This window comes from Pseudomonas sp. RC2C2, assembly GCF_018390435.1.
GTDB classification, from domain to species: Bacteria; Pseudomonadota; Gammaproteobacteria; order Pseudomonadales; family Pseudomonadaceae; genus Aquipseudomonas; species Aquipseudomonas donghuensis.
The window spans coordinates 749,753-806,264 of the sequence record NZ_JAHBAX010000002.1 but is presented as its reverse complement, the minus strand read 5'-3'; the positions used below and the strand labels follow the sequence as shown (position 1 = coordinate 806,264).

52 protein-coding genes and 5 pseudogenes (2 of these 57 cut by a window edge) are annotated in these 56,512 nt (G+C 59.3%); 36 read left to right on the top strand and 21 right to left on the bottom strand.

Annotation, left to right across the window (positions count from 1 at the left end):
- Both KHO53_RS22345 and KHO53_RS22340 read right to left on the bottom strand, forming a co-directional pair.
- On the bottom strand, window positions 1-322 hold the start of the coding sequence (locus tag KHO53_RS22345) for a carbohydrate kinase family protein (protein ID WP_036995895.1). 587 nt of this gene lie to the left of the window's left edge; only the first 322 of its 909 coding nucleotides appear in the window; it begins with the start codon at window positions 320-322; its stop codon lies off the left edge, out of view.
- Between the two features lie 133 nt (window positions 323-455).
- Window positions 456-2,024, bottom strand: coding sequence for a carbohydrate porin (locus KHO53_RS22340; RefSeq protein WP_213570883.1), 1,569 nt, complete (start codon window positions 2,022-2,024; stop codon window positions 456-458).
- A 169-nt stretch (window positions 2,025-2,193) separates the two neighbouring features.
- Between KHO53_RS22340 and KHO53_RS22335 the strand changes: the two genes are divergently transcribed.
- The 6 genes from KHO53_RS22335 to KHO53_RS22310 all read left to right on the top strand — a co-directional run bounded on the left by KHO53_RS22335 (window position 2,194) and on the right by KHO53_RS22310 (window position 9,031).
- Window positions 2,194-3,468 (top strand): ABC transporter substrate-binding protein, encoded by a 1,275-nt coding sequence (locus KHO53_RS22335; RefSeq protein WP_213570882.1) that lies wholly within the window; start codon window positions 2,194-2,196, stop codon window positions 3,466-3,468.
- 21 nt (window positions 3,469-3,489) lie between these two features.
- A complete protein-coding gene (locus tag KHO53_RS22330; RefSeq protein WP_213570881.1) occupies window positions 3,490-4,452 on the top strand; it encodes a carbohydrate ABC transporter permease in 963 nt (320 codons plus the stop codon).
- On the top strand, window positions 4,449-5,291 hold the full coding sequence (locus KHO53_RS22325) for a carbohydrate ABC transporter permease (protein WP_010221890.1): 843 nt from the start codon (window positions 4,449-4,451) through the stop codon (window positions 5,289-5,291). Before KHO53_RS22330 ends, KHO53_RS22325 begins: the two co-directional genes overlap by 4 nt.
- A 27-nt stretch (window positions 5,292-5,318) precedes the next feature.
- Window positions 5,319-6,464, top strand: a complete 1,146-nt coding sequence (locus tag KHO53_RS22320) for an ABC transporter ATP-binding protein (protein WP_213570880.1) — start codon at window positions 5,319-5,321, stop codon at window positions 6,462-6,464.
- Window positions 6,461-7,963 (top strand): glycoside hydrolase family 32 protein, encoded by a 1,503-nt coding sequence (locus KHO53_RS22315; protein WP_026001237.1) that lies wholly within the window; start codon window positions 6,461-6,463, stop codon window positions 7,961-7,963. Before KHO53_RS22320 ends, KHO53_RS22315 begins: the two co-directional genes overlap by 4 nt.
- A 75-nt stretch (window positions 7,964-8,038) precedes the next feature.
- Window positions 8,039-9,031 carry a LacI family DNA-binding transcriptional regulator gene (locus tag KHO53_RS22310; protein WP_010221887.1) on the top strand — a complete coding sequence of 331 codons (993 nt, stop codon included), beginning with the start codon at window positions 8,039-8,041 and terminating at the stop codon, window positions 9,029-9,031.
- A gap of 194 nt (window positions 9,032-9,225) precedes the next feature.
- Here KHO53_RS22310 and KHO53_RS22305 read toward each other — a convergent pair whose 3' ends face one another.
- The gene (locus KHO53_RS22305; protein WP_100782671.1) at window positions 9,226-10,461 is read right to left on the bottom strand and encodes an MFS transporter; all 1,236 of its coding nucleotides are present in this window, start codon (window positions 10,459-10,461) and stop codon (window positions 9,226-9,228) included.
- A gap of 357 nt (window positions 10,462-10,818) precedes the next feature.
- Window positions 10,819-11,781: a GlxA family transcriptional regulator gene (locus KHO53_RS22300; protein WP_036995902.1), complete on the bottom strand. Its 963-nt coding sequence runs from the start codon at window positions 11,779-11,781 to the stop codon at window positions 10,819-10,821.
- A 95-nt stretch (window positions 11,782-11,876) separates the two neighbouring features.
- On the opposite strand from KHO53_RS22300, the gene KHO53_RS22295 reads away from it, so the two are divergent.
- Window positions 11,877-12,314: a tautomerase family protein gene (locus KHO53_RS22295; protein WP_081839670.1), complete on the top strand. Its 438-nt coding sequence runs from the start codon at window positions 11,877-11,879 to the stop codon at window positions 12,312-12,314.
- A 235-nt stretch (window positions 12,315-12,549) separates the two neighbouring features.
- Here the strand turns inward: KHO53_RS22295 and KHO53_RS22290 are convergent, their stop codons facing one another.
- The 3 genes from KHO53_RS22290 to KHO53_RS22280 form a co-directional block, all read right to left on the bottom strand.
- Window positions 12,550-12,891 (bottom strand): hypothetical protein, encoded by a 342-nt coding sequence (locus KHO53_RS22290; RefSeq protein ID WP_036995904.1) that lies wholly within the window; start codon window positions 12,889-12,891, stop codon window positions 12,550-12,552.
- A gap of 52 nt (window positions 12,892-12,943) precedes the next feature.
- Entirely contained in the window at window positions 12,944-13,504 is a 561-nt protein-coding gene (locus KHO53_RS22285) for a lipid-binding SYLF domain-containing protein (protein ID WP_036995905.1), read from the bottom strand.
- 69 nt (window positions 13,505-13,573) lie between these two features.
- Window positions 13,574-13,732 carry a DUF3309 family protein gene (locus KHO53_RS22280; RefSeq protein WP_036995906.1) on the bottom strand — a complete coding sequence of 53 codons (159 nt, stop codon included), beginning with the start codon at window positions 13,730-13,732 and terminating at the stop codon, window positions 13,574-13,576.
- 304 nt (window positions 13,733-14,036) lie between these two features.
- On the opposite strand from KHO53_RS22280, the gene KHO53_RS22275 reads away from it, so the two are divergent.
- Window positions 14,037-14,207, top strand: a complete 171-nt coding sequence (locus KHO53_RS22275) for a CsbD family protein (RefSeq protein WP_081839671.1) — start codon at window positions 14,037-14,039, stop codon at window positions 14,205-14,207.
- Window positions 14,208-14,399: 192 nt separating this feature from the next.
- A complete protein-coding gene (locus KHO53_RS22270; RefSeq protein ID WP_103143295.1) occupies window positions 14,400-15,092 on the top strand; it encodes a Crp/Fnr family transcriptional regulator in 693 nt (230 codons plus the stop codon).
- 183 nt (window positions 15,093-15,275) lie between these two features.
- Here the strand turns inward: KHO53_RS22270 and KHO53_RS22265 are convergent, their stop codons facing one another.
- On the bottom strand, window positions 15,276-16,010 hold the full coding sequence (locus KHO53_RS22265) for a Crp/Fnr family transcriptional regulator (protein WP_036995907.1): 735 nt from the start codon (window positions 16,008-16,010) through the stop codon (window positions 15,276-15,278).
- A 176-nt stretch (window positions 16,011-16,186) separates the two neighbouring features.
- On the opposite strand from KHO53_RS22265, the gene KHO53_RS22260 reads away from it, so the two are divergent.
- Together KHO53_RS22260 and KHO53_RS25720 are read left to right on the top strand one after the other, a co-directional pair.
- Window positions 16,187-17,497: a cation:proton antiporter gene (locus KHO53_RS22260; RefSeq protein ID WP_036995908.1), complete on the top strand. Its 1,311-nt coding sequence runs from the start codon at window positions 16,187-16,189 to the stop codon at window positions 17,495-17,497.
- Between the two features lie 187 nt (window positions 17,498-17,684).
- Window positions 17,685-17,969: a hypothetical protein gene (locus KHO53_RS25720; protein ID WP_081839672.1), complete on the top strand. Its 285-nt coding sequence runs from the start codon at window positions 17,685-17,687 to the stop codon at window positions 17,967-17,969.
- A 267-nt stretch (window positions 17,970-18,236) separates the two neighbouring features.
- Here KHO53_RS25720 and KHO53_RS22255 read toward each other — a convergent pair whose 3' ends face one another.
- Window positions 18,237-19,418, bottom strand: coding sequence for a PAS domain-containing sensor histidine kinase (locus tag KHO53_RS22255; RefSeq protein ID WP_213570879.1), 1,182 nt, complete (start codon window positions 19,416-19,418; stop codon window positions 18,237-18,239).
- Window positions 19,419-19,826: 408 nt separating this feature from the next.
- Between KHO53_RS22255 and KHO53_RS22250 the strand changes: the two genes are divergently transcribed.
- Window positions 19,827-20,117 carry a type II toxin-antitoxin system ParD family antitoxin gene (locus KHO53_RS22250; protein WP_180925459.1) on the top strand — a complete coding sequence of 97 codons (291 nt, stop codon included), beginning with the start codon at window positions 19,827-19,829 and terminating at the stop codon, window positions 20,115-20,117.
- A 2-nt stretch (window positions 20,118-20,119) separates the two neighbouring features.
- Window positions 20,120-20,476, top strand: a complete 357-nt coding sequence (locus tag KHO53_RS22245; RefSeq protein ID WP_213570878.1) for a type II toxin-antitoxin system RelE/ParE family toxin — start codon at window positions 20,120-20,122, stop codon at window positions 20,474-20,476.
- A 190-nt stretch (window positions 20,477-20,666) separates the two neighbouring features.
- Here the strand turns inward: KHO53_RS22245 and KHO53_RS25715 are convergent.
- Window positions 20,667-20,977: pseudogene (locus KHO53_RS25715) on the bottom strand (LysR family transcriptional regulator); the annotation flags it as partial.
- Between the two features lie 119 nt (window positions 20,978-21,096).
- Between KHO53_RS25715 and KHO53_RS22240 the strand changes: the two are divergent.
- Window positions 21,097-22,287 (top strand): serine hydrolase domain-containing protein, encoded by a 1,191-nt coding sequence (locus tag KHO53_RS22240; RefSeq protein WP_213570877.1) that lies wholly within the window; start codon window positions 21,097-21,099, stop codon window positions 22,285-22,287.
- A gap of 697 nt (window positions 22,288-22,984) precedes the next feature.
- Window positions 22,985-24,211 carry an MFS transporter gene (locus KHO53_RS22235; RefSeq protein ID WP_213570876.1) on the top strand — a complete coding sequence of 409 codons (1,227 nt, stop codon included), beginning with the start codon at window positions 22,985-22,987 and terminating at the stop codon, window positions 24,209-24,211.
- 40 nt (window positions 24,212-24,251) lie between these two features.
- Here the strand turns inward: KHO53_RS22235 and KHO53_RS22230 are convergent, their stop codons facing one another.
- Window positions 24,252-25,250, bottom strand: coding sequence for a cyclase family protein (locus KHO53_RS22230; protein WP_010221882.1), 999 nt, complete (start codon window positions 25,248-25,250; stop codon window positions 24,252-24,254).
- Window positions 25,251-25,348: 98 nt separating this feature from the next.
- Between KHO53_RS22230 and KHO53_RS22225 the strand changes: the two genes are divergently transcribed.
- Window positions 25,349-26,245, top strand: a complete 897-nt coding sequence (locus tag KHO53_RS22225) for a LysR family transcriptional regulator (protein WP_213570875.1) — start codon at window positions 25,349-25,351, stop codon at window positions 26,243-26,245.
- Between the two features lie 14 nt (window positions 26,246-26,259).
- On the opposite strand, the gene KHO53_RS22220 is transcribed toward KHO53_RS22225, so the two are convergent.
- Window positions 26,260-26,715 (bottom strand): GNAT family N-acetyltransferase, encoded by a 456-nt coding sequence (locus tag KHO53_RS22220; RefSeq protein ID WP_213570874.1) that lies wholly within the window; start codon window positions 26,713-26,715, stop codon window positions 26,260-26,262.
- Window positions 26,716-26,758: 43 nt separating this feature from the next.
- Entirely contained in the window at window positions 26,759-27,412 is a 654-nt protein-coding gene (locus KHO53_RS22215) for a TetR/AcrR family transcriptional regulator (RefSeq protein WP_213570873.1), read from the bottom strand.
- A gap of 108 nt (window positions 27,413-27,520) precedes the next feature.
- On the opposite strand from KHO53_RS22215, the gene KHO53_RS22210 reads away from it, so the two are divergent.
- The 10 genes and pseudogenes from KHO53_RS22210 (at window position 27,521) to KHO53_RS22165 (ending at window position 39,481) form a co-directional block, all read left to right on the top strand.
- On the top strand, window positions 27,521-29,314 hold the full coding sequence (locus KHO53_RS22210) for an ABC transporter ATP-binding protein (RefSeq protein ID WP_213570872.1): 1,794 nt from the start codon (window positions 27,521-27,523) through the stop codon (window positions 29,312-29,314).
- On the top strand, window positions 29,308-31,065 hold the full coding sequence (locus KHO53_RS22205; RefSeq protein ID WP_213570871.1) for an ABC transporter ATP-binding protein: 1,758 nt from the start codon (window positions 29,308-29,310) through the stop codon (window positions 31,063-31,065). The genes KHO53_RS22210 and KHO53_RS22205 overlap by 7 nt, the downstream gene beginning before the upstream one ends.
- The gene (locus KHO53_RS22200; RefSeq protein WP_213570870.1) at window positions 31,065-32,006 is read left to right on the top strand and encodes an ABC transporter permease; all 942 of its coding nucleotides are present in this window, start codon (window positions 31,065-31,067) and stop codon (window positions 32,004-32,006) included. The genes KHO53_RS22205 and KHO53_RS22200 overlap by 1 nt, the downstream gene beginning before the upstream one ends.
- A complete protein-coding gene (locus KHO53_RS22195) occupies window positions 32,003-32,944 on the top strand; it encodes an iron chelate uptake ABC transporter family permease subunit (protein WP_213570869.1) in 942 nt (313 codons plus the stop codon). The genes KHO53_RS22200 and KHO53_RS22195 overlap by 4 nt, the downstream gene beginning before the upstream one ends.
- A complete protein-coding gene (locus tag KHO53_RS22190; RefSeq protein WP_213570868.1) occupies window positions 32,941-33,717 on the top strand; it encodes an iron ABC transporter ATP-binding protein in 777 nt (258 codons plus the stop codon). The genes KHO53_RS22195 and KHO53_RS22190 overlap by 4 nt, the downstream gene beginning before the upstream one ends.
- Window positions 33,714-34,703, top strand: a complete 990-nt coding sequence (locus KHO53_RS22185) for a siderophore ABC transporter substrate-binding protein (protein ID WP_213570867.1) — start codon at window positions 33,714-33,716, stop codon at window positions 34,701-34,703. Before KHO53_RS22190 ends, KHO53_RS22185 begins: the two co-directional genes overlap by 4 nt.
- Before the next feature lie 101 nt (window positions 34,704-34,804).
- On the top strand, window positions 34,805-37,045 hold the full coding sequence (locus KHO53_RS22180; protein ID WP_213570866.1) for a TonB-dependent receptor: 2,241 nt from the start codon (window positions 34,805-34,807) through the stop codon (window positions 37,043-37,045).
- Window positions 37,046-37,095: 50 nt separating this feature from the next.
- Window positions 37,096-37,284, top strand: a pseudogene (locus KHO53_RS22175) (transposase); the annotation flags it as partial.
- A 185-nt stretch (window positions 37,285-37,469) separates the two neighbouring features.
- Entirely contained in the window at window positions 37,470-37,886 is a 417-nt protein-coding gene (locus KHO53_RS22170) for a hypothetical protein (RefSeq protein WP_213570865.1), read from the top strand.
- 332 nt (window positions 37,887-38,218) lie between these two features.
- A pseudogene (locus tag KHO53_RS22165) lies at window positions 38,219-39,481 on the top strand (OprD family porin).
- 94 nt (window positions 39,482-39,575) lie between these two features.
- On the opposite strand, the gene KHO53_RS22160 reads toward KHO53_RS22165, so the two are convergent.
- From KHO53_RS22160 to KHO53_RS22140, 5 genes are all read right to left on the bottom strand, one after another.
- Window positions 39,576-41,417 (bottom strand): amidohydrolase, encoded by a 1,842-nt coding sequence (locus KHO53_RS22160; protein ID WP_213571258.1) that lies wholly within the window; start codon window positions 41,415-41,417, stop codon window positions 39,576-39,578.
- A gap of 239 nt (window positions 41,418-41,656) precedes the next feature.
- Entirely contained in the window at window positions 41,657-42,469 is an 813-nt protein-coding gene (locus tag KHO53_RS22155; protein ID WP_213570864.1) for an antibiotic biosynthesis monooxygenase, read from the bottom strand.
- A 28-nt stretch (window positions 42,470-42,497) separates the two neighbouring features.
- The gene (locus tag KHO53_RS22150) at window positions 42,498-43,511 is read right to left on the bottom strand and encodes an alpha/beta hydrolase (protein ID WP_213570863.1); all 1,014 of its coding nucleotides are present in this window, start codon (window positions 43,509-43,511) and stop codon (window positions 42,498-42,500) included.
- Between the two features lie 32 nt (window positions 43,512-43,543).
- Entirely contained in the window at window positions 43,544-43,963 is a 420-nt protein-coding gene (locus KHO53_RS22145; protein WP_213570862.1) for an organic hydroperoxide resistance protein, read from the bottom strand.
- A 173-nt stretch (window positions 43,964-44,136) separates the two neighbouring features.
- Window positions 44,137-44,823, bottom strand: coding sequence for a hydrolase (locus KHO53_RS22140; protein ID WP_085717858.1), 687 nt, complete (start codon window positions 44,821-44,823; stop codon window positions 44,137-44,139).
- A 259-nt stretch (window positions 44,824-45,082) separates the two neighbouring features.
- Between KHO53_RS22140 and KHO53_RS22135 the strand changes: the two genes are divergently transcribed.
- Complete coding sequence (locus KHO53_RS22135; protein WP_213570861.1) at window positions 45,083-45,544, top strand: RidA family protein; 462 nt, start codon at window positions 45,083-45,085, stop codon at window positions 45,542-45,544.
- Between the two features lie 20 nt (window positions 45,545-45,564).
- Here KHO53_RS22135 and KHO53_RS22130 read toward each other — a convergent pair whose 3' ends face one another.
- The 3 genes and pseudogenes from KHO53_RS22130 to KHO53_RS22120 all read right to left on the bottom strand — a co-directional run.
- Complete coding sequence (locus KHO53_RS22130; RefSeq protein WP_213570860.1) at window positions 45,565-46,533, bottom strand: LysR family transcriptional regulator; 969 nt, start codon at window positions 46,531-46,533, stop codon at window positions 45,565-45,567.
- Window positions 46,534-46,836: 303 nt separating this feature from the next.
- Window positions 46,837-47,094, bottom strand: a pseudogene (locus KHO53_RS22125) (IS3 family transposase); the annotation flags it as partial.
- A gap of 45 nt (window positions 47,095-47,139) precedes the next feature.
- Window positions 47,140-47,664 (bottom strand): annotated as a pseudogene (locus KHO53_RS22120) (potassium transporter TrkG); the annotation flags it as partial.
- A 783-nt stretch (window positions 47,665-48,447) separates the two neighbouring features.
- Between KHO53_RS22120 and KHO53_RS22115 the strand changes: the two are divergent.
- The 9 genes from KHO53_RS22115 to fdhF all read left to right on the top strand — a co-directional run.
- The gene (locus KHO53_RS22115; protein WP_213570859.1) at window positions 48,448-48,861 is read left to right on the top strand and encodes a hypothetical protein; all 414 of its coding nucleotides are present in this window, start codon (window positions 48,448-48,450) and stop codon (window positions 48,859-48,861) included.
- Between the two features lie 118 nt (window positions 48,862-48,979).
- Entirely contained in the window at window positions 48,980-49,663 is a 684-nt protein-coding gene (locus KHO53_RS22110; protein ID WP_213570858.1) for a methyltransferase family protein, read from the top strand.
- Window positions 49,660-49,929 carry a DUF5676 family membrane protein gene (locus KHO53_RS22105; RefSeq protein ID WP_213570857.1) on the top strand — a complete coding sequence of 90 codons (270 nt, stop codon included), beginning with the start codon at window positions 49,660-49,662 and terminating at the stop codon, window positions 49,927-49,929. The genes KHO53_RS22110 and KHO53_RS22105 overlap by 4 nt, the downstream gene beginning before the upstream one ends.
- A 25-nt stretch (window positions 49,930-49,954) precedes the next feature.
- Complete coding sequence (locus KHO53_RS22100; RefSeq protein WP_213570856.1) at window positions 49,955-52,138, top strand: heavy metal translocating P-type ATPase; 2,184 nt, start codon at window positions 49,955-49,957, stop codon at window positions 52,136-52,138.
- Entirely contained in the window at window positions 52,135-52,353 is a 219-nt protein-coding gene (locus KHO53_RS22095) for a hypothetical protein (protein WP_213570855.1), read from the top strand. Before KHO53_RS22100 ends, KHO53_RS22095 begins: the two co-directional genes overlap by 4 nt.
- 44 nt (window positions 52,354-52,397) lie before the next feature.
- Entirely contained in the window at window positions 52,398-52,727 is a 330-nt protein-coding gene (locus tag KHO53_RS22090) for a DUF2933 domain-containing protein (protein WP_213570854.1), read from the top strand.
- A 244-nt stretch (window positions 52,728-52,971) separates the two neighbouring features.
- Complete coding sequence (locus KHO53_RS22085; RefSeq protein WP_213570853.1) at window positions 52,972-53,448, top strand: formate dehydrogenase subunit gamma; 477 nt, start codon at window positions 52,972-52,974, stop codon at window positions 53,446-53,448.
- Window positions 53,445-55,007: a formate dehydrogenase beta subunit gene (locus KHO53_RS22080; protein ID WP_213570852.1), complete on the top strand. Its 1,563-nt coding sequence runs from the start codon at window positions 53,445-53,447 to the stop codon at window positions 55,005-55,007. Before KHO53_RS22085 ends, KHO53_RS22080 begins: the two co-directional genes overlap by 4 nt.
- Window positions 55,004-56,512 carry the 5' portion of a formate dehydrogenase subunit alpha gene (fdhF, locus tag KHO53_RS22075; RefSeq protein ID WP_213570851.1) on the top strand. Its footprint extends 1,395 nt past the window's final position, so only the first 1,509 of its 2,904 coding nucleotides appear in the window; the start codon lies at window positions 55,004-55,006; the stop codon falls past the right edge of the window. Before KHO53_RS22080 ends, fdhF begins: the two co-directional genes overlap by 4 nt.

Sequence of the window (56,512 nt, the reverse complement as noted above, 5' to 3'; positions counted from 1 at the left end):
CTGGATCGAAAAAAAGATCGGCATCTCCCGCAAAAAAGTAACGTGGAGGACGGCTCGATAGAACAATGGCGACCAAAGGATCTCGATCTACCCGTTGGATGAAGTTCATATCCAGCCCTGCAGCTTTCGACTGCGAGACTATCTCGTCGCCCATTGAATCTTTGCTCACTGCCCCAGCAAAAGCGCTGCTAACACCCAAGCGACCTAGCGCTCGTGCAACGTTCCAAGGAGCACCACCTGGGTAGCCCTTCCATTGTCCAGGGGTGCCTTGGACAAGGTCCGTCAGGGCTTCGCCAAATACTACTGCGCGAGGCAATACCATCGTCATTTCCTCAGTTTTTTATCGTAGGGATAACTGCAGGCTCATCAGCGTTGACCGGTAAACAATGACTCAATACGCAGGGTGAAAAGCCGGGTTCGATGCGTGAAGGCGGGGTGGCCGACGCGTTCAAATATTAAAACCAGGTTTCCATCTGTATACCGTATTGCCATACACCTCCGGCGTTGAAGTCCGTCGTGCCGAAGTTGTCTGTGGCGCTGTATCTGTCCAGATCCGAAGACCAGTTCATGAGACTTGCGAACACGCGCAACTCGGGACGTGTGAGAAGGTCTCCAACATCAGGTTTGAATGTCGGGGCAACCGTGAATTTCCAGAAGTTACCGTCGACCGCATTACGTTGCATATAGCCCTTGGGATCGAGGTCCATGGTTTGCCAGCTCATTTCGTAGGCCATCTCGAAATTGCTGTTGATTTCATTGGCCAAGCGCACGTTCAGGGTCATCCAACGGTAGTCGTCACCCTTGACGTATCTGTCCTTGCTTTGTTCGGCCAGCACGCTGGGACCGATGCGCCAGCCAGGTGCAATGGGTGTCTCACCGTAAAGCGCCAGACGCAAAGCGCGGGCATCGTCGATCAGTTCGCCATCCGAGCCGATGTTCTTGACCTCTGCACCCAGACCTTGCCCATAGAGCAGTGCCGTTTTGAAGAAGCCTTCCCTGCCAAGAAAGTTTTTCTGGTGATTGGCCAGCATGCTGTGCAAGCCTGAATCCGCAGGCGTCAGGCCCGCTTCATTGCTGCGGGTGCCAATGTCGTTTTTCTTTGAGCCAATGGCATTGAACATCCACTGCCACTGACCATTATCAAAGAACTGGTTAGAGGTCAGGATGTAGCTTTCCACATCGGCGTTGATACCGCCTTCACTGAAATCCCCGTAGTTACGCCCGATCAAGGAATAATTCGAGCGCCAGTGCTTGTTCATCTGCATATCGTAGATTCCACCCCCGGTGCCAGCCAGATAGACGACGTCCGAGTCCAGCCAGTGGATGTCGAAGTTATCCCTGTCGAATCGCTTGCCTGCCCACAGGGTGGCGTTCTCAAACACTGAATTACCCTTGAATGCAGCAAGATGGTCGAGCTCTGCAAATACCTGACGCACGTTCAGGTTACTTTCATTGGCCGTCCAGTCGTTGGAGCTTTCCACTCCATCGGCGATAGAAACCGTGAATTTGGAACGGGTGCCGTTTTGCGCATAGGCTTCTTTCGAGAGGTCTATGCGCATGTAGGTGTCGTCTTCGTTACCGAGTCGCCCGACGGCCCCGCCGACCGAACCGGCAGGGGTTGTATAAGGGCCACCACGACCACCGCCACGCCCATCGTTGATCAGCAGTCCGGAACGGGCGTAGCCCTTGAAGCTGAAGCCGTCAGTAAGGTGTCCGCTGCTGCCCTGCTTCTCCATGCTTTGCTGACGGGCTTCCAATGTTGCAACCCGGGCATCCAACGTGGGCGCCGCAATCGCTATCGCTGTCGAAGTAGACGCAGGCGGCAAGGTGGGCGTTGCACGTTTGAGCTGCTGCAATTCCCTGGCGAGTGCTTGGGTCTGCTGTTCGGCTGCGGCTGCGCGCTTTTCCGCTGCGCTGGCACGGGCTTCAAACGCGGCCATGCGTTCTTCCAGAGTCGCGGCCTCAGAGGTCGCAGCCGATGTGCCGAGCACACCTGCAAGTAGCCAGCTTGATGCTTTCTGCATGTGGGTTTCCTGTCTTGTTTTTATTGTTTGCTCCTGCGACCAGCCCTTTCTACGTGCGTTTCGATTTGTTGCGATCGACGCAAAAAAAAGGATGCCTCATCGCAAAGACGCTGCTACATTTGGCAATGTTAACGTTAACTTTTTTAAAAACAAAAATAAAGGGTACGCAATGAAACAGCTGAAATCTGTCCTTCCAGCAGCACTCATTACCCTCTGCGCCGGACTGCCATCCGCCTCGAGCGCAGCAGATTTGACGATTTCGTGCGGTGCGGTGGGTGCGGAATTAGCACTCTGCAAGGAGGCTGTCGAGGCGTGGTCGAAACAGACCGGCAATAACGTCGAGGTGGTTTCCACGCCTAATTCGGCGACCGAGCGGCTGTCGTTCTACCAACAGATCCTCAGTGCGCAGTCCACCGATATCGACATCATCCAAATCGATATGGTGTGGCCGGGGATGCTGGCCAAACACCTGATGGATCTGCGCGAGGTGCTTCCTGCCAACGCTACCCAGGGCTACTTCCAGGCACAGGTGGATAACGCCACAGTGAACGGGCGGCTGGTGACGATGCCATGGTTCACCGACTCGGGCCTGCTGTATTACCGCAAGGACTTGCTCGAGAAGTACAACCAGCAGGTTCCCCAGACCTGGGAGGAAATGACCGCTACCGCCAGGAATATTCAACAGGCCGAGCGCACTGCTGGGAACCCCAATGCCTGGGGTTACATCTTTCAGGGACGCGCCTACGAGGGCCTGACGTGTAACGCGCTGGAGTGGATCAGCAGCCAACCGGACGGCGGACTGGTCAACCCACGCGGTGACATCGTGGTCAACACTCAGGCCTCAAGAGCGGCTTTGACCCTGGCGAAAAGCTGGGTGGGAGACATCTCCCCGCGAGGCGTACTCAACTACACCGAGGAAGAAGGACGTGGCGTATTCCAATCGGGAAATGCGTTGTTCATGCGTAACTGGCCTTATGTCTGGGCCTTGGTACAAAGCCCGGACAGTGCCGTAAAAGACAAGGTCGGGGTCGCCCCCCTGCCCCGTGGCGGCATAACCGGCACCCATGCCTCCACCCTCGGCGGGTGGGGCCTGGCAGTATCGCGTTACAGCGCCCATCCCAAACTTGCCGCAGAGTTAGTGAGCTACTTGAGCAGTGCCCAGCAGCAGAAACATCGTGCCCTGGTCGGCGCCTATAACCCGGTTATCGAGTCGCTGTATCAAGATCCCGACCTGCTCGCGGCAATGCCTTATTACAGTCAGCTGCACAGCATTCTCAACGATGGGGTGATGCGCCCCTCCTCAATAACCGCCGATCGCTATCCACGGGTCTCCAATGCGTTCTTCGATCGAGTGCATGGCGTGCTGGCGGGCGAACAGCCTGTCGATCAGGCACTGAGCGAACTGGAAAGTGAGCTCACTCGCATCAAACGTCGGAGCTGGTAAGCCACAAGGAAGGAAATCGCCATGCCTGTCTCTACTACCCATGCCCCCCGTGAGCAGCTCCTGCTCACCCGGGAAACGCCTGTACAGCGCCGCCAAGTACGCACCGCCTGGCTGTTTCTGACACCGATGTTGCTGTGTCTGGCTCTGGTGGCGGTTTGGCCGCTACTGCGCACATTCTGGTTCAGCCTGACGGACGCCAACCTGGCGGACACCAGTGAAGGATCCTTCGTAGGCTTGAGCAATTATCTGCTCCACAACGGTTCCAACTGGTCAGGCATCCTGGTTGATCCTCAATGGTGGAACGCTGTTCGCAACACCTTGCATTTCACCGTGGTGTCAGTGGGACTGGAAGTCGTCCTGGGCCTACTGGTGGCGTTGCTGTTGAACATCAAGTTCACCGGCCGTGCCTTGGTGCGTGCGTTGATTCTGATTCCTTGGGCGATTCCTACCATTGTCTCGGCGAAGATCTGGTCGTGGATGCTCAACGACCAGTTCGGCATCATCAATCACCTGATGCTGAGCGTCGGCCTGATTGACGCGCCCCTGGCCTGGACGGCAGATGCGGATCTGTCGATGTGGGCGGTGATCATCGTCGATGTCTGGAAGACCGTCCCGTTTGTCACGCTGCTGATGCTGGCGGCCTTGCAGATGTTGCCGAGCGATTGCTACGACGCCGCCAGGGTCGATGGCATTCACCCGCTGAAGGTGTTCTGGCGTGTCACGCTTCCTCTGTTGATGCCTGCATTGTTGGTGGCGGCGATTTTCCGCATCCTCGATTCCCTGCGAGTGTTCGACGTGATCTATGTGCTGACCTCGAATTCTTCGAGCACCATGAGCATGTCGGTCTATGCCCGCCAACACCTGGTGGAGTTCCAGGATGTTGGCTATGGCAGCGCGGCCTCGACTCTGCTGTTTCTGGTCGTTGCGGTAATCGCCATGCTTTATCTCTACCTCGGACGCCGTCAAATGGAGGTTCGGTCATGAGCCTGCGCCTACTCAAAAAAACGCTGTTACGTCTCGGGTTCTGGTGTCTGATCGGGGTTTTGCTGCTGTATGCGGTCTTCCCTTTCTACTATGCCATCGTGACTTCGCTAAAGCCGTCTGGTGCCTTGTTCCAGGTGAGCTACTGGGTCGAAAGCCCCGACTTCTCCAATTACGCGGCGGTACTCCACCAAGCCTCATTCCTGCGAGCGATCGGTAACTCGCTGGTGGTTGCGCTTTGCGTGGTGACCCTGGCGCTGTTCCTCAGTGTGACCGCCGCCTATGCCTTAGGAAGGGTGAAGTTCCGTGGGCGTGGCACGGTATTGATGATGGTGCTTGGCGTGTCGATGTTTCCCCAGGTTGCCGTGCTGTCGGGGCTGTTCGAAGTGATACGTGCCCTGGGCCTGTACAACACGTCTTGGGCATTGATCCTGAGCTACACGATTTTCACCCTGCCGTTCACCGTCTGGGTGCTGACCACGTTCATGGGCCAACTGCCACATGAACTGGAAGAAGCGGCAATCATGGATGGCGCTTCGCCCTGGGTAACCCTTACCCGGGTGCTGTTGCCGCTGCTATGGCCTGCACTGATCACCACGGGTTTGTTGGCTTTTATTGCAGCGTGGAACGAGTTCCTGTTTGCCTTGACCTTCACCCTCACCGACACGCAACGCACGGTGCCGGTCGCCATTGCCTTGATTTCCGGCGGTAGCCCCCATGAACTGCCGTGGGGGCTGTTGATGGCCGCATCGGTGCTGGTCACCGTCCCTCTGGTAATTCTGGTGCTGATCTTCCAGCGCCGAATCGTATCCGGTCTCACTGCCGGCGCGTTAAAGGGTTGATGCCCAACAAGTACAAGGAACAGCATCGTGATCAAACTGAAACTAGACAACGTGAACAAGCAACTGGGCGGCATGCAGATACTTCGCGACGTTAACCTGGAGATCGCTGCGGGTGAATTCGTAGTTTTCATTGGCCCTTCGGGCTGCGGAAAGTCGACCCTGCTGCGGCTGATCGCCGGACTGGATTCGATCTGCGCCGGCAACCTGCTGATCGACGGGCAACGGGTCAACGACCTGGAACCGCGTGAGCGTGGCGTCGGCATGGTGTTTCAGTCTTATGCGCTGTATCCGCACATGAGCGTCTACGACAACATCAGCTTTGGCCTCAAACTGGCCAAGACCGAAAAGAGCACCCTGCGCGAACGCGTGCTGAAAACAGCGCAGATCCTTCAATTGGACAAATTGCTGCAACGCAAACCAAAGGAACTGTCTGGAGGACAGCGTCAGCGTGTAGCAATGGGCAGAGCCATGGCGCGGGAGCCGGACATTTTGTTGTTCGATGAACCCCTCTCCAATCTGGATGCATCTTTACGGGTGCAGATGCGCAACGAAATCGCCCGGCTGCATGCTCGACTGAGCTCGACCATGATCTACGTCACCCACGATCAAGTGGAAGCGATGACCCTTGCCGACAAAATTGTTGTGCTCAATGGCGGTCATATAGAGCAGATCGGCTCACCGCGCGAACTCTATGAGCGCCCAGCGAGCCGCTTTGTCGCCGGCTTTCTCGGTTCGCCAAAAATGAACTTTCTAGCGGCGCGCCTGCATACCCCGGGCGAAACCAGCCTGGTCGATACCCCCGTTTTGGGTATGACCTCCCTACCCTTCGACAGCTCACACCTGGCGGCAGGCACGTTACTGAGCCTGGGGGTTCGCCCGGAGCATGTTTCGCTCAAAGCGGCAGGGGGGGCAGTCGGGATCGTCGTGGCCGGGGTCGAATACCTTGGCAGCGAAACGTATGTGCACCTCGAAACAGGCCAGGAGGAGCCACTGATCTGTCGTTGCGAGGTCAGCGCCGGCTGGCAGGCGGGCGATCGGGTCGAACTGCAGCTGGACATCGACAACCTGCACCTGTTCGACAACGACGGTACGGTCTTGGAGCGTCATCCACAAGCCATTGAAACCCGTCCGAATGATGTCTCTCTGCGCTCAGACCGAGCACCGGCCCTATGACCTTGTCTTCGAACAACATGAGCGATCCAATGTCTTCTTCCCTTGATCTTGCGCAGCAGGCACTGAGTGACGGCCTGTCTCGTGTCATCCAGGATTATCGGCCTGGTTATCATATCGCTCCCCCGGCAGGTTGGATGAACGACCCTAACGGGGTCGTGTACTTTCGTGGCGAATATCACGTTTTCTATCAACATTACCCCTTCGAAGCGAAATGGGGCCCGATGTATTGGGGGCACGCCAAAAGCGCCGATCTGGTTCATTGGCAGCACCTGCCCATTGCACTGGCACCCGGCGATGACTTCGACCGTGATGGATGTTTTTCCGGTAGTGCGGTGGTGTACGGGGATACCCTCGCACTGATCTACACCGGACACACCTGGCTGGGGGAAGTGGGTGACGAACGCTTGATCCGTCAAGTACAGTGCCTGGCCACCAGTATCGACGGCATCCGGTTCGTCAAGCAGGGCGCAGTCATCGAGACCGCGCCGCACGACACGATAATGCACTTTCGTGACCCCAAGGTATGGAAAGAGGATGACTTTTGGTACCTCATTGCCGGCGCACGTCTGGGCGATAGGCCGCTGCTCCCGCTGTACCGTTCTACGGACCTGTTCACCTGGGAGTTCCTCGATTACGTGTCCAGTGGCAGCGAGGGTGATGGCTACATGTGGGAGTGCCCGGATCTGTTTCGACTGAACGGACGCGATGTGCTGCTGTACTCCCCCCAAGGCATGCAACCCCAAGGTTATGAACGGCTCAACAAGTACCAGACCGGTTATCGAGTGGGCCGACTCAACAGCGAGTGGCACTTCACTGGCGGGCCTTTTATCGAGCTGGATAACGGCCACGATTTCTATGCAGCGCAAACGTTGATAGCCGCCGATGGTCGACGACTTTTGTGGGCGTGGCTCGACATGTGGGAAAGCCCGATGCCGAGCAGAGCCCATCACTGGTGCGGCATGCTCGGTTTACCGCGCGAACTTGAACTGCGCGCAGATCGCCTGCACGTGTATCCGGCACGGGAGCTCAGCGCTCTACGCAAGGCGCCATTGCCGAGTACGCCGTGGTGGGATGGGTCGGGAACCCGGTGGGTGCCGCAAGTGAAGGGCGATATGCTCGAACTCCATGTGCATCTGGATTTGCTCGGCTGCACCGATGGGCACTTAGGAATCGCCTTGCGCTGCAGCGACGATGGCCATGAAGAAACCCTACTCTACTATGATGCGTCGTTACGTCGTCTGGTGCTTGACCGCAGCCACTCGGGTGCGCAAGCCACAGGTCAGCGCAGTGTGGCGATAGACGCAAGGCAGGAGCGACTCGAACTGCGCGTGTTCCTGGATCGCTCGTCCATCGAGGTGTTCGACGAAAGCGGGTGCTTTAGCCTCAGCAGTCGCCTCTATCCGCAGCCCGACAGTCTGGGGGTGAAGCTCCTTGCAAGCGGGAATGGCGGGCGTGTCTGCATTCCCAGAGCATGGCCTCTCGCCTCGGGATGGCTATGAGCTGCGTCATTCGGATCGCAAGAAGCGCAGGCCATGTGTCATGATTCTCCGCAAACCTGACCGGTCTCGCCTCGCATGACTTCAGTGAAAGACGTTGCACAACTGGCCGGCGTGTCCCTGATGACGGTTTCTAGAGCGCTCAACAATCCGGAAAAATTGAGCCCCGAAACCTATCAGCGGGTACGTCGCGCCATTGATGAACTGCAATTCGTTCCGAGCCTGTCGGCGCGCAAGATTCGCGGCGACAACCTCCAGACACGAACCATCGGTGTGTTCGCGCTGGACACTGCGACCACACCGTTCGCCGTCGAGCTGCTGCTGTCCATCGAACAGACCGCGCAGCAAGCAGGCTGGAACGTCTTTATCCTTAACCTGCTAAGCAACCCGCCTACCGACCAGAACATCGACCTTATGTTGTCACACCGCCCTGACGGGTTGATCTTCAGCGCCATGGGGTTGCGCCAGGTGTGCATTCCCGAGCGGTTGAAGAGCAAACCCCTGGTACTCGCCAATTGCCTGGCGGACGACAGCCACCTGGTCAGTTATGTGCCCGACGACGAAACGGGGCAGTATCGAGCCGTGCATCACGCATTGAGCCAAGGCTATCAGCGTCCTCTGTTTATCAACCTGCCCAAACAGAGTCTGGCCTGGGGGCTGCGTCAGAAAGGCATGCAGCGTGCTTGTCAGGCATTCGGACTGGCGCCTGACGCACTCCTGCAGTACGACCTGTCCGATCATGACGCCTATGGTGAAACCGCAGCCATCCTCGACCGGCACATCACTGATGGTCGTCCCCAATTCGACATTCTGATCTGTGGCAACGACCGCATTGCTTTTTGTGCCTATCAAGTGCTGTTGGGCCGTGGTCTGAAAATTCCCGACGATGTCGCCGTGCTCGGCTACGACAACATGATCGGTATTGCTGAGCTGTTCATCCCGCCGCTGACCACGGTGCAACTGCCGTACTACGAAATCGGTCGCAAGGCTGCCCGGCACTTGATCGACAGCCTCGAGGAATCGGGAGCTCAGCCAGTGGATTGTCCATTGGTGGTCAGGGCATCAGTATAAGAATGAGGTAATTCGGGAGGCTTCAACCAGGGTTGGCCAATCGCGTTGCAGCCCGCCGTCGCGTCTTGGCACCAATAGCCAGGGATAACGGGCTGGCTAAGAAGTTCGATGAACCGGGTGATGTTTTTCTCGTCGCTGGAGGCAACATGGCGTTCCTTTTCCAGGCTATTTCCTCCTCGGAAAAGTAATGAGCCTCAGGCAGCTTCATTGTCCTTGGGAACGAGCAATACCATCGCACCGACGATCACTTCGAAAATCCCGCTACCGAGGATGACCATACCGGTTTCGAACCGCGCATAAAGTGCCGCGCCGCAGGCCCCGGCAATGAGAATGGAGGCACCCAGCGCAGCAAAGCGCAACCTTGCCAGCCCGGCGATCTCGCTTTGCCTGAATGTGGTTTGAATCAGCAGAATGAATGAAATGTCGATCAGTGGCCCACCGAGCGCGGCCAGGCCGGCGCCGAACATCATCCCGGCCAGGACGTACTCCGCTGGCAAATACATCACCGCCGCACCGATCGTCGCAATGCCCAGGCCGTTGACCACGGAGCCGAAGGTAAAGCCACCATACAGGCGGTGGATATGCAGGTTCCCGACGACGAAAATAGAGATCAGGTTGCCGCAGCCATAGGCGCCCATGATCAGGCCGTAGGCGGCAAAGTCCTGTACACCGAAGCCCTGGATGTCGTATTTGACCACGGCCAGCGCCATGCCGATAGAAATGCCCAGACTCCAGGCGATGTTGCCCAATCCAGCACACACATACACCGCCTGCATCTGCCGGCGACCGACCAGGCTGCGCCAACCGGCAGTGAAGGCGGCACGCCGGCTCGTCACCTTGAGCGGTTGACGAGGCAATGCCTTGCTCAGCTTCATCACCGCCCAAGCCGAGATCAGGAAAGTCAGGCTATTGAGGGTAAACAGATGCTCAAGCGGAATCAGCAGCGTAATTGCCGCGGCCAGCATCGGCCCGATCACTCGAGCCACCCGGATGATCGCGTCGAATAGCGCATTGACGGCCTGCAACTGGTCCGACGCCACGACAATGCGTGGCAGGCTGGCGCGCAAGGCCGGTTCGAACAAAGCGTTGACAATCATCATGAGCATGACCGGCACTGCCAGCATCCACAGGCTCATGATGCCCAGCGTCCAGGCCAGCATCGGAAGCAGGGCGAGCCCGGCCCGCGTCAGGTCGGCACCGATCATCGTGCGCCGATGGTCCCAACGCTCAGCCCAGATCCCTCCCAGCAGCGCCCCCGCCAACGCGGCCCCACCGCGCAACGCACTAAGCCAACTCGCATCGGTGCCGGCGATCTGCACTGCCATCCAGGCGACGGCGATCGCGAACAACTCGTCGCCGATCGAAGATAGCGCCAGCCCTCCCCATAACAACGCCACCGGCCGCTGAAGCAACGGTCTAAACAACTTCATATAATCAATTCCGCCAATAAAGACCCGTCACACCACGCAGCTGCAAGCCCACCCTTATCGGCGCGTCAAACGTCGAAGCCGGGGCTACTCCAGCGCAGTCTGCTGTTTATATGTTCGGGCACTCCTTACAGACTGCCGGCCTCTGAAGCATGCACAGGTACTCTACCTGACGACGGGGCTCAATGAGCGTGGCCTTCACGCCTATTCACCCTGCACCACCAGGACTGCGCATAGCAGGCCCTGAGCCTCAACAGGTGGATGAGAGTACGCTGCACCTAAGCATAAATTCAGCGCCTTGGCGATCGTGCAAGCTTTCTGCTACGAGCTGTCTGCGGACGAGATCTTCAGAGAGAGAGGTTACTGGCGCAGTTGTTTTGGGGAGGCGTTCAACAGGCGGCGCATAAGTCGCCGTAGGGCTGTGGCATCCTGATATCCGACCTGCTCGGCGATGAATTCAACGGAGTACCTGCTGGTTTCCAGCAGCACGCGGGCCCTGTTCAGTTGTACACGCTGGATCAAATTCCGAGTTGAAAGACCGGTTGCTTTTTGAAGGTGCCGGGACAGCGTTCGCTCAGACATGCCGACGTACGCTGCAAGGCTCGGGACACTGGGCGGATGGGGCAGTCGTGCTTCTATGTAGGCGGTGAGGTTGGCGACCAGCGTATTGCCCTGGGCCATGATTGCCGGGTTGATGAATGGGGATTGCAACTGCCGGCCATCGAGTAGAAGGGCCTTGCCCACAACGTCGGCGAGCTCCGGTGACAGACGTCTGCGCAGCAGGTGCAGCATCAGGTCAGTTTGCGCGAAGGCTGCGCCGGCGGTCGTCAAGGGCGGGTCGCAGAGCACCATGACATTGGGGTCGACAATGCAGTCAGGCGCAATGCTCGACAGCCAAGGGGCGAGCCACCAGGACGTCGTCACCCGTCGCCCCGTCAGTAGCCCTGCGGCATGCAGGAGAAAGACCGCCGAGCACGAGGCTGCAATCTCCTTGCTTTGATTCACATGCGCCTTCAGCGCTGGCAGTGTCTGAAGGACCCAGTCGTCCTCAAGACGCTGCAGCAGCGCGTCGAAGTCGCTGATGCCAAGGCCCGGAATGACCCAGCAGGAGTTGTCCTCGACGTCTGTGGTCAGCGCGTCAACCTGCAGCAGCATGCCTTGGCCCAGCGTAATCAGCCCTGGCTGCGGCCCACAAACGCGCCAGCGTGGCACGGCAAGGCCGCGCCGTTGCGCAAGTGTGGCGGCGGTGCCGAGGATGTCCAGGGTGGCTGCGACGCTCGAGGCGAACGCCCCGGGAAAGACGAGGACAGTGAAATCGTACATTGTCCGATTATGCCCGAAAGAAGACGAATCGGTCACTTATCGAGTAGAGCAATAACTGGCCCAATAGCGCCTCCAGTTAACCGCGAGGTTTCGCCATGCCAAATATCCTGATCAAGGTGCCTACCGGCGCTTTCAACCAGCCACAGCGCCAGCAACTGCTTCGAAGCGTAAGCGACGTGGCAATGCTTAATGAGCACATGGGCGATGCCCCTCAGCAGCGTGCGCTGTGCTGGGTGCTCATCGAGGAAGTTCAGGCCGATGAATGGCTGTGCGCAGGCGTTGCTCCTCATGCCCGGGTTGTCCCCTGCATTGTCATCGTCAAGGTGCCTGCCGGCGTTCTTGATGCACCGATGCGTCAGCGCTACGTGCGTGAACTGCATTGCGCCATACAATCGAGCCTGGCAGCGGAGGATCAGCGCCAGTTGCTGAGCTCGATACAGATCGAGGAGGTTGTTGACGGAACTTGGGGGGCGAACGGTGATATCTGGCATTTGGCCGACTTCACCCGGGCAGCCGGATACGGACATCTGTAGGCCCTCCTCCCACTTCCATCCGAATCCCTGCGCTGAGTCAGCCATAGGAAAAAGCTGCTGGAGCGCATCTGGCAATATACGGGAGGCAACGCGGTGTGGAGCGCAACCGTAGAATACCAAGGCCCTGATGAAAGCAGCGGGGATGTCATAATCAATCCCCCCGAGATGCTGACGGCAATGAGCGTTGGAGTCGGTGATGAGCAAAGTCACCGGAAGTAGACATGCGCCCACACAGTCAACCCAATTGATCAACCATGACCGCATTGCTGTAGAACAGCGCACCGTCAGCAGCACGATGCCCGACCAAATGAAATTGACCGCGTTGGTCACGAGCACTTAAATAAACCCGAAATTGGCAATCAGATAATGGGCCACACTCCTGAGGCAGGATCAAATCCATCTGACTGATATCGACATCGACCATCACCTCGGACGCTTGGGTCCTTTTCAGCTGTTCTTCAGCCTCCTCAAGCCGCAGATGATCCGCCCCACTGACGTGAAAATGGATTTGCCCCAGTTCAATGGGTGTATCCTCGCTACTGGTCTTACACCAGCCTTCTATGGTCAGGGTATTCATCGGCATTGCTCCCGAGATGAACGCCCCGACAGTGATCGGGGCGTGCGCTGGGCTAGCGCTTGATGAGCGAAATCTTGGTGCCCTCAATGCTGATACCCGCCATCAATCCTTGCTGATCGAAGACAAACGCATAGGCATCCTGTTGCAACGACGAACTCGATAAATTTTTCGCCACGCCCTGATCGACAACCACGACAGTGGGCCCTACGCCGACCTCCCAGCCCTTCGTATCACGCACGTACTGAAGGGCTTTGTCGGTCATCAAGAACACGGCATAAGCGTAGGATTGCGCACCTGCCTGCAACCCCCAGGAGCCCGTCACAGAGTTGTAATAGCCGTCTACTTTAGAACCTATCAACAACTCACCCTCACCATAACTACCACCAAACACCAGGCCCGCCTTGACGATGTTGGGGAATACGAGCACAGCCTTGGCGGTGCGCGACATGGTTTCGGCCAATGGGTGTGCCTTGTAGAGTATCTGTAAGGCCTGTTGGGAGTCCTTGTCTAGGTCAGCGGCCGTTGCAGCACTCGCGCTGTTAATGAGACCTGCTGATGCCAATGACAAAACGACAAAAACTATCGAAAACAACAATCGCAATGAATTTTTCATTGTTGAACTCCAATACCAGCAATAGAAAGGAAGTGATCGTTGGTTGTGCGACTGACAGCGGCCAGTCGGTTATATCCACCCCATCAGCAGCAATACGAGGACAATGATTACCACGATACCCAACCCGCCAGTCGGTGCATATCCCCAGTTCCTGCTGTGCGGCCAGCTCGGGAGCACACCGATCAGTAGCAGGATTAAGACGATTAATAGAATTGTACCCACGCCCATGACTATTTCCTCAAGTGCGCGAAAGAACAGGTTTGATCGCTGTCGCGCATGCCCAACGATATAACGACACCAGAGTGAACCCTTTACTGGCGGCGATCTGTACGGCACCGCACACAGTACACATCGTTGGAAACAATGGGTGCCAGAAACAAGTGAGTACAACAACAGTTCCGGACCACTGGTCTGCAGGTATGTGTGTTGCCGTACAGACTTAAAACTCTTTTGCACCGAACCTCTTGTACGTGGTCGCTATAAACGCGTGACAACAAGCACGCTGTATTGCAAGCCGACACTGGAGAGCACCATGAACAAGAATCAAGTAAAAGGCAGGGTTAAAAAAATTGAAGGTACGATCAAGGAAGTCGCAGGCAAAGCCTTTGGCAACGAACACCTGGAGGAACGAGGAAAGATTGAGAAAACCGTTGGCGCTATTCAAGCGGGTCTCGGGGACCTGAAAGAAGATTTGAATCGCTGATCCAACTCAATAGTCTGGTGCATTCAGGAAACACAAACAGCGTGGCCGGCGTACAGAGCGCTGAACGCACTCTCGCAACCACACGAGAGCGTGCTGTAGCGAACAAACTGTTAGGCGAACGTCGTCCAGACTTTCTGCACGAGGCCATACAGCACCTCTGTTGCCACCGTCACAGTGCTGCAGGACAAACGCGTGCTAGCCAAAACACCACGGCAGGTGGAGAACCGACTGCTCCAGGGCCTGTCTAAAAAGGGCTATAACTCAATAGTGGATCAGTGCGAGCGCGTCGACCTGGCCTTTGGTACGGTGTTGTGTCAGCCCGGCCAGCCCCTGCTGCATGTGTACTTCCCAGGTACCGCATTTATTTCCCTGATGACGGGGTTGCGCGGCCGTCCCCCCCTTGAGATAGGTCTGATCGGCTATGAAGGCATGCTCGGTGCGACCCTTGCCCTAGGGATCGACACTGCCCCCATGCACGCGATCGTACACGGGGCCGGCAGCAGCCTGCGAATGAGTTGCGCGCAGTTGCAGGTCGCGCTCCGCGATAACCCCTTGCTGTTGCATCGGCTGAACAAATACTTGTATGAGTTGCTCAAGCAACTGGCGCAATCGGTAGCCTGCATCCATTTCCATGAGATCGAGCCGCGTCTAGCACGTTGGCTACTGATGGCCCATGACCGTGCGCACGCCAACCATTTTTATCTAACACACGCACTCCTGGCCAACATGCTTGGCGTAAGGCGCAGTGGAGTGACCTTGGCTGCTGGTGCACTGCAGCAGCGCAACTTGATTCGATACACCCGCGGTGACATTACCATCCTTGACCGCAAGGGATTAGAGGCTGCGTCATGCGAATGCTATCGCGCGATCAACACCGAAACCTGAAAATCACGCCTGGGTTGAGGTATGCGATGGCACACGTCATAGCAAAGGCGTAACGCCCGACTGGGCCAAGCAATACACCATGACAGCCGAAACAGGAAAGCTCTTCGTTTACAAGCCTCACGACGGGATAGCACGATAGTGACAGGTACACAGGCGCACTGTGAGCCTGGCTGTTGGACCTGTTCAGTGCGAAGTGGTTTGGCTGAAGGCAGTATGCACAAGAAGACGATCGGTTTCTTTCTTTACAACTGCATAACACTCGCAACACAGCATTTCAAGCTTCGCGCGATTTAACACCTCAATATGACCACGGCTGTACTCGATCACACCGAGTTTCTGCAATTTACCCGCAGCTTCCGTGACGCCCTCGCGGCGAACGCCAAGCATGTTAGCGATCAGCTCCTGGGTCATGATCAACTGATTACTCGGCAAGCGATCCAGCGATAGCAACAACCAACGACAAAGCTGCTGGTCGATTGAATGATGGCGGTTGCACACTGCCGTTTGTGCCATTTGAGTAATTAACGCCTGGGTGTAGCGCAGCAGCAGCTGCATCATTTCACCATGCCGGTTGAACTCACTTTTCAGGCGCTGCCCCGCCAGCCGGTAGGCGTTCCCGGCGCTCTGCACAATAGCCCGGCTTGGGGTGCTTTCGCCGCCCATGAAGACGGCTATACCAACGAGCCCTTCGTTGCCCACCACGGATATTTCCGCCGAGGCACCGTCTTCCATCACGTAAAGCAGGGAAATAATGGTGTCGGTAGGGAAATAGACATACTGCAGAGAATCACCTGACTCATACACGACCTTGCCCAAGGGCAAGGCCACCAACTCTAACTGGGGAATCAGCCGCTCTTGAATCTCTATGGGTAAGGCCGCCAGCAGACGGTTCTGCAGCGGGTGGGGAAGCTCAGACATGGTTTCTCCAACGGTGCCAATGGCCTGCGAACACACGCGCTTTCACAATGATAGCCCCGCAGGGGATTTCCACCTACCGGCGACGTGGGCATAGGGACTCAATTTTCTGTAGTACCTGGCCCTCCGGTAGAGGATGCTAGACAAGGTTACAACGCGCTCCAGGTTAACTGACTGCCATGTCTATTGCCCTATGGTCACTACTCCTCGGGACTTTACTCATCACCATGGTGCTGGGGGCAACCCTACTCGCTCGGTTACTGTTGAGCAGCGCCATGGTCTACCTTCTAGTCGGCTACATGCTAGGACCTGCGGTGTTCGCGGTGATCACCTTGGACCCTGCGCATCATGCCGATGTGCTGGAATGGGTCGCCGAGGTCGCAGTGCTTATCTCACTGTTCAATGTGGGATTAAAGATGGGGGCTGTTCCATTCTCCGACCGAAGCTGGAGGCTGCCGCTACGCTTGGCGCTCATATCCATGGTACTCACGGTAGGGCTTATCACAGCCGTCGGTTTCTGGGGACTGGGGCTTCCGCTGGGGGCAGCTGTGTTGCTAGGGGGCATCCTTGCCCCGACAGACCCTGTGCTGGCCTCAGGGGTGCAAACTAACAGTGAAGTACATCCAGATCGCCTGCGTTTCAGCCTTTCCGGGGAAGGTGGCTTGAACGACGGAACGGCGTTCCCCTTCGTGATACTAGGCCTCGGGCTCCTGGGGCTGCACGACCTCGGCAGAGGTGGCTGGCGTTGGTGGGCAATAGACCTGATCTGGGCCACAGCAGGAGGCCTGCTGATCGGCGTTACGTTAGGTGCAATCATCGGTAGCCTCGTTGTTCACCTGCGTACGCGCTATAGACTGGCCGTAGGTCTGGACGAATTCCTCTCACTCGGTCTGCTGGCGATGGCTTATGGCGCTGCGCAACTGAGCCTGGCATCCGGCTTCCTGGCAGTATTCGCCGCGGGTCTGGCGCTACAAAGGGTCAAGGAACAACCGCAGCCCGACGCGGCATCACTGAGCACGAGACCTGGTGTGAGCGGCCACGCCTACAAGGCATTGGCCACGCACTCCCACCATGCCAGCGCGACCATGACCAACGCAGTGATCGGGTTCAATGAACAACTCGAAAAGCTGGCCGAGCTTGGGATGGTGCTGTTCGTAGGGGCATTACTGCCCTACGTGGTGTATTGGCCAGCGTTGTGGTGGTTCATACCCTTGTTGTTCATGCTCCTGCGCTCGCTAGCTGTTGCGATTGGGATGCTGGGTGAATACGTGCCCAAACCACAGCGCATGATGATCTGCTGGTTCGGGATACGAGGAATAGGTTCCATCTTTTACCTGATGTTCGCCATTCGCCATGGTCTGCCCCCCACCTTGGCTCAACAATTGATAACGCTGACGTTGGTGACCGTCACTGTCTCTATCGTGGTACACGGCATGTCGGTTCTGCCTCTGATGAAGTGGTATGAGCGGCAAGACCAACCCTTGCACTAACGCTGATGTGCCCTTTCCTGGCCGGCCAGCACCGGCTCAGTCCACTCTCTGCCGCAGGTATGTGCTTCAGCGAACAGAACATCGGCCCACTATCCGTCAGACTCGGAAAACTGGATTACTGGGGGCACTTCCCGCACCACGTATCGGATTGCTCCCAGCACCGCACTTACCACGAGGAAGCTCACCAATGATCACTCACTTCAAGGTCGCCGGACATCTCGCCTGCGGCCATCATGGCGATAATCTAATCTCAACCACTGAACTGACGCGGGTGAAATGCCGCAGCTGTCGTAGCACCGACGCATTCAAAGATGCCCGCAAAGATGCACGCAACGCAGCGCGCAGAGCCGCGCGGAAAGCCAAGGGCCTTCACATCGCTAGTAATTGGCGCGAAGCCTGGAGGGACAAGCTCACCGCCATGCCGGGGCTGCAGCGACTCCCAAGGGGATTTGGTGGTCAACCCTACGTTTAGCTGGGCTAAGACCTGTACGAAAAATCGCCGAACGGCGCTTAGGCAAGGCGAAAACAGGCGAGCAACGGCCGGGGTCGCGCACGACTTGACTGGCTGTCAATGAGCATTCCGAATCTGCTTTCAACGCAGCATAAGTGTCGCGCAGGCATATTTCGTACAGACCCTAGTATTTATCTCAGTCCTAAACACCTTGGTGGATAACCACAACCTCCCTCCTCAGACGTCCTGCCGACCGAACACAATCCCCTCTGTCTACCACCCAGCGCCCTAAGTTATAGCCCTTAGCCGCGGGAAGGTCGCGGTGAATGTAGTACCCAATTCAACAGTGGAACTGACAGTGATTTCACCATGATGAGCCCTTACAATTTCACGAACGATAAACAGCCCCAGTCCCACGCTGCGTAGCTCTGCGTTATCATGGCTACCGCGAATCATAGGCTCGAATAGATTTTTCAGAAGCCCAGTGGGAATCGGCGCTCCGACGTTGTGCACGGAAATGGTGACGGTTTCTTCCTCAACATGGGTAGACACCGTGACAGTGGAGCCCTCTGCGCCATAGGCGATGGCGTTAGCCGCAAGATTACCGACCATCTGATACAACCGATCACTGTCTGCAAAGAAATCCCCCTGGCCGCTGTGTACATGAACCAAATTGCTCCTGGGAAACGACAGCCGGATTTCCTTAAGGCAGTCTGCAACGACCTCGTGGAAGCTTAGAGGCGCACAAACCACGGCGATCCCGCGACCAACCTGTACGAGCGTAAAATCCAACAGGTCAGCTACAAGTCGCTGAGCCCGCTCGACCGAATGGGTGATGTGACCCAGCATCTGGATAGACTTGGCATCCTGATCACGACGTGACAAAATTTCAGCCGCCATTCTGATTGCCGAAAGCGGATTGCGCAGATCGTGGCTTACGATCCCGACCATCTGTTCGGCGAAGAGCGCCCGACCTTCGGCGGCGGCATAAATTGTCCGCAGCTTACCTTGCGTGATCTCTTGAGACCTTTGAGCTTTCAGACTTTTGGCCAAATGCCCTTCAGCGAGCATTCGAGCATTAACCAGCCCCCGCTCATACCTTCGCCGATCTTCAGCTTTAAATAGTGTCAACTCATGAAATATGCCGTTTGAATGCTCGCAACTAATGGCGCTGAGCATCATGGGGATTGAGTAGCCTGCTCGATGAACAAGATCAAATTTCACATTGGCTACTGAGCCTTGAATCTGCATTAGAGGTCCCCAGTAGACCTGATGAAAGGTCCTGGACTCCAGGGTCATTAGACTCTGAATTGTTCTCCCCAGCAGTTCCTCCCGACCGAAACCGATCCAGCGACAGAAAGTTAGATTGGCCCGTTCGATTCTCCCATTTGCTGCCGCCAGCAACAGGCCGCAATCGGCGTCGTCAAATAAGGTGTCGGGCCCGAGTGGAAGCTCATTCTCTGAGGACATGCTCGTTCTATCCCGGTCGTGTAGTCGATGCCAAAGCGGTGTGATTCTGAAAAATTATAGACAACCAGCAGACACCGAGAGACCCAATCCGTCCCTTTGCCTCGCTACGACTGCACGGGTTGTTGATAGGCGGATTGGATATCAGACCACTACAACATCAAACAAGGCTTGGCCAAGCTGAGGGCCCAAGGCCCGCACCAATCAAGCTGTCCACGACGTCCCGCCTGCGACAGCCTTGTTTGGACTTTGTGCACATGCGGTCCGGGTCTGCAGGCGCTGTTCGGCGCAAAGGATGACCCCGTGCTACACAGTTCGTCAGATACAACTCCCAAACTATGTGTTCGCGGGTAAATTGGCATAATATGCCATTGATCGAAAGAACCTGATTGCCGAACGCTGGAGCTCATTATGGCGACGCGAAACGTTGTGCTCACCCCTCACCAGGATCAGGTTATCCAGGACCTGGTGCAGTCCGGCCGTTATCAGAATGCCAGCGAAGTGATGCGAGAAGGTTTGCGTCTATTGGAGCAGCGCATCGCCGAAGACACTGCCAAAATTGAGGCCCTGCGTCAGGCGACCTCGATCGGCATCATGGATCTTGAGCACGGGCGCTTTACTCAGTTGAACGAAGGGGATCTGGAGCACTACCTCGAGGGCTTGAGCCTGGAGGCCACCCTCCCCGCGCGCGAGAAACATTGAGCATGCCGCAGTATCGGATTTCCAACGCGGCGCGCGCCGACATTGTCGACATCCTCAGGCTCTCCCAGACGCAGTTCGGCCATCAAGCACGCCAGCGCTACCAGGCGCTGATCCTCTCCGCATTACAAACTATCGCCGACACGCCCTATCGCATTGGCAGCCACGACCGCGATGAGCCTGCACCGAGCCTTCGCAGCTATCACCTCATTTACTCACGCCAACTGGCTAAACACCCCCATGGAACGATCAAAAGCCCGCGCCATGTCGTGTTCTATCGCGTGGCAAACGACGACGTGATCGAGGTCGTCCGACTCCTTCATGATGCCATGGAGGTGCAGTTTCACCTGCCTACCGACTGACGCGCTCGAACGTCCAGCGCAATGCATATCACGCTGAGGTATTTTTCTGAATCTTGGAGCGGGAAACGAGACTCGCACCTAGCTTCCGAGCTGTTGAAATCTAAGGGTTTTCTGTCATTCCTAAAATAGGAATAGACTTGATTCTGGACTCATTCACGGCCGACAGCAACTGACATAACTTCAACCAGTGTACCAAGGAGCCAATCAGCGGCTGGCTCACGCATAAGTGTCCGCGAGATGCGGCGGTAGCTTGAGACGACTCCAATTCCATCACCTCAATCACGGCCAGAATGCGGCGGCTGCGCTCCAGGAACAACGTACCCTCAGCCGTCAGCGTGACGCTGCGCGTGCTGCGGTGTAATAGGTGCACGCCCGTCTCTTCCAGTCGCGCGACGCTCTTGCCGATGGCAGAGGCCGCCTACCCAGCAGCCGACCGGCGCCTACGAAACTACGCGTCTCGGCGACCTGTACGGACACAACAAAGCCATTCAGCCTGTCCATTTCACATCTCAATTGCGGACAAATTTCTCCGCACACTAAGGAACTGCAGCCTACTTTCTCTTTAGTCGCAGGGTTTCTATCGTCAGGGCATCGCCTATTGAATTGAGGTAATTCCCGCGATGAATTCCACATTACCCCTGTACCGGGGCGTTCCACCCGCAAATCTATCCGCCCGCATCCAGAGTGTCGTTCAGCAGGCACTGGACGACGAGCGACTGGTCGGCGCGGTCGTGTTGCTGGCACGCGACGGCGAGCTGATCCACCAGCAGGCCGCAGGCCTGGCCGACCGCAACAGCATGCGGCCGATGACCCTGGAGACGGTGTTTCGCTTGGCCTCAGTGAGCAAACCCATCGTATCCACCGCAGCGCTGGTCCTGGTGGCGCAAGGCCGGCTCGGCCTGGACGAAGACATCAATCACTGGTTACCTGCGTTCCGTCCCCGGCTGCCTGACGGCCGCCCAGGCCGCATCACTGCGCGTCAGTTGCTCAGCCACACAGCGGGTCTCGGCTACCGCTTCTTCGAGGCCGATGCGAATGGCCCTTACGCGCAGGCGGGCGTTTCGGACGGGATGGATACGTCCGGCATCAGCCTGGAGGAGAACCTACGCCGCCTCGCCAGCGTGCCACTGCTCTACGAGCCGGGCACGACCTGGGGCTACTCGTTGGCGACTGATGTGCTGGGCGCGTTGGTCGAGCGCATCCTGGGCATATCGCTGGACGAGGCGGTGCACCAACTGGTCACAGGCCCGCTGGGCATGGTCGATACCGGCTTCGTCGCGTGCGATCCACAGCGCATGGCCACCGTCTATGTGAACGACACGCCACGGCCGCATCAACTGGCCGAGGGCGAGATGGTCTCGGTCTTCGAAGGCACAGTCGGCATCGCCTATAGCCCAGCCCGTATCTTCGATGCAAGTGCTTTCCATTCGGGCGGCGCGGGCATGGCGGGCACGGCCGGAGACTTCCTGCGTCTATTGGAAACCCTACGCCAGGGTTGTGGCAAGCTCCTGCCCGTCGAATTGATCGAGCAAATGAGCTGTGATCAGACCAGTGGACTGGAATTGTCCGATGCGCCGGGCTTCGGTTTCGGCTTAGGCTTCTCGGTGCTGCGCGACCCTCAACTGGCCGACTCCCCGGAATCAGAAGGTACCTGGCGCTGGGGCGGAGCCTACGGCCATTCCTGGTTCGTGGACCGGGCACAGCGGCTAAGCGTGGTCGCCTTCACCAACACCCTGTACGAAGGCATGTCCGGTCGCTTCGTCACCGAGTTGCGCGATGCAGTCTATGGCGCGCTGGAGGTGTCGCGATGAAATCCAGTGCACAAGGCCGCCTGGCGCTGGCGATGGCGGCTTTCATCAGCATCCTAACCGAGGCACTGACTGCCTGCCGCCGCGAATGGCGCAGGGCCTGAGGGAGTCCGAAGCCTGGGTTGGGTAGACCATCACGAATTATGCCTCGGCTCAACGAAGTAACGCAGCTGCGAGTTCAGTGGTGAAGCACACCACGACGGACAGGTGGCTGCCAAGATTGCGCCGAGCTGTTCTACATGTTTGTTGATTTCTGCGATCATTCGTGACAATCGGTTCCATGACAGACGCGACCCTGCTTCCGGCCACACCGACGTGGATGTACACTAAAAACCATCCTGTACCACCTCCTAACTGTCAGAAATCGCGATTCGCGATCGATCATCCTTGTGGGGGTATCGGGATATTTTTGGGGGTATACTCTGAGCCATTCGATTTAAAACTACCGGCCTAGAGCCATGTCCAAATGCTCTTTGGCCCCCCTATAGCCTTTAATCACTGCCCCTCCTGGTATACCGCTACGGAGCGGCATTAAAGCCTCCGCCTGAACACTGCTCTGTTCCGCCCTTCATCGATCACACTGATGATTACTATCGAGCCGCCTGCCTGTCGGCTCGCCAAGCCCTTCTCATACAATCGCCTGCAAATTCCCCCCGCTCGCCCGCCTCAGGCGGCAGTCCCTCTTGGAACCCAGCACACCATGCCAAGCCCCAGCCAGGCCTCTCACGGCCGTCCCGAACATAATCAACAGAGCGTCAAACAGCAGTGGCTGGCGATTCTCTCGGTCGCTGTGGGGGCCTTCGCCCTGGTGACTAGTGAGTTTCTTCCGGTCGGTGTACTCAACGATGTCGCCAGCGACCTGGGCATCAGTGCCGGCCAAGCCGGCCTGATGGTCACCCTACCAGGCATAATGGCCGCCCTCGCCGCGCCCTTGCTGTCGGTGGGTATCGGCGCGCTGGATCGTCGCTATCTGCTAATCGGCCTGACGCTGATCATGATCATCGCCAACGCGGTGGTGGCCTACGCCAGCGACTTCGGCCTGCTGCTGTTCGGCCGCGTGCTGTTGGGCATCAGCATCGGCGGTTTCTGGGCTACCGCTATTGCCCTGAGTGGACGTCTGGCGCCCAAGGGCGTGGGGGTTGCGCAGGCCACCTCAATCATCATGATCGGTGTAACTCTAGCTACCGTGCTCGGCGTGCCGGTAGGCACCTGGCTTAGCGGTCTGATGGGCTGGCGCATGACGTTCCTAGTCACCGCACTGGTGGGCGTACCGGTGCTGCTGGCGCAAGTCTTCCTACTACCGCGGCTCAACCCCGACAAGGCGATTCGCATCAGCGACCTGCCGACCCTGTTCATCCATCCACAAGCGCGGGTGGGCTTGATCGCCGTATTGCTGATTGGCCTGGCGCACTTTGCCGCGTACACCTATGTCGCCCCCTTCTTCAAACAAAGCTCAGGCTTCGATGGGCCGACCATTGGTTCACTGTTGCTGCTGTATGGGGTGGCCGGGGTGGCGGGGAACATCTTCGCCGGTTTTGCCGCCAACCGAAGCGTGCGTCACACCCTGTTGCTGGTGGCACTGATGATCGGCACCAGCACCGCCCTGTTCCCGTACTTCGCCACCGGCATGACCGGCGCCGCGATGCTGATCGCGCTCTGGGGCTTTGCCTTCGGCGCCTTCCCCGCCTGCGCCAGCATCTGGATGTTCGTGGTGGCGCCCAAGGATGTCGAACGCGGCATGCCCCTGTTCGTCGCCATGTTTCAGGTGATCATCGCCTTGGGCTCGTTCTTCGGCGGGCGGATCGTAGACCAGCTGGGCAGCTCGGTGCTGCTGAGCCTGGCCACGGCCCTGGTGGGCTGCGGCTTTGTCACGGTGCTGGTGCTGGGGCGCAAGGTCAGTAACAGCCTGGCGGCGCAACCCTGCTAACAGCACGTCGACCCGCCTGTAAGAACGTGGCGCCCCACCGTCAGCGGACCGGTAAGGCCATGGGCCGCATCGGTGCCGCATCGGCGCCACGCAATTTCAAGGAAGCACCGATAAAGGCGAATTCATAGACACGGTCCTTCGACAAGCCTTCCAGATTCACCAGCTCAATAATCGGAGCGCCCTGCATGGCCAGCAGATAGGTGTGTAAGGGCAGGTAGTTGCCCTCGACTTCCGAGGGGAAGGTCTCGAAGCTCAGGTTGTCGGCCCCGACCACCATGGCGCCACCGTCCTTGACCAGGAATTTCGCCGCATTCAGGCTCAGCCCCGGCGGGTTGGCCATGTAGGCCTGGGCGTGTTCATAGTCGCGCATGCGTCCGGTACGGATCAGCACCACGTCACCCTTCTCCAGCGTCACGCCCTGCTTTTCAAGCGCCTGCTGCAGATCGCTGCGGGTGATGCGGTAGTTGTCCGGCAACTGCTCCACACCCTTGGCCACCGCGACATCGATCATTACCCCGCGAGCGATGATCGGCGGCAGTTTCTCTGCGCCCGTGACACGCCAGCCACGATCACCCAGGTGCTCGTCGGCGCTGAAGCCGTTCCAGATTTTTCCATCGAGGCCGAAATGGTTAAGCGCGTCGATATGGGTACCCATGTGCGCATACATGGAAATCGCCGAGCCGCTGTAGCTGACGTGCTGGTTCATCTGTTCGCCGACTTGCATCGGGTCGGCAATCACGTTGCCGTGGGGGGTATGGGTCATCCACATCTGGTAGGGCGGATCTCCTGCAGCTTGCCAGCTGGGCATGCCGACAAAGTACTCCACCGCGAGATCGTAGGCCTGGGCGCCGTTGACCCGGGCCATGATTGCCGCCTGCGATTGCGGGGTCATCAGGTTGAGGCGGCCGATTTCGTCCTTCTCGCCCCAGGGGCTGATACCTACCTCGGGCTTGGCCAGTGCCACAGCACTGCCCAGTGCGCCGAGCACCGACAGGACGGTCAGTCCGGCAAGTTTTTTTATCCACGAACGCTGCTGCATGGGATTACTCCTCATTGGGGAAGTGCTCATGGTATTAGCCGTGAAATAATAGATAATCAGGCGTCTGGTTAATTGATATTCAACCCAAGAGAAATTATATGGATGTATTGCTGGGCATGCGTACCTTTCGCCGTGTGGTTGAGCGTGGCAGCTTCAGCCTGGCGGCTGTCGACTTGGAGCAATCCACTGCGGCGGTGAGCAAGCAAGTGCGGCAACTGGAGGCGCGCCTGGGCAGCCTGTTGCTGCTGCGCACAACCCGCCGCATGAGCCTGTCGGAGGCGGGTCAAGCCTACTTCAGCGAATGCTGCCACCTGCTCGACGAACTGGACGCCCTGGAGCGCGCGACCCAAAGCGGTTCCAGCGAGCCCAGCGGGCGTTTGCGGGTGAACGCACCGCTATCGTTTGGGCTCAAGGTGCTGTCGCCGATCCTGGTGGAATTCATGCAGCGCTACCTGGAACTCAAGGTCGAGCTCACGCTCGATGACCGCCTGCTGGACGTGGTGAGCGAGGGGTTTGATGTGTCGCTGCGGATTCGCAGCCACTTGCCGGACTCCTCGCTGGTTGCCCGGCGCCTGGGCGACGTTGCGCAGATAATCTGTGCTGCGCCGACCTACCTGCAGGCCAATGGCACGCCGCAGAGCGTCGACGACCTGCGCGCGCATAGCTGCCTGGCCTATCGTCTGGCGGAGCATCCCGGCAGTTGGCATTTGCAGGGGCCACAAGGCAACAGCCGCCTGGAGCTACCCGTGCGCCTGGCGGTAGATAACAGCCTGATGTTGAGCGACATGCTCCTGGCCGGCCTGGGTGTTGGCGCCCTGCCCTCGTTCATTGCCCAGCCCTTGCTCGACAGTGGGCAGTTGGTGCAATTGCTTCCTGGGCAATCGATGCCGCGACGCTCGATCTTTGCGCTGTATGCGAGTCATCGGCATGTGCCGCAGAAGGTGCGGGTGTTTGTGGACTTTCTGGCCGATGCGCTGGAAGCAGGCGGGCGATAGGTTGCGGTTGAGCACTACCGAACCAATGGCTTCGACATGATGATGGTGCGTTCGGACCCGTGGAGTGCGTCGCGGTTTTTTGTAAATCCAAGCGAAGCATAAAAGCCTTCAGCGGTAATCGAAGAAGGAACGCGCAACTGGTCAAGTCCTGCTGCGATAGCTATTGATTGAATGCTTGTCATCAGCTGTCTGCCGATACCCTTACCTTGATGGGCCGGTTCGACAAACACACTTCGGATAATGTCCTGGTCAAGGCTGGCTGTTGCGACGATATCGCTTTCGAGCGTTGCTACGAGCACCTGGCGCTGCGTTAACAAAAGAACAATCGCCTGGGGAGAAAAGCTTTGCTCCACTTGCGCGATGATTTCGGATGAATAGTTCTGAGCATTCGACCCTCGGAGGGTGCCGATGATGAGCCGGCTAATGGCTGGGGCATCTGCGTTCGTTGCGGTTCGAATCAGGCAATCCATTTATGCAACTCCTTCCGTGTGATGACTTGATCGTAGTGAGCGGTCATTCCTGGTAATGCGCTGGCACGCCTGCCTGCCTCTTCGTCAATTCTTCCCCATCCAAAATCAACAAAACCCCCACAATCAACGCCTTCATCCCCTCCTCCAACTCAACCTCCATTTCCGACTCCTCCCCAACTCGATCCGCCACCAACACCGGCTCCCGCCCCGACACCGTGTAAACCGTATCGGCCACCGCAAACCCGTGAAACGCTACCGTGGACAACACCCAGCGCGCCTGCTCCAGGCTCAGCCCATAAGCCTGGGCAATATGCGCTTGATGGTCGTTGATCTTGCCGATCATCGCTTGCGTCGACGCCAACCTGCGAATCACGTACGGCGTCAGCCCCGGGTGGGCCTTGACGAATGCCTGCACCGACGCGGCAAAGCGGCTCAGGTAGGCGTGCAACCCTTCCGTTGCATCCCCGCCCGCCTGCGGGATCTGCCAGCGCTGGAAGATTTCTTCAGCCACCAGGCACTTCAGCGCCTCGATGTTCGGCACGTGCTTGTACAGCGCCATATGGCTCACACCCAACGCCGCGGCCACGCCAACGAAGGTGAGGCTGGGCAAGCCGATGGCGATGCTCACGTCGGCAATCCGTTCTCGGGTGATGGTGCGCGGACGACCACGTCCAGGCGTTCGTTCTGATGGCTGCATCTGCTACTCCAGCGTTCTGAAGACAGTCTTGTAGCTGTCTTGTCGGGTTTTCGCAAATTAGTTTATAGTCATTCAACTAATTAATTTGCAGTTGCCCAGGCCCGCTTCATGCCCAATTCGTCTTCACCCCTTCAAGATGCCGCCCCTGCCAACGGCAAGGCGCGCGGCCCTCTCAACCGCGTGCTCAGGCCCATTCGCGGGCGGCTGGTCATCGCGGTATCGCTGGCAGCACTTGGGTCGATGCTGACCCTGGTGCCCCTCGCGGGTATCGCGCACATCGTAGGCCTGGCGTTGACGGCTGCCGGCACGTCAGATGCGATTGGCTGGGTCGTGGCGGCCAGCGTCGCCTGCCTGTTCATCGGCATGCTGATGATCACCGCCGGCGAACTGCTGGCGCACCAGGCCGACAACCACATCACCCATCACCTGCGCGTGGCCATCGGCCAACGCCTGATGCAGGTGCCGCTCGGCTGGTTCAGCGAGCGCGCATCGAGCGAGGTGAAACGGACGATGCAGGACGACATCGGCACCCTGCACAGTCTGACTGCGCACTTCTTCACCACCCTCGGCCGTGCCTCGGGTGCCGTGCTGATCTCCGTGGTCTACCTGGTGGCCATGGACTGGCGCCTGGCCCTGCTGGCCCTGCTGCCCTTCCCTGCGTTCTTCCTGTTCCTGCAGCGCGCCATCAAGGCCAGCGCCGCGCATATGGGCGAGGTGGCTGGCGGCATGGCGCGCATCGACAATGCCGTGGTGGAGTTCATCAACGGCATGCCGCTGGTGAAGGCGTTCGGCGACCACGGCAACGCGCAAGACCGCTACCGCGCAGCGGTGGATGAGTTCGCCAGTATCTTCACCAGTTTCACCCGCCCACTGGTGGCGTCGATGGCCAAGGCCAACGCGTTGATCGCGCCGGTGTCAGTGCTGGGCCTGGTGCTGCTGACCGGCACGCTGTTCGTGGCTCTGGGCTGGGCCGAGCCGCTGCAGATTCTGCCCTTCGCCCTGGTGACGCCGGGCCTGTGCGCGCCCTTGCAGTTGTTGCACTACATCACCCACGACCTGCACAACGCCGTCGGCGCGGCCCAGCGTGTACAGGCTCTGCTGGACACGCCAGTGCTGCCGGCCCCTGCTATGGCTCAGTTGCCCACGGGCGACGAGGTGCGCGTTGAACAGCTCGGCCACGCCTATGCCCCCGGCCACAATGTACTCAGCGAGATCAGCTTCACCTTGGCGCCGGGCACCACCACGGCCATTGTCGGCCCGTCCGGCGCAGGCAAGTCGACCCTAGTGCGCCTGCTGCTGCGTTTCTTCGACCCCACTGCTGGGCGCATTAGCCTGGGCGGCGTCGATCTGCGGGACATCGCGCCGCGCGAGCTGTACCAGCGCATCGGGTTCGTGCTGCAGGAGGTGCGCCTGATCCACGCCAGCGTGGCCGAGAACATCGCCCTGGGCCGACCGACAGCGACCCGCGAGGAGATCGAGGCGGCGGCACGCCTGGCCAATATCCATCACCGTCTTGTGCAACTGCCACGCGGTTACGACTCGGTGATCGGTGAGGACGCGCAACTGTCCGGGGGTGAACAGCAACGCCTGAGCATCGCCCGCGCCGTGCTTCTCGACCCGCCCATTCTGATTCTCGACGAGGCCACCGCAGCCGCCGACGCGCAAAGCGAAGCGGCAATCCAGGATGCCCTGTCGCGCTTCGCCGCCGGGCGCACCCTGCTGGTTATCGCGCATCGCATGGACACGGTGATGCACGCCGAGCAGATCCTGGTGATCGACGAAGGCGTGCTGTGCGAACAGGGCCGGCACACCGAACTGCTCGCACGCCAGGGGCTGTATGCCCGGCTATGGACGCAGGGCCGTTACCAGGACACCGTGAAAAAGGCACTGCCGACATGCTGAACACCCTCCTTCGACTGCTGGGCGGCAGCGCCCCGGTGCTGCGCCGCTACCTGCTGATGACCGTGCTCTACGGCGTATTCAGTGGCCTGACGATCAGCGTGCTGGTGCCGATCATGCTTCACCTGCTCACTGGCGATCTGCGTGACGCCGCCGCCTGGCTGGCGCTGCTGGCGGCCGGCATGACCCTGTGCTGGGTGTGGCGGCGCCAGGTGGAACAGACCGGCATCGCCCTGGCGGTTGCAGTGCTGCAAGGCGGCCGCCAGCGCCTCGGCGCGCACGTCGCGCAATTGCCGCTGGGCTGGTTCAGCGCCGACAACACCGCCCGCCTCGCGCATGTGATCACCCAGGGCACGATGGCCGTGGCCCAGTTGCCGGCCCATGTGTTCACGCCGTTGATCAGTGGCAGCGTGATGCCTCTGGTGCTGGTGCTGGTGCTGCTCGCGCTGCACGGACCACTGGGCCTGGTTGCCCTGCTGGCATTGCCGGCCCTGGTAGTAATGTTGCTGCTCAGCGCACGCCTGGGGCGCAGTGCCGACCAGACCTTTCACCAGAACTTCGCCGAAGCCAGCCAGCGCATGCTCGAGTTCGCCCAGGCCCAGTCGGTGCTGCGTGCTTTCAATGGCGCCGGTGGCGGCACGCGCTTGCTGGAGCAGAGCCTGGCGCGCCAGCAGCGTAGCGGCATGGGCCTGATCGTCCGCGCGGCGCTGTCGGCGCTGCTCAGCAGCTGGGCCGTGCAGGCGACCTTTTCGGCACTGCTGATTGTCGCCGGCCTCTGGCTCGGCAGCCAGGCCGGTGCCCAGCCGCAGGATGCGCTTGCGCTGATCGTGGCGCTGGTAGTGGCCTGTCGCTTCATCGATCCGTTGCAGGACTTGGCCAGCCACGTCGAGATCCTGCGCGAGGCGCAGGGTCAACTCAAGGAGATCGAACGCATCCTGGCTGCCACGCCCCTAGCCCAACCCACTTCGCCGCAGATGCCGGTGGATGGCGCCATCGAGCTGCGCGAGGTGACCTTGCGCTATCACGACGACGGCCCCGACGTGCTGCATGAGGTTGACCTGCACATCCCGGCCGGCACCATGACGGCGATCATCGGCCCGTCGGGCTCGGGCAAGACTTCCCTGATGCGCCTGATCGCACGGTTCTTCGATACGACCCAAGGCAGCGTGTGGATCGGCGGCGTGGATGTACGACAGATCGCCCGCGTCAACTTGACCGAAACGGTCAGCCAGGTGCTGCAGGATACTTGGCTGTTCCAGGGCAGCATCGCCGCCAACATTCGCATCGGCAAACCCGAGGCCAGTGATGTAGACATACTCCAGGCGGCCCACATGGCGGGATTGACGCCCCTCATCGAATGTTTACCGCAGGGCCTCGACACGCCGGTGGGCGAAGGCGGCGCGCGGCTCTCAGGCGGTGAACGCCAGCGGGTGAGCATCGCCCGCGCTCTGATCAGGCAAACGCCGGTGCTGCTGGTGGACGAAGCCACCGCGGCCCTCGACGCCGAGAACCAGGCGCTGATTGCCCAGACCCTGCATAACCTGCGCGGGCGCTGCACCCAGGTGATCATCGCTCACCAGCTCAGTACGGTGGCCATGGCCGACCACATCGTGGTGCTTGAAGCCGGCCAGGTCGTCGAGCAAGGTTCCCCGGCCGAGTTGCGCGCCCGCGACGGGCGCTACGCGCAGTTCCTCGACCAGCGTCGCGCCGCCGATGGCTGGCGGATTGCGACACCGAGGGTGGAACACGACTGATGCGCTGGTCCTGGCTTGCCCTGTTCTTCCTGTTGTGCACGGCCTCGTTGGCGGTTGGCGCCCGCGCGCTGGCATGGCCTGAGCTCTTCAGTTGGCATGGTGACACCTGGCTGACGCTCACCGCCAGCCGTCTGCCACGCCTGGCCGCGCTGATTCTGGTCGGCATTGGCCTGGCAGTCTGCGGGGTGATCCTGCAGCAGGTCGTGCGTAACCGCTTCGTCGAGCCAGGCACCACCGGCGGGCTGGATGCCGCCCGTCTGGGCATCCTGGTGTCGCTGGGTGTGGCCCCGGCGGCCGGGGCGCTGCCGCGGATGCTGTTCGCCCTGGCGTTCTGCTTTGTCGCCAGCCTGGTGTTCGTCGCGATCATCCGCCGTATCCGCGCCCGCAACGCAGTGCTGGTGCCGGTGATCGGCCTGATGTATGGCGGCGTGCTGAGCGCGCTGGCCGAGTTCTATGCCTACCGCTTCAACCTGCTGCAAAGCATGCAAGGCTGGTTGCTGGGCGATTTTTCCAAGGTGGTGCAAGGGCGTTACGAGATCCTCTACCTGATCCTGCCGATCGTGCTGCTCACTTACCTTTATGCGCAGCGTTTCACGGTGCTCGCTATGGGCGAAGGCATGGCCACCAGCCTCGGCCTGAACTACACCGCCAACGTGGCGCTGGGCCTGATCCTGGTGGCAGTGACGGAATCGGCCAGTGTGATCGCCGTTGGCGCGATCCCCTTCGTCGGCCTGGTGGTGCCCAACCTGATTGCGCTGCGCCATGGCGACAACCTGCGCCGTACCCTGCCGCTGGTGGCGCTGGGTGGTGCGGCGTTGATGCTGGTCTGCGATCTGCTCGGGCGGCTGCTGATCTACCCGTTCGAAGTGCCCATCGGTCTGACAGCGGGCGGCCTGGGCGGGCTGATTTTCCTCGGGCTGATCGTCTGGAGGCAACGATGAGGGGCCATCGCGTGGTGTGGGGGGTGGTCGTTGCCCTGGCCCTGCTGTTCCTGTTCGCCAACGCCGGGCTGGACTTCGACTATGTGATCCCCAAACGCCTGGCGCGGCTGGCGGCTATGGTCATCGGCGGGGTGTGCGTGGCCTGCGCGGCCATCGCCTTCCAGACACTCACCGGCAACCGCATCCTCACCCCGGCGATCATGAGCTATGAGGCCATCTACCTGCTGCTGCAGGCATTGCTGGTCCTGGCCATGGGCGTGCAGGGGCTGCTGGTGTTCGGCAGTGACGGCAACTTCCTGGTGTCGCTGCTGTTGATGCTGGGCTACTCATGGGCCCTGCACCGCTGGCTGTTCCGTGACGGCAAAAGCAACGTGTACTTCCTGCTGCTGATCGGGCTGGTACTGGGCCTGATCATGGCCACCCTCACCCAGTTCGTCCAGCTCAAGGTCAGCCCTGGCGAATTCTCGATGCTGCTGGGCTACACCCAGGCTTCGTTCAACCGCGCCTCGCCACAACTGTTGATGTATTCGGCGGTGCTGGTCGCGGCGTTGTGCGCGGTGCTGGCCAGGGCCGTGCCGGAGCTGGATGTGCTGGCACTTGGGCGAGACCAGGCGCTGTCCCTGGGCGTGGACTACCGGCGCACTGTTCGCCTGCAACTGGCGGTGATCGCGGCGCTGGTGGCGGTATCGACCAGCCTGCTCGGGCCAACCGCGTTCATGGGCGTGTTCGTCGCCAACATCACCTACGCCGTGGCCGGCACATTCCGCCACCGGGTCACACTGGTGCTGGGTAGCGCCGTGGCCATTGCCGTGTTCATTGCCGCGCAACTGCTGGTCGAGCATGTTTTCAACTACAGGACCACCGTCGGCATCCTCGTGAACCTGGTGTGTGGCACTTATTTCCTCGCCTTGATGGTGCGTAACCGGGGAGCCGCATGATTAGCGTCCACAACCTGCATAAAACCTACGGCAGCAAGGCTGTGCTGAGCGGCGTGAACGTGAGTTTCCCACGCCAGCGGCTGACCTCGCTGATCGGCCCCAACGGCGCTGGCAAGACTACCTTGCTGATGCTACTGGCACGCCTGCTGGAACCCGGCAGCGGTGACATCCGCCTGGACGGGCGCAGTATCGGCTGCATGGCCATCGGCGACTACGCCCGGCGCGTGGCCACCCTGCGCCAGTCGGTCGAATTCAATCTGCGCCTGACCGTCGACGAACTGGTGGCGTTCGGGCGTTTCCCCTACAGCCGGGGCGCGCTCACCCGTGCAGACTACCAGGCGATCGACGAAGCCATCGGCTTTCTGGCGCTGGAGCCACTGCGCCACCGCTACCTCGACGAGCTCAGCGGCGGCCAGCGGCAAATGGCGTTTCTGGCCATGACCATCGCCCAGCAAACCGACTACCTGCTGCTGGATGAGCCGCTGAACAACCTCGACATGCGCCATGCGGTGCAGATCATGCGCGCGCTGCGCCGCCTCTGCGACGAGTTCGGCCGCACGGTGATTCTGGTTGTGCACGACATCAACTTCGCCGCCAGCTACTCCGACTGCATCGTCGCTATGAAAGGCGGTCAGGTCCATTGCAGCGGCAGCGTGGACGAGGTGGTCACCGAACAACAGCTATACGCGCTGTACGGGCTGGAGTTCGAAATCACCCAGGGCGCGCGCGGCCGCTTGTGCAACTACTTCAACCCACCCGGAGAACTGCGATGAACCGTAACCACTCCGCCGGCAACTGGCCGCTGGCGCTGCTGCTGGGCGCCTGCCTGGCACTGCACGGCTGCGACGAGCTTTCGGCCGACACCCCGGCAGCGGAAAAAACCGCCACCCGTGGCGACTATCAACCGGTCACGCTGCAGCACAAGCTGGGCACAACACTGATCAGCCAGCTGCCACAGCGCACCGTCGCCCTGGACATGAACGAGGTCGACTTCCTCGACCAGCTGGGCGTGGCGGTGGCGGGCATGCCCAAGGACTTTGTTCCGCACTTCCTGGCTCGCTACCGGGACGCTGTGCAGGTCGCGGATGTCGGCTCGATCGTGCAGCCCAACCTGGAGCGGGTGCACGCCGCCCGGCCGGACCTGATCCTGATCACCTCGCTGCAAGCCAACCACTATGCCGAACTGAGCGAAATGGCGCCGACGCTGCACTTCGATGTGGATTACCGCGACAGCGAAACCGGGCATGTCGAGGTGGTCAAGCAGCACCTGGCCAGCCTTGGGCAGGTGTTCGGCAAGCAGGAACTGGCGCGACAGAAGACTGCCGAGCTGGAGGCAAAACTGGCGCAGGTGCGCAGCATTACCCGCGACCGTCCGGAGCGGGCCCTGGTGGTGCTGCATAACAACGGTGCTTTCAGCGCCTTTGGCAGGCAATCCCGTTACGGCTTCCTCTTCAACGACCTGGGCGTCAAGCCGGCCACCACCACCCTCGATACCGGCCTGCATGGCCAGCCGATTTCCAGCGAATTCATCCAGCAGGCCAACCCCGACATCCTGTTCGTGGTGGACCGCACGGCAGTGATGGAACACCGCCCGCTGATGACTGCTGACACCCTCAGCAACCCACTGCTGCGCCAGACCAATGCCTGGAAGCACAGCCGCGTGGTGTTCGTCGACCCCGAGGCCTGGTACGTCACCGCAGCCAGCCCAACCTCGCTGGCGTTGATCGCCGACGACGTGATCAAGGGGTATCGGGACTGAGCCATGCCGAAGGTGCGTCCGCACCCTTGTTTTTACGCATAGTTCTCATTTGCCTTACGTCTTAGTTTTGAATTTTAAATTGATGCTAATGGAGCTGTAGCGTGTCCAACCGTCCCTTGTTCGCTCAACCATCCCCTGCCCTCGCCATACCTTCACTGCAGCGCACCCCGCTGGCCCACGCCGTGCTGGTAGGGCTTGCCCTGAGCAACTGCGCGTTGCTGTCGACGCCAGCCCGTGCCGAAACTCTCGCCGCCGACAGCCAGACCGCTGTCGAAGAAACCCCAGTGACCGAACTGCCCGCCACTCTGATCGACGCCCAGGCCACCGCCGCCGACCCACTCCCCCCCGCCTATGCCGGTGGCCAGGTGGCCACGGGCGGACGGGTCGGGCTGCTGGGCAGCAAGGACTTCATGGAGACGCCGTTCAGCACCGTCAGCTACACCGATACCTATATCCAGGACCTGCAGGCCAGGGACATCACCGGCGTCATCGCCGCCACCGACCCATCGGTGTTCAGCAACGGCCTTACCGGCACCTTCAGCGAGAACTATTCGATCCGCGGCTTCCAGACCAGCATCAGCGACATGACCGTCGATGGCCTGTTCGGCATGGCCCCTTACTCCCGCGCCTCGCCCGAAATGTACGAGCGCATCGAAGTGCTGAAAGGCCCGTCTGCCATGCTCAATGGCATTCCGCCCGGTGGCTCGGTGGGGGGTATCGTCAACCTCATTCCCAAGCGTGCCGCGGACACCCCGCTGACTCGCCTCACCGCCACCTACGCCTCGGACGCCCAGTTCGGCGGCCATGTCGACGTGGGCAGGCGCTTCGGTGAAGACAACCAGTTCGGCGTGCGTTTCAACGGCATGTACCGCGACGGCGATACCGCCATCGATGCTCAGCACCAGCACAACGTGCTGTCCTCGCTGTCCCTGGACTGGCGCGGCGAGCGTGCCAAGCTGTCGCTCGACCTGTTCGACAGCGACGACCATATCCGTGGCCAGAACCGGGGCATGGGGTTGAAGGACGGCCTGGCTGTACCCAAGCCACCCAAGAATGACACGTTGCTCAACCCCGACTGGGCGTACGTTCAAACCAAGGACAAGGGTGTCATCCTGCGCGGCGAATATGAACTGAACGATCAGCTGCTGGCCTATGGCGCAATCGGTACCAGCAAGACCGACTACCAGTACAGCGGCGCGATGATCGCAACGGTGATCAACGACGCCGGCGACTTCACCACTTCGATGGGCCAACTGAAAACGCAGCTGCACAAGACTTCCGCCGAGGTCGGGCTGCGCGGGCATTTCGATACCTTTGGCATCAACCATCAGTGGTCGGTAAACGCGACCCAGTACAGCGAGACGAAAAAGGACTTCGGCCGCCGCTCGGCCGGCGCGCCATGGACGACCAATATCTATCATCCCGTCTGGGGCCCGAAGGCGCCGGAAGCCTTTCCGCAGATCGGCCACACGGAAGATGACCTGAAAAGCTATGGCATCGCCGACACCCTGTCGGTGCTGGACGATCGGGTGCAACTGACCCTGGGCGTACGCCGTCAGGAAGTAGTCACCGACACCTTCAACATTGCGACCGGCGCCCGCAACAAGCCCGGCTACGATACCCACGCCACCACACCCGCCGGGGCGATTCTGTTCAAGCTGACCGACGAGCTGTCGCTGTACGCCAATTACATCGAAGGCCTGAGCAAAGGCGCCGCCGCACCGATCACCGCCGCCAACTTCGGCGACGTGTTCGCACCCTACAAAACCAAGCAGAAGGAAATCGGCCTGAAGCTCGACCTGGGCACGTTCAGTCACACCCTCGCGCTCTACGAAATCAAGCGCCCCAGCAGCTACACCGACCCGGTCACCGATATTTTCTCGTTCGGAGGCGAGCAGCGTAACCGCGGGGTGGAATGGAGCTTCTTCGGCGTGCCACTTTCCGAGGTGCGTCTCATGGGGGGCGTGGCCTATGTCGATCCCAAGCTGACCAAAACCGAGGGCGGCGAAGATGACGGCAAGACGGCAACGGCGTACCCGAAACTGCAAGGCAAGCTGGGCATGGAATGGGACCTTCCCGGCCTTCACGGCCTGACTTTGACGGGCAACGTCACATCGCAGTCCAAGCAGTACATCAGTTCCGACAACAGCCTGTCGATTCCGGGCTACACCCTCTTCGACATTGGCGCGCGTTTCACTACCCAAGTCGCCAGCAAACCGGTCACTTTGCGCGCCAACATCGCCAACCTGAGCGACAAGGACTATTGGGGCGTACCGCTGACCCAATCCCTGGGATTGGGGGCGCCGCGGACCTATGAGCTGTCGGCAACAGTCGACTTCTAGCCTTGCCGCGACACTGACCAAAGGCTCAGCCCAGCACTCTGCAATGCTGGGCTGATGTCGCCGAGAGCCTGGGAATGTCCGTTCTCAGCCTCTACGCCTGGATCAAGCTCTACAGAAAGCCCCAAGAACAACGTCAGCAAGCCGAGCTGCGTCAGCTTCGCGCCAAACTCAAGCGCGTGACAGAAGAACGAGACATCTTAAAAAATGGCCGCCGCGTACTTTGCCAAGGAGTGCGGCTGGTCAATGAAGCCCAGGATGAGCAGCGACCTGGCTATCGACGCGATGCTGATGGCGGTGTGGCGGCGTACCCCAAACAAGAAGGACAAAGACAATCCACTATATAACGACAGCATGAATGGGGCCGAGGTAAAATTCGACTCAGCAGGCCGCCCGTTCACTGCCTTCCCAACTAAATGAGGCTCTGATGTTATTAGATAATGATTCGGGTACTCCCTACCTTCCAACACCAGCATATTTTTTAGGTGGGTTTGATATCTATGACAGAGAGGAAACACTAGGTGTTGAACTCGAAGCTTACGATCCGGAAAATCCAAAAAATCGTATTGAGCTGATAGAAAAATACTGCCTCAATAGATACGAAAATATTTCCTACAGACATAAATTTGTTCTTTTGAAATCTTTGGAAAGTGCGCTGCTTGACAAGAATTTCGACTTCGGAAGCTTACTTGAGGATGATCTTGAAGAGTATTCTTCATTTCCGTCAGGATGGGATGAAATGAAAAATCCAAGAGATTTTTTTGAGGAAATCTTTAGACTCGCAAGCGAAAAATGGAAAGAAGATTTAGCCAGAGCATGTCTTGAAGACCCATCGATTTGGTAAAACCGTTCAGTGTGAGGCAAACCTCGCCATTTATAATACTGAGGATTTCCACCACCAATTATTGAATGCTCATTTGTCCATAACGTGGTGGTTCGTTTAGGGCATCGGGGCGAGGTGTTCAGCGGCTCGGAGGTTGGTGCTGACTAGATCCATGGCAAAACCGCTTGGCTGTGGCGATGTTGGTTAAGCATTCACTTTTAGTTCACGAATACGTGGAGGCCGGGAAGCTGCACAAGGATTTCTATGCAAAGTGTTCAGCACCTAGCACACCGTTACAAGACCCCAAGCCTACCAATCCCCCAAAGTTCCGGATCATCCCACCCGGAGCCACCATGATCCGCGCACCTCACGGACCAGGCCGCATCCTGCTCGCTACTCTCACCCTTTGCCCGCTGCTCAGCCAGGCCGAAGAGGCTGGCTGGTCGCTGCTCAGTCGTAACTACTTCCTGCACAGCGACTTCCGCTCACTGTCCCGAAGCGGCCAGAACTATCGCCAGGAATGGGCTCAAGGCTTCATCGGCGAGGTCCGCTCAGGCTTTACCGAGGGCACTGTTGGTGTCGGTATTGATGCTCACGGGTTCCTCGCTTTCAAGTTAGACGGGACGCGTGGCCATGCCGGCACCGGGCTGCTGCCGCGTGACAGCGAGGACCGTGCCGAGTCCGATTACTCCAGTGCAGGCGCCGCACTCAAGTTGCGCCTGGGCAACACCCAACTGGGCTACGGCGAGATGATGGTGGAGACCCCGGTGTTCGACACAGGCGACAAACGTCTGCACCCTGAATACGCCACTGGCTGGTTCTTGGAGAACACGGATCTGCCCGATTGGCGTTTGCAGGCAGGGCGTTTCACCGCCTTCAACAATCAGGACAACAGCTCAACACATGATGACCTCAGTGACTACGGCGCGACGACTCAGAATCGCGCCATCAGCCTGGCCGGCGCTACGTTTGCGCCGGATGGCCCGTTTGGAGGGGCGCTGTACGCGGGGGAGCTAGAAGATACGTGGCGTCAGGCCTACCTCAACCTGAGCATGGCTGAAGGTAATTGGCGCTTGAATGGCAACATCTACAAGACCCGTGATACCGACAAAGCCAGTGGAGGAGCAATCGACACCCTCGCGTACAGCGTGCTGGCTAAATACAGCTTCGGCGCTCAGGCGCTGGGCGTGGCCTACCAGAAGGTTGAGGGTAATACCCCATTCGACTTCGTCGGAGGCGACTCCATCTACCTGGCCAACTCGATCAAGTACGCCGACTTCAACGGCCCAGAGGAACGTTCATAGCAGCTACGCTACGACCTCAACTTCGCTACCCTCGGTGTGCCCGGCTTGAGCCTGATGGGTCGGTACGTCAGCGGTCGCGGTATTGATGGTATACATGCGCCGGCTGGCGGTGTTTATGTCGACCAACAAGGCCAGGGTGGTAAGCATTGGGAACGCGATATTGACCTGAAGCATGTGGTGCAGTCGGGGGCGGCAAAGGACCTTAGCCTGTCGCTCTCCCACGCCAGTCACCGCGCCAACCAGGCCCAGGCGGGTGACGACATTGACCGTATCTACCTGATCAACAAGTACCCGCTTAAAGGCAGCGTCTGAAGTCATGCATTCAGCGTGTGGCCCTGCTTGCTGAGGTTGGGGCAGAATCAAAAAAAGGGCCATCGTGGCCCCTTTTTTTCGACATCACATCAGCTTAGAAAGCAAAGCACGAACAGCCCAGCGCACCCCAGAAACCCTGGAAGTCGTTCACCGGTACACTCGATTGACGCGCCTTCTCATGGCTGTGCGCATGAACCCCGCACGGCCCCGAGCACTGGTGCACGGCTGCCGCCAGCGACGGCGTGCCCACGCGCCAGTGCCCCGGCACCTTGACCACGGGCGACCACTCCGGCAGTACTGGCACCTGTGGTGGGCCGAGGCGATCGAATTCGCCCGCCGCATACACCACCTTGCCGTCGACGATGGTCAGCACCGATTCGATGCCCTTGATCGCTTCTTCTTCGACGCTGAAGAAGTCCAGCGACAGCGCTGCCAAGTCGGCCAGCTGGCCTACCTTGATCTGACCCTTCTTGCCCTGCTCGCTGGAGAACCAGGCGCTGCCTTGGGTGAAGAGCTGCAGTGCGGTGTCGCGGTCCAGGCCTTCTGGGTACAGCTCCATGCCACCAACGGTCTTGCCGCTAACCAGCCAGTACAGCGAAGTCCAGGGGTTGTAGCTGGACACGCGGGTGGCGTCGGTACCGGCGCCCACCGGCACGCCCATTTCGAGCATGCGCTTGATCGGTGGGGTCTGCTCGGCAGCTTTAGCGCCGTAACGGTCGACGAAGTACTCACCCTGGAAGGCCATGCGATCCTGAATGGCGATACCACCGCCCAGGGCACGCACGCGCTCGATGTTCTGTGGGGTGATGGTTTCGGCGTGGTCGAAGAACCACGGCAGGCCGTTGAACGGGATGTCGCGGTTGACCTTCTCGAACACGTCGAGCATACGTGTGATCGATTCGTTGTAGGTGGCGTGCAGGCGGAACGGCCAGCGTTGCTCGACCAGGTGGCGCACCACCGGCTCCAGATCTTCTTCCATGGTCTGTGGCAGGTCCGGACGCGGCTCGAGGAAGTCTTCGAAGTCGGCGGCGGAGAACACTAGCATCTCGCCGGCGCCGTTGTGGCGCAGGAAGTCAGTACCGCTGTGCAGCTTGACGCTGGAGGTCCACTTGCGGAAGTCGTCCAGCTCTTCCTTGGGCTTCTGGGTGAACAGGTTGTAGGCGATGCGCACGGTCAGCTGGTTGTTGTCGGCCAGCTCTTGGATCACCGAGTAGTCGTCGGGGAAGTTCTGGTAGCCGCCACCGGCGTCGATGGCGCTGGTCAGGCCCAAGCGGTTCAGCTCACGCATGAACTGGCGGGTGGAGTTGATTTGGTACTCCAGCGGCAGCTTCGGCCCTTTGGCCAGGGTGGCGTAGAGGATCATTGCGTTGGGACGGGCGATCAGCATGCCGGTCGGGTTGCCGAATTTATCGCGCTGGATCTCGCCACCCGGCGGGTTCGGGGTGGTCTTGTCGTAGCCGACGGCCTTGAGCGCGGCGCGGTTGAGCAGCGCACGGTCGTACAGGTGCAGCAGGAACACTGGGGTGTCAGGGGCGGCCTGGTTGATTTCTTCCAGGGTCGGCATGCGCTTTTCAGCGAATTGGAATTCGTTCCAGCCACCGACCACGCGCACCCACTGCGGGGTGGGTGTGCGTGCCGCTTGATCCTTGAGCATGCGCAGGGCATCGGCCACCGACGGCACGCCTTCCCAGCGCAGCTCCAGGTTGTAGTTCAGACCACCACGGATCAGGTGCAAGTGCGAGTCGTTCAGGCCCGGGATCACCGTGCGCTGCTTTAGGTCGATGATCTGGGTGGCGCTACCCTTGTGGGCCATGGCCTCGGCGTCGTTGCCAACGGCGATGAAGCGGCCATCCTTGATGGCGACTGCAGTGGCCGTGGGCTTCTCACGGTCGACCGTGTGCAGTTTGCCGTTGAACAGAATCAGGTCGGCGGTCATGGAACCTCCTTGAATGGATGCTTGGGCGGAACCGGCTGCGCCGGTGAAGGGCAATGCAGACCAGATCGCGCCGGCGGCACCGAGTACGGTGCTGGTGGCGAGGAACTGGCGACGAGTCTTGTCGTTTTGATCCTGGGACATATTCAACTCCGTGTGAGTGCTGCGGCGACAGGCGTAACCGTAGAGCATGCCAGCTGCTATATGGCTGAGGATTGGACGGATGTGCGGTTGACTATTGCTCAGCCACGCAGCCAGTTTGCACAGCGACGAGTTACCCAAGGCATGATGTAGAACACCACGGGCAAGATGACGAACACGTTGACGATCAGGTTGCTAGTGATCACGCCGCCCAGCTGCGGAAGGCGTGCAAAGAGCGGGGCCAGTAGCTGCGGGATGATCATGGTCATCGGGCAAATCACGAGGTAGGTCAGCAGCGCTTGCTTCCAGCGCGGCGGTTGCGGCGCGCTGACGCTCGGCGGGGTGAACCAGAACTCTGGGTCCTCATGTACCTGGATATGGTCGCCACCTTCGATTAGCGGCAGAACTTCCTCTACCAGCGCTTGGCGTTCCGTTGAATTGACCCAGGCCTGCAGCAGGCTGGAGTCGGCGAAGCGGACCACGGTGGTGTAATGCAAGCCACCATCGTCGGGACGGATAACGTTGGCATCTAAATGACCAGGCTGGCGACGCGCAGCGCTTACCGTGCGCTTGAGCCATTGCTCGTAATTTGCCAGCGAGTCAGGACGAGCCTTGTGTTGGATAACCAAAGTGACCACGTTGCGGTTGACCTGGAGTGCGGTGTTCATCGACGTTCCTTGGGATGAGCTTGCCCGCATCCACCGTGCAACAGCGAACGGGCGGAGATTGAGATGGAGATGCTGCCCATAGCGGGTACCGACTGGCGGTGCCCGGGGCGGTCGGCTTACTTGTTGGCAGCTGGTCATCAGTTGTGCGCCGGCCTGGCTCATGCGGTCATGGGCGGCGTCACGGGTCATGGCGTTGAAAGTGCCGGAGGCATCGGTGACCACGGACACGTCGAACTCTTCTTCCATGGCATACATCTCCGGTCTTGAGTGGGGGTCACTTCAAATGAACCTTCAGCTCTTCGGAAGCCTGCAGCATTGCAGAGCGTACCGCCGGAACCTGGCTGACCACGTTCAGCAAGCCGTAGTCATGGATCATGCCGTTGTAGCGCACCGCAGTGACCGGCACGCCGGCTTGGTCCAGTTTGCGAGCGTAGGCTTCCCCTTCGTCACGCAACACATCGGCACTCGCGGTCTGGACCAGCGCTGGCGGCAGGCCTTTCAACTGCTCAGTGGTAGCGCGCAGCGGCGAGGCGTAGATCTCGGCACGTTGCTTGGGGTCGGTGGTGTAGTTGTCCCAGAACCACTTCATCATGTTCTTGGTGAGGAAGTGCCTCTCGGCGTACTGGTTGTACGACGCTGTCTCGAAGTTGGCGTCGGTCACTGGCCACAGCAGCACCTGGTACTTAATGGCCGGGGTACCTTTATCCTTGGCCATCAGGCTGACCACGGCTGCCATGTTGCCGCCGACGCTGTTGCCTGCTACAGCCAGGCGCTTACCGTCGACATTGATTTCCTTGCCGTGCTCGGCCACCCATTTGGTTGCCCCGTAGGCCTGGTTGATTGCTGTCGGGTAGTGCGCTTCAGGGGACGGGGTGTAATTGACGAACACCGCCACCGCCCCGGACCCGACGACCAGATCGCGGACCAGGCGCTCATGGGTCGGGAAGTCGCCGAGCACCCAGCCACCGCCGTGGAAGTACATGAACACAGGCAAGGTCCCCTTCACACCCGCCGGACGCACGATGGTCAAGCTGATGTCCTGGCCGTCGACGGTGATGGTCTTCTCGCTGACATCCGCCTCGGGCAGTGTCAGTTTTACTCCGGCCTGAGCGCCGGTCAGTACCGCGCGGGCGTCCTTCGGCGAAAGCTGCTCGATGGGTTTACCACTGCCTGAGTTCAGTACATCGAGGAATGCCTGGGTGTTGTGTTCGACGCCAGAGTCAGCGAATGCGTTACCGATCGACAAGGCAAGGAGCGAGCCAACGAGTGCTTTGGTCAAAACGTTCATTTCATATCTCCTGTTTCTGGTGAGGCGGGAAGTTAGACGGTGACGTGCAGACGGACATCGACGTTGCCACGGGTTGCGTTGGAGTACGGACACACTTGGTGGGCCGCCTCCACCAACGCTTGTGCATCGGCTTGTTCCAGGCCTGGCAGGTTGATGTTCAGATCGATATCCAGGCCAAAGCCGCCTGGGATCTGGCCAATGCCGACCCGCGCAGTGATTGAGGCGTCGGCTGGAATGCTGCGTTTGCTCTGGCTGGCGACGAACTTCAGTGCACCGATGAAGCAGGCCGAGTAACCAGCGGCGAACAGTTGCTCAGGGTTGGTGGCATCACCACCGGCACCGCCCAATTCCTTCGGAGTGGTCAGTTTCACGTCGAGGTTCTTGTCGCTGGAGATGGCTCGGCCATCACGACCACCGGTTGCGGTTGCGACTGCGGTGTAGAGAACTTTCATGGCTTTCCTTACTTTTGAATGTCTTCGGGAACAGGATGCGAGCGCCTGACTCGAACAGCGCTGGGCATTGGAAATCCACAGAGGTTCCAGGCCAGGTTCGTTGACTCGGTTCAGTCGACTGCGCACCCTTCGCAAGTCTGTGAACAGCCCCTAGGGCAGGGGCTGGCGATGGCTCAGACAGATGCAGCGACAGGCGCCAAGGTGGGGCCATGCTGAACGCGCTCAGGCGCCTTGTGCACCATGGTGTAGGCGTAGTCGACGCCCATGCCATATGCACCAGAATGTTCCTTTACCAGTTCCATTACGGCGTCGTAGGTGTCGCGGTTCTTCCAGTCCCGTTGCCATTCCAGCAGCACCTGCTGCCAGGTCACCGGCACCACGCCGGCCTGGATCATGCGCTGCATGGCGTAATCGTGGGCTTCTTTGGTGGTGCCGCCGGAGGCGTCTGCAACCATATAGATTTCATAGCCGGCATCATTCATTGCCGACAGGGCGAAGGTGGCATTGCATACCTCGGTCCACAAGCCAGAGACGATGATCTTGTTTCGGCCATTTCTCTTGAGTGCGTCGCGGACCTTCTGATCATCCCAGGAATTCATGGAGGTGCGCTCCAGCAGCGGGGCGTCTGGGAATACTGCGAGTAGCTCGGGGTAGGTATGACCTGAGAAGCTCTCTGTCTCAACCGTGGTGAAGGTGGTGGGGACATTAAAAATCTTCGCGGCCTTGGCCAAGGCAACAGTGTTGTTTTTCAGCGTTTGCCGATCAATGCTCTGAACGCCGAAGGCCATCTGTGGCTGCTGATCAATGAAGATCAGTTGGCTATTAAGCGGAGTCAGGACTTCAGTTTTAGGATTGTTCATTTTTGTTTCCTTTCAGCTTGATGATGTTCAATCGCACAAGTCTCGGGGCCAGTACTTTGCAGGCATTACCGTAACCACAAGTGCCCTCCTCAGCGTCATTGCTTGAGGACGAGCAAACGATAACGAAACAAGGCGTCTTTCGGTGGCGCACTTTTGCGCTCCTATCGGCTCATTTTTGAGCCATTCAGTCCGCGATCACGCTGCTAGCATTCGCCCACTCATTCGGATCGAGCCGGTCCCTCATGTGCAGGAGAATGCAATGGCAGCTTCACAACCGTTCAACAAGCAGACCGCCTACTGGGGCGTTTCCTGGGAGGAGGCGTATGGCTATCCGCAGGCACGACGGGTAGGAAACGAGATCTACGTATCAGGTCAATTCAACCATGATGAGGAAGGTCAACTGGTAGCCCCGGCGCCGCTGAACGCCGACGGTAAGGCCAGTGATTTCTCTTCGATGGGAGAGCAGATGCGGGTCTCTTACGACAACATTTCAAAGCTGCTCGCCTTGTATGGCGCAACTATGCAAGATGTTGTCGAGGAAACGCTTTATGTGCTGGACATGGACGCTGCGTTCGCGGTAGTCGGCAAAGTGCGCAAGGCGGCCTATGGCACTGAGCGGCCTCAGTGCGCGAGCAATATCATTGGGGTGTCGAGACTTGCCCAGCGTCCGCAACTGATTGAGATCGTGTGCAAGGCCGTGATTGGCGCCCGAGACATCTGAGCTGCACTCCCGGTTTTGATCTAGGGGACCGGGAGTATCAATTGCCCCTCGACCAAGGGCTTTTGACTGGCCACGGCAGCGGCGCAGAAGGTCATGAATGCTTTGACTCGCCACGATTTTCGAATGTCCTGGTGAGTCAGCAGCCACAACTCATCCTGAAGCTCTGGCACCACCGGGCCGGCGCGTACCAACCCTGGGGTTATGTCGCCCAACATGCAGGGAAGGAATCCAAATCCCAGACCCGCCGCGATTGCAGTGCTTGCTGCTGCAACAGAATCGGTGCGGTACGCTATGTGCTCAGCAGCGACTCTGCTTTCGACATAGCTTGTCGCCTTCAAACCGCAGAGCGCTGCGGAGTATGACACCCATGCCTGGCCCTCTTCGAAAAGGGGCAAGGCAGTCATCTGCTTGGCGCAGCAGTAAGGTGCCCAGGCAATGTTCGCCAGTTTACGTCCCACCAGGCTTTCTGCAGGTTTTCTCGTCGCTCGAATCGCGATATCCGATTCATCCCGGGCGAGGCTAAGGGTTTCATTGCCCACCAGTACCTCGATGGTAATCCCCTCGTTCAGGGCCTTGAAGTCCGCGATGATGGGGGTGAAGAAGTACAGCAGCAGCGAGTCGCTGGTGGTAATTCGAAGTTTCCCGAGGGGGCCTTGGCCTGAACGTGAAACACGCCGCGTGACGCTGACGATATCCAACTCCACTCGCTCGGCGAGTGCTCGCAATTCAGCACCCTCGGCGGTGAGCAGGTACCCTGATTTGCGGTGATCGAACAGCGCGATGCCGAGCGTTCGCTCAACTTGAGCAACTCGGCGCGAAACGGTGGATACATTGATGCCAAGCTTTTTGGCCGTAGCCGAACGATTGCCGCAATCACTGAGCGTCTTGATGATGCGCAAGTCGTCCCACGAGAGCTGACTGACAGCCTCGCCTACGTCCCACTTCGTCCCATCAGGGGCAGCCGGAGCATTTTCAGTTGGCGATTTCACACAGTTCGTTCCAGATTCGGAGGCGCTGATGATACGAGAAGGGGTTGGGTAAAGCAGCCATATTGTTTCGGCGATTGGTTGAAAACTATTATGCCGACTGGCTGCTATGGGTCGACTCTGTTGAAAAAGTAGCTCCCCTGTCTGGCCTTCGGCAAAACCCTCGCATTGGCCAGCAGGGAAGCACTCACCATGATGGGACAGTTATCGAGTGGGCAGGAGCGACTGTTTTACTCGTCCAACCTTGAAGATCACATCCCAGCCAATCACCTGGACTACCCCCATTCCAATAGACATTTTCCGGCCTCATAACGAGGCGCTTTCAAAGGCCTCAGGACTGACGCCGCCCAAGTGACTATGACGGCGAGTACGGTTGTAAAACACTTCGATGTAATCGAACACATCGGCCCTGGCCAAGTCACGGGTTTTGTAGATGCGCTTACGGATCCGTTCTTTCTTCAAACTGCTGAAAAACGATTCGGCCACGGCATTATCCCAGCAGTTGCCACGCCGACTCATGCTCTGCTCAAGGTTATTGGCCAAGCAAAAGCGCTTCCAGTCATCACATTCTTACTATCCGAGTGGAACATCACTCCAGCCGGTCTAGAACAACAGGATGTACTTGGCTGCCACATGGGAGCGCGGCGTTACTTTCTCCGACCAGTCCGAGGACTCGGTTTGGAAAAATCGCATCCCCCCCACTCGTAACAGCGGAAGGATTGCCACCGCCATGCCGATAAATCCGATGCCACCGAGCCAGTGCAACATCGAACACCAGATCAACAGCCCCGGTGACGCTGTATCCAACCCCGTCAGGACGGTTGAACCGGTGGTGGTAATGCCGGACATCGTTTCAAAGAAAGCGTCGGTGTAGCTGATATGGCTGATCAGCACCATCGGTAATGCGGCGAAGGAACACACCACCCAACTGGAGGTCGTCAGTAGGTACATATGCCCTGGGCGGAGTTGAGCCGTTTCCGGGCGCCCTCGCGCGATCAACAGCAGCCCGCATATAAAGGTAATCACGCTCGACCAGAGAAATGCGAAAAGATCATCGCTATGTTCATGGACCACCAGCGTGATCAGAAAAATACCCAGTATGAAGCCAACAAGCCGCACTACTGCGAGAGACATAGCCGTAGCCTATGAATTGAGCGCTGCACGGTATAAGGGGGCGCCTCCCGAGCATGAGCTTTACGTAAACGCTCTACGTTCAGTCTGTCAGCCATGGCCGCCCTGGCCAAGTGTAGCCTGATCTGTGATCGTGGTCTCTGCAGCCCATCGCCAGGGCCGAATCACGACGTGATTCTACCTCGGCCGCCGAACCCTCCATTAGCTTGACTTTTATCAACTGCTCAATTGTTTTCCGAGCTAGGCTAAAAATTAATACGACCTAATACGTCGAGTGTGTACGCCATGTACTGGTTCCGCCGTTACAGCCGAAGCCTATTGCACCTCACCCTTATGGTGTGGGTATTGGCAGTGGTCGTGATGGCAACGCAGGGGTGCTGGGTGCAGCCGGATCACAATATGGCTACGCCGCACAATGCCGAGCAGTATATGGAGGATGGTCATGCCCTCCACACCAGCGGTTGCCTCCAGACCTGTGAAGACACCGCCTCGGCGATAAAACCTGCATCGCAGACGCCATCATCAGACTTCATCTACTGGACAGTCCTTTGGCTGTTAACTGCGGCAGTGCTAATGCTGCTAAACCTCCAGGAGAACCCCTCCCGCACTGTACTTGCACTGGTGCGCCCCGCACCGCCTAGGGTGCCAGTCCGCCTGATTTTCGTTCGCGCCAACGAATAGTCCCGCTTTCAGAGTGGCTGGGCATCGGTCGCTCTGTCTTGTTGCGTCGCTTTTTCGCGACTCAGCTATTGCTGCTCCATTCCCTCACAATCTCAGGAGTTCATCATGCAAGCGCACTCCAAATGGGTTCTAGCCGCCGTCTTGGCTAGCAGTACGTTCATCACCTCAGCCGAGGATGCGCACCATTCGGCCGAGGCACCAGGCGACTCAACCGAGAACACCGCACCCACCTCGGCGGCCATGACTAGAGCGATGGCCGATCAGATGCAAAAGATGCAGGCCGCGCATGACAAGGCCGCCGCGGCTAAAACACCCGCTGAGCGCCACGCAGCCATGCAAGAAGGCATGAAGACGTTGCAGGACGGCCTGGCCATGATGAGCCAGGAACAGCGCGCAATGGGCTGTATGAACATGCCAGGTGCCAAGGGCGCTGGAGGCATGGGGATGATGGACATGATGATGAAGATGATGGGGCAGCAGTCATCCATGATGGAAATGCCCATGAGCAAGACACCGTAGCCCTGATGCAGTTTCCAGCATCGAGCCTGGTGAGGTCGCTGACTAAGTAAATGCTGATGACTCCTTAGCAGCAGAAGGTCGACATGGATTAAAAATCACAATGCGAGGTGAACCAACCATGAACCCTACTGAATCGGCCTACGGTCTTTGGTCGCTGGTTATCATCAACTCATTAGTATTTATCGTGTTCGCCTTCAGCTTCACCCGGCCTAAGACGAGCCGCGATTGGCGTTCCTTAGGCGTCTTCTCGGCGTTCTTGGTGGCGCTGTTTACAGAGATGTACGGTTTCCCGCTGACGATCTACCTGTTGATGCCCTGGCTCACTCGTCACTTCCCTGGCATCGACTTCCTCTCGCACGACGCCGGGCATTTGCTCGAAATCGTTATGGGGTGGAAGGTCAATCCGCACTGGGGACCCTTCCACATTATCAGCAATCTGCTTATCGCTGGCGGCTTCTGGTTACTAGCGGCCGCCTGGCGCGTGCTCCACAAGGCCCAAAGCACGGGCCAACTGGCGCTAGACGGTCCCTATGCGCGGATCCGCCACCCGCAGTACGTCGGCTTTGTGCTGATCATGTTTGGCTTTCTATTGCAGTGGCCGACCTTGATCACCTTGGTGATGTTCCCAATCCTCCTACTGGTCTACATCAAACTGGCGAAGCGGGAAGAACAGGAGATGCTCGTGCACTTCGGCGATGCCTATCGCACCTATCGCGAAAATACCCCAGCGTTCCTGCCCCGGTCGGCAAGCCACGGCCCCAGCACTACCGTTGTCCCTCCACGTTCGAGGAAACAACCATGAACGCTCCTTGGAAAACTGGCATTTCTCTAGCCCTGACCATGGCCATTTCCTACACCATCTGCGCACTGCTTTATGCACTTTGGCCAGCACAAGGTATCGCCTTTCTAAGTGCCCTCTTCCACGGTCTCGACTTCGGTCGACTGCAAGCCGCGCAAGACTACGGCGCGGCGACGTTCGTCGGGCCGTTGCTGGTCCTGAGCCTATGGGGTGCGGTGGTCGGAACCTTATTTGCCTGGCTTTCCGACAAGATCCATGGCAGGCCTTGATAGCTGATTCGATGAAGAGGCCGAGATGAACCAATCACACATGCAGCACAGCCCGCATCAACAGGCGCTAGCTTCAGGGAAAATGGCAAAAGATCCGATCTGTGGAATGCTGGTAGATAAGACAACAGCCTTGTCACGAGAACGCGGCGGGCGGCGCTATTACTTTTGCAGTGATAGTTGCCTGCGCACCTTCGAGTCGCCCGAAACTGAATTGAAGGCGATGAAAACCCGCGTGACTATTGCCCTGACCGGCGTACTGGCCTTGGCGCTACTGCGCGCGGGCGCCTTCATTGCGCTGGCAGCCGGTGCCACACTGCTGACCTGGGTGCCAATCCCGGCGCTCCCTTGGTTCACGTGGGGTATATGGCTATTCCTGCTGGTAACACCGGTGCAGTTCATTGGCGGCTGGAGCTTCTATAAGGGAGCATGGAACGCCATACGCACCCGTAATATCAACATGGACTTTCTGATCGCCCTGGGCACGTCGGTCGCGTATTTCTACAGCGTCGCGGTGTTGTTTTTCCCTGATGCCCTGCCGGTCGAGGTGGCCGAGCGCGACGTCTACTTCGAGGTATCGGCGGTCATCATCGCCTTCGTCCTGCTGGGTAGGTACATGGAGGAGATCATCAAGAGGAAGTCCTCCGCCGCCGTACGGCGCTTACTTGATCTCAAACCAGCGACCGCGCATGTGATTCGTGATGGACAAGAAGTCGATCTGCCCGCTGAAAGCGTCATGGCCGGCGAGTTCCTGGTAGTCAAGCCTGGTGAAAAAATCCCCACTGATGGCGATGTCAGTGAAGGCCAGTCAACGGTAGATGAGTCCATGCTGACCGGCGAATCGATGCCGGTCGACAAACACCCGGGTAGCCCGGTGATCGGCGGCACACTCAATGGCAGTGGCGTGTTTACGTTCAAGGCAAGCAGGATCGGCGCCGATACCGCGCTTGCGCAGATTATCAAGATGGTCGAAGAGGCGCAGACTAGCACGGCACAGATCCAGCGCTTGGCCGATCGGGTCACCGCCTACTTTGTGCCGGCAGTGGTGACGGTCGCGATATTGGCCCTGATTGGCTGGTCCATTGCAGGGAGCGTTCCGCAAGGGCTGTTGGCCTTTATCGCCGTGTTGATCATTTCCTGCCCCTGCGCCCTGGGCGTGGCGACGCCGGCCGCGTTAATGGTCGGTGTTGGCAAGGGTGCCGATAACGGAATTCTTATCCGCGGTGGCGAAGTGTTAGAGCGGGCAGAAAAACTGAGTACGGTGGTGTTCGACAAAACCGGCACGATTACCCGAGGCGAACCAAACGTAACCGATGTGATCCCGCTTGGCAGCGCATTGGAAAACGAGGTCTTGATGTTCGCCGCCGCCGTGGAGTCTGGCTCCGAACACCCACTCGGCGCAGCGATAGTGCGCGCCGCCCGGCATCGCGGCATCAGCCTGACGAATGCTACCGGCATCACTGGGATTGCCGGTCACGGTATCGAAGGCACTCTCGGCAGTCGCAAGATCTGGCTGGGAAACCGGCGTTTATTCGCCCGCCAAGGCGTCTCGACCACCACCGCCGAGGAACACCTCATCCGCTTGGAAGCCGATGGCAAGACCGCGATCCTGGTCGGTGACAGCGACCGCCTGCTGGGGGTGATTGCCGTGGCCGACACCATTAAACCCGATGCGGCTGAAACCGTTGCTGCATTGCAGGCAAGCGGCATCAAGGTTGTGCTGCTGAGCGGAGATAACCACCGTACCGCCGAAGCGGTTGCGCGACAAGTCGGCATTGAACGCGTTATTGCCGAAGTATTGCCGGATGCCAAGGCCACCGTGATCCGGCAACTGCAACGCGAGGGGCAAGTCGTGGCCATGGTCGGCGATGGTGTCAATGATGCTCCAGCCTTGGCTACCGCTGACATCGGAATCGCAATCGGCTCGGGTTCCGATGTCGCCAAGGAAACCGGGAGCATCATCCTGCTCAAAAACGATGTACGCGATGTGGTCACCGCGATCACACTGTCGCGTGCAACCATGGTCAAGATTAAACAAAACCTTTTCTGGGCTTTTATCTACAACAGCATCGGCATTCCAATTGCGGCGTTCGGCCTGCTTAATCCCATCTTCGCTGCCGCCGCCATGGCACTCAGTTCCCTGTCTGTGATCGCCAACTCCGCGCGGCTCAAACGTGCCCATATTGGCTTAAGTCAGGAGGCCAAGTCATGAACCGCGAAATTTTGATTATCTGTACCCTGGTCAGTGTCGGGGGAATCACCGCCGTGGTGTACCTGTTGGGGTTCACCGGAGAATCGTTGGCCGTAGCAGTGTTTTTTCTGCTGTGTCCGGTCTTGGTCGGGGTGCAACTTATGCGTGGCATCCGCCAATTCGATAACGACATGGCCGAGGCCCAACGGCGCCTGAAAAGGAAGAACCTGCCTTGATGTTCCAGGCGACGCCCCTCCCGTTTCCTTCAAGGAGTGCCATCATGAATCAACATCATTTACCCCAACACCGCGCAAGGGGCACCAATTGGTACTTTTTAGGCTTCCTGGCCATTGCCGGCTATTTCCTTCTCACCGAACACAAGGCCCACATTGTTCCGTATCTGCCATTCCTGCTGCTACTGGCCTGCCCACTGATGCATGTGTTGATGCACCGTGGGCACGGGCATGGCGGACATGAACACGGTGAGCGTGGCGCACCTGGCGATTGCTGCGGCCATCGGCACAGCAGCGAGCGCAATACTCTAGAGGATAATCACGAGCATGGGAGTGTACCCGATGATAGGACGAAACGTCCCGATCGCCCTGCATGACATGCGTCATGCCAGGAACCTGATCGATCATTGGCTGGCTCATGGTCCGGGATTTTGGCCCTCGACCTTCTAGCCTGAACGGCGGGTCGCAAATAGAACTTAAAGGGTCGCATGGGCACCGATGAATCGAAGGCAGCGTGGCAAGCTGCCTTTCATGCTCAGACGCGGTGCAACACAAGCCACAACCGGCCCAACAAGGTGCCCGTTCAGGGTGCCCTGGCCCCGAGACCGTGAGGATTGCCGTATGCCTAATGAGATGTTGCGCCTGCCAATGGTCACTAGTTTGCTGGAACGCCACAAGGGCTCCCCGGGTTCGCTGTTGCCCATTCTTCATGAGATTCAGGAAACCATCGGTTACATCCCAGATGCCGTTGTCCCCGAAATTGCCCACGCCCTCAACCAGAGTCAGGCCGAGGTGCGCGGGGTAATCAGCTTTTACCATGACTTTCGCACCGCGCCGCCGGCGCGGCATATTCTGCGTCTGTGCCGGGCCGAGTCCTGCAAGAGCCGCGGCGCCGAGCAGCTTGCCGCGCAGTTGCGCGAACGTCTGCAACTGGGCGACCACGGCAGCAGTGCCGACGGCAACATCAGTCTGCGCCCGGTGTATTGCCTTGGCGCCTGCGCCTGCTCGCCCGCCCTGGAACTGGACGGTCAGCTGCATGCGCGGCTCACCGCCGAGGGTCTGGATGCCCTGCTCGATGCCTGCCGGGAGGACGCATGATGCCGACGCTTTATCTGCCCTTTGACTCTCTTGCCCGTGCCGTGGGCGCCGATGAAGTGGCTATGGCCCTGGGTACTCAGGCCCTGGAACGTAACCTGCCGCTGGACTTGCAGCGCACCAGCTCGCGCGGCCTGTACTGGCTCGAACCGCTGCTGGAACTGGACAGCCCGCAAGGTCGCATCGGCTTCGGCCCGCTGACCGCTGCCGATGTGCCGTCCGTGCTCGATGCGCTGCAAGGCGAGCCATCCGCCCATCCGCTGGCCTTGGGGCTGGTGGAGGAGTTGCCTTATCTGAAGACCCAACAGCGTCTGCTGTTCGCCCGCGCCGGCATTACCCGGCCGCTGTCCCTCGAGGATTACCGGGCTCACGGCGGCTTCGAAGGCTTGACCCAGGCCATCCTCTTGGGGGGCGAGCGGACCGCGACCGCAGTATTCGATTCGGGCCTGCGTGGCCGCGGCGGCGCGGCGTTCCCGGCCGGAATCAAATGGCGCACGGTGCGCGGCACTCAGGCGGCGCAGAAATACATTGTGTGCAACGCCGACGAAGGCGACTCCGGCACTTTCGCCGACCGCATGTTGATGGAAGGCGACCCCTTCCTGCTGATCGAAGGCATGGCCATTGCCGGTATCACCGTTGGCGCCAGCTATGGCTATATCTATGTGCGTTCAGAATATCCCCAGGCTGTGGCCACCCTGCACGAGGCGTTGGACATTGCCCGGGCCGCCGGTTACCTCGGGGCCAATGTCGGTGGTAGCGGGCTGGCCTTCGACATGCAAGTGCGGGTCGGTGCCGGCGCGTACATCTGCGGTGAAGAAACCGCGCTGCTGGACTCCCTCGAAGGCAAGCGCGGGATCGTCCGCGCCAAGCCGCCGCTCCCCGCGTTGCAAGGTCTGTTCGGCTTGCCGACCCTGGTCCACAACGTACTGACACTGGCCTCGGTGCCACTGATTCTGGCCAAGGGCGCGACGTTTTATCGCGACTACGGCATGGGCCGCTCCCGGGGCACCATGCCCTTCCAGTTGGCGGGCAATATTCGTCACGGCGGCTTGGTGGAACGGGCCTTTGGCCTGACCCTGCGGGAACTGGTGGAAGACTACGGTGGTGGAACCGCCAGTGGCCGGCCACTGAAGGCTGCGCAGGTGGGTGGCCCTCTCGGCGCTTGGCTGCCACCGACGCAGTTCGACACGCCGCTGGATTACGAAGCCTTCGCCGCCATCGGCGCCATGCTCGGTCACGGTGGTGTGGTGGTGGCTGACGACAGCCTGCACATGGCCCACATGGCGCGTTTCGCCATGCAGTTCTGCGCCGAGGAATCCTGTGGCAAATGTACCCCATGCCGCCTCGGCTCGACCCGAGGCGTTGAGGTGATCGACCGCCTGCTGGCCGCACCTGAGCAGAGCGGTCGCATTGAGCAGGCAATCATCCTCAAGGACCTGTGCGACACCCTGCAATACGGTTCGCTGTGCGCGTTGGGCGGCATGACCTCCTACCCGGTCGTCAGCGCCCTCAAGCACTTCCCCGCCGACTTCGGTCTGAACGCTTCGGAGGCCGACCAATGATCACCCTCTTCGACCCGAAAACCGACATCGCCTCGGGCCTGCTTGACCTCGGTACACCGGCCCGCGACAGCCAGGTGCAGGTCACCCTGAACATCGACGGCCAAAGCATCAGCGTGCCCGAAGGCACCTCGGTGATGCGCGCCGCCGCGTTGCTGGGCACCACCATCCCCAAACTGTGCGCCACCGACAGCCTGGAAGCCTTCGGCTCTTGTCGCATGTGCCTGGTGGAGATCGACGGCATGCGCGGCTATCCGGCGTCCTGCACCACGCCGGTCAGCGAAGGCATGCGCGTGCACACCCAGACACCGAAGCTTGCGACCCTGCGCCGCAACGTCATGGAGCTGTACATCTCCGATCACCCGCTGGATTGCCTGACCTGCTCGGCCAACGGCAACTGCGAGCTGCAAACCGTCGCCGGCCAGGTCGGCCTGCGGGAAGTGCGCTACGGCTATGAGGGCGAGAACCATCTGGCCGACGTGAAGGACACGTCCAACCCCTACTTCGACTACGACCCGAGCAAGTGCATTGTCTGCAACCGCTGCGTGCGCGCCTGCGAAGAAACCCAGGGCACCTTTGCTCTGACCATTACCGGGCGCGGGTTCGAGTCCCGGGTCGCGGCCGCCGGTGGCGAGGACTTCCTCGACTCGGAATGCGTGTCCTGCGGCGCCTGTGTGCAAGCCTGCCCGACCGCGACACTGATGGAAAAAAGCGTGGTCGAACTGGGTCAGCCCGAACACAGTGTGATCACCACCTGCGCCTATTGCGGTGTGGGCTGTTCGTTCCGTGCCGAGATGAAAGGCGACCAACTGGTGCGCATGGTTCCGGACAAGAACGGCCAGGCCAACCATGGACACTCCTGCGTCAAGGGGCGCTTTGCCTGGGGCTACGCAACCCACCCGGATCGCATCACCAAGCCGATGATCCGCAAGTCCATTCACGACCCTTGGCAGGAAGTCAGCTGGGATGAGGCCGTGACCTACGCTGCCAGTGAATTGCGCCGGCTGCAGCAAAAATACGGTCGCGACTCCATTGGCGGCATTACCTCCAGCCGCTGCACCAACGAAGAAACCTACCTGGTGCAAAAACTGGTGCGCGCCGCGTTCGGCAACAACAACGTCGACACCTGTGCGCGGGTCTGCCACTCACCGACCGGCTATGGCCTGAAACAAACCCTCGGCGAGTCTGCCGGTACCCAGACGTTCGACTCGGTGATGCAGGCCGACGTTATCCTGGTGATGGGCGCCAACCCCAGCGACGCTCACCCGGTGTTCGCCTCCCAGCTCAAACGCCGCCTGCGTGAAGGCGCACGACTGATCGTCATCGACCCGCGGCGCATTGATCTGGTAGACGCGGTGCATGCCCGCGCCGAACTGCACCTGGCCCTACGCCCGGGCACCAACGTCGCCATGCTCAACGCCCTGGCCCATGTCATTGTCACTGAAGGTCTACTCAACCAGGCCTTTATCGACGCCCGTTGCGAAGGCAGCGATTTCGCCCGCTGGAAA

What these genes read in the sequence shown, in the direction of transcription:
- KHO53_RS22095 (WP_213570855.1), top strand. Translation starts at nt 52,135, where the DNA reads ATGAACCGCGAAATTTTGATTATCTGTACCCTGGTCAGTGTCGGGGGA.
- KHO53_RS22300 (WP_036995902.1), bottom strand. Translation starts at nt 11,781, where the DNA reads ATGTACGATTTCACTGTCCTCGTCTTTCCCGGGGCGTTCGCCTCGAGC.
- KHO53_RS22115 (WP_213570859.1), top strand. Translation starts at nt 48,448, where the DNA reads ATGCAAGCGCACTCCAAATGGGTTCTAGCCGCCGTCTTGGCTAGCAGT.
- KHO53_RS22280 (WP_036995906.1), bottom strand. Translation starts at nt 13,732, where the DNA reads ATGGGCGTGGGTACAATTCTATTAATCGTCTTAATCCTGCTACTGATC.
- KHO53_RS22290 (WP_036995904.1), bottom strand. Translation starts at nt 12,891, where the DNA reads ATGAATACCCTGACCATAGAAGGCTGGTGTAAGACCAGTAGCGAGGAT.
- KHO53_RS22340 (WP_213570883.1), bottom strand. Translation starts at nt 2,024, where the DNA reads ATGCAGAAAGCATCAAGCTGGCTACTTGCAGGTGTGCTCGGCACATCG.
- KHO53_RS22210 (WP_213570872.1), top strand. Translation starts at nt 27,521, where the DNA reads ATGCCCAATTCGTCTTCACCCCTTCAAGATGCCGCCCCTGCCAACGGC.
- KHO53_RS22325 (WP_010221890.1), top strand. Translation starts at nt 4,449, where the DNA reads ATGAGCCTGCGCCTACTCAAAAAAACGCTGTTACGTCTCGGGTTCTGG.
- KHO53_RS22265 (WP_036995907.1), bottom strand. Translation starts at nt 16,010, where the DNA reads ATGTCTGAGCTTCCCCACCCGCTGCAGAACCGTCTGCTGGCGGCCTTA.
- KHO53_RS22235 (WP_213570876.1), top strand. Translation starts at nt 22,985, where the DNA reads ATGCCAAGCCCCAGCCAGGCCTCTCACGGCCGTCCCGAACATAATCAA.
- KHO53_RS22200 (WP_213570870.1), top strand. Translation starts at nt 31,065, where the DNA reads ATGCGCTGGTCCTGGCTTGCCCTGTTCTTCCTGTTGTGCACGGCCTCG.
- KHO53_RS22295 (WP_081839670.1), top strand. Translation starts at nt 11,877, where the DNA reads ATGCCAAATATCCTGATCAAGGTGCCTACCGGCGCTTTCAACCAGCCA.
- KHO53_RS22240 (WP_213570877.1), top strand. Translation starts at nt 21,097, where the DNA reads ATGAATTCCACATTACCCCTGTACCGGGGCGTTCCACCCGCAAATCTA.
- KHO53_RS22110 (WP_213570858.1), top strand. Translation starts at nt 48,980, where the DNA reads ATGAACCCTACTGAATCGGCCTACGGTCTTTGGTCGCTGGTTATCATC.
- KHO53_RS22170 (WP_213570865.1), top strand. Translation starts at nt 37,470, where the DNA reads ATGTTATTAGATAATGATTCGGGTACTCCCTACCTTCCAACACCAGCA.
- KHO53_RS22220 (WP_213570874.1), bottom strand. Translation starts at nt 26,715, where the DNA reads ATGGATTGCCTGATTCGAACCGCAACGAACGCAGATGCCCCAGCCATT.
- KHO53_RS22140 (WP_085717858.1), bottom strand. Translation starts at nt 44,823, where the DNA reads ATGAACAATCCTAAAACTGAAGTCCTGACTCCGCTTAATAGCCAACTG.
- KHO53_RS22225 (WP_213570875.1), top strand. Translation starts at nt 25,349, where the DNA reads ATGGATGTATTGCTGGGCATGCGTACCTTTCGCCGTGTGGTTGAGCGT.
- KHO53_RS22190 (WP_213570868.1), top strand. Translation starts at nt 32,941, where the DNA reads ATGATTAGCGTCCACAACCTGCATAAAACCTACGGCAGCAAGGCTGTG.
- KHO53_RS22090 (WP_213570854.1), top strand. Translation starts at nt 52,398, where the DNA reads ATGAATCAACATCATTTACCCCAACACCGCGCAAGGGGCACCAATTGG.
- KHO53_RS22260 (WP_036995908.1), top strand. Translation starts at nt 16,187, where the DNA reads ATGTCTATTGCCCTATGGTCACTACTCCTCGGGACTTTACTCATCACC.
- KHO53_RS25720 (WP_081839672.1), top strand. Translation starts at nt 17,685, where the DNA reads ATGATCACTCACTTCAAGGTCGCCGGACATCTCGCCTGCGGCCATCAT.
- KHO53_RS22315 (WP_026001237.1), top strand. Translation starts at nt 6,461, where the DNA reads ATGACCTTGTCTTCGAACAACATGAGCGATCCAATGTCTTCTTCCCTT.
- KHO53_RS22285 (WP_036995905.1), bottom strand. Translation starts at nt 13,504, where the DNA reads ATGAAAAATTCATTGCGATTGTTGTTTTCGATAGTTTTTGTCGTTTTG.
- KHO53_RS22330 (WP_213570881.1), top strand. Translation starts at nt 3,490, where the DNA reads ATGCCTGTCTCTACTACCCATGCCCCCCGTGAGCAGCTCCTGCTCACC.
- KHO53_RS22215 (WP_213570873.1), bottom strand. Translation starts at nt 27,412, where the DNA reads ATGCAGCCATCAGAACGAACGCCTGGACGTGGTCGTCCGCGCACCATC.
- KHO53_RS22160 (WP_213571258.1), bottom strand. Translation starts at nt 41,417, where the DNA reads ATGACCGCCGACCTGATTCTGTTCAACGGCAAACTGCACACGGTCGAC.
- KHO53_RS22205 (WP_213570871.1), top strand. Translation starts at nt 29,308, where the DNA reads ATGCTGAACACCCTCCTTCGACTGCTGGGCGGCAGCGCCCCGGTGCTG.
- KHO53_RS22305 (WP_100782671.1), bottom strand. Translation starts at nt 10,461, where the DNA reads ATGAAGTTGTTTAGACCGTTGCTTCAGCGGCCGGTGGCGTTGTTATGG.
- KHO53_RS22185 (WP_213570867.1), top strand. Translation starts at nt 33,714, where the DNA reads ATGAACCGTAACCACTCCGCCGGCAACTGGCCGCTGGCGCTGCTGCTG.
- KHO53_RS22255 (WP_213570879.1), bottom strand. Translation starts at nt 19,418, where the DNA reads ATGTCCTCAGAGAATGAGCTTCCACTCGGGCCCGACACCTTATTTGAC.
- KHO53_RS22155 (WP_213570864.1), bottom strand. Translation starts at nt 42,469, where the DNA reads ATGGAAGAAGAGTTCGACGTGTCCGTGGTCACCGATGCCTCCGGCACT.
- KHO53_RS22145 (WP_213570862.1), bottom strand. Translation starts at nt 43,963, where the DNA reads ATGAAAGTTCTCTACACCGCAGTCGCAACCGCAACCGGTGGTCGTGAT.
- KHO53_RS22085 (WP_213570853.1), top strand. Translation starts at nt 52,972, where the DNA reads ATGCCTAATGAGATGTTGCGCCTGCCAATGGTCACTAGTTTGCTGGAA.
- KHO53_RS22245 (WP_213570878.1), top strand. Translation starts at nt 20,120, where the DNA reads ATGCCGCAGTATCGGATTTCCAACGCGGCGCGCGCCGACATTGTCGAC.
- KHO53_RS22135 (WP_213570861.1), top strand. Translation starts at nt 45,083, where the DNA reads ATGGCAGCTTCACAACCGTTCAACAAGCAGACCGCCTACTGGGGCGTT.
- KHO53_RS22275 (WP_081839671.1), top strand. Translation starts at nt 14,037, where the DNA reads ATGAACAAGAATCAAGTAAAAGGCAGGGTTAAAAAAATTGAAGGTACG.
- KHO53_RS22150 (WP_213570863.1), bottom strand. Translation starts at nt 43,511, where the DNA reads ATGAACGTTTTGACCAAAGCACTCGTTGGCTCGCTCCTTGCCTTGTCG.
- KHO53_RS22080 (WP_213570852.1), top strand. Translation starts at nt 53,445, where the DNA reads ATGATGCCGACGCTTTATCTGCCCTTTGACTCTCTTGCCCGTGCCGTG.
- KHO53_RS22310 (WP_010221887.1), top strand. Translation starts at nt 8,039, where the DNA reads ATGACTTCAGTGAAAGACGTTGCACAACTGGCCGGCGTGTCCCTGATG.
- KHO53_RS22230 (WP_010221882.1), bottom strand. Translation starts at nt 25,250, where the DNA reads ATGCAGCAGCGTTCGTGGATAAAAAAACTTGCCGGACTGACCGTCCTG.
- KHO53_RS22105 (WP_213570857.1), top strand. Translation starts at nt 49,660, where the DNA reads ATGAACGCTCCTTGGAAAACTGGCATTTCTCTAGCCCTGACCATGGCC.
- KHO53_RS22335 (WP_213570882.1), top strand. Translation starts at nt 2,194, where the DNA reads ATGAAACAGCTGAAATCTGTCCTTCCAGCAGCACTCATTACCCTCTGC.
- KHO53_RS22195 (WP_213570869.1), top strand. Translation starts at nt 32,003, where the DNA reads ATGAGGGGCCATCGCGTGGTGTGGGGGGTGGTCGTTGCCCTGGCCCTG.
- KHO53_RS22100 (WP_213570856.1), top strand. Translation starts at nt 49,955, where the DNA reads ATGAACCAATCACACATGCAGCACAGCCCGCATCAACAGGCGCTAGCT.
- KHO53_RS22250 (WP_180925459.1), top strand. Translation starts at nt 19,827, where the DNA reads ATGGCGACGCGAAACGTTGTGCTCACCCCTCACCAGGATCAGGTTATC.